This window comes from Sporichthyaceae bacterium, assembly GCA_036269075.1.
Taxonomy (GTDB): domain Bacteria; phylum Actinomycetota; class Actinomycetes; order Sporichthyales; family Sporichthyaceae; genus DASQPJ01.
Map to the genome: position 1 here is coordinate 1 of DATASX010000063.1, position 47,645 is coordinate 47,645.

47 protein-coding genes are annotated in these 47,645 nt (G+C 70.1%); 20 read left to right on the forward strand and 27 right to left on the reverse strand.

Annotated features, from left to right (window positions below):
- From VHU88_11105 to paaA, 7 genes are all read right to left on the reverse strand, one after another.
- Window positions 1-328, reverse strand: a 328-nt coding sequence (locus VHU88_11105; GenBank protein HEX3612224.1) for a hypothetical protein, incomplete at its 3' end; no start/stop codon positions are given.
- A 567-nt stretch (window positions 329-895) separates the two neighbouring features.
- Window positions 896-2,182 carry a phenylacetate--CoA ligase PaaK gene (gene paaK / locus VHU88_11110; GenBank protein ID HEX3612225.1) on the reverse strand — a complete coding sequence of 429 codons (1,287 nt, stop codon included), beginning with the start codon at window positions 2,180-2,182 and terminating at the stop codon, window positions 896-898.
- 12 nt (window positions 2,183-2,194) lie between these two features.
- The gene (paaE, locus tag VHU88_11115; protein ID HEX3612226.1) at window positions 2,195-3,277 is read right to left on the reverse strand and encodes a 1,2-phenylacetyl-CoA epoxidase subunit PaaE; all 1,083 of its coding nucleotides are present in this window, start codon (window positions 3,275-3,277) and stop codon (window positions 2,195-2,197) included.
- Window positions 3,232-3,723, reverse strand: a complete 492-nt coding sequence (gene paaD, locus VHU88_11120; protein HEX3612227.1) for a 1,2-phenylacetyl-CoA epoxidase subunit PaaD — start codon at window positions 3,721-3,723, stop codon at window positions 3,232-3,234. Before paaD ends, paaE begins: the two co-directional genes overlap by 46 nt.
- Before the next feature lie 53 nt (window positions 3,724-3,776).
- On the reverse strand, window positions 3,777-4,634 hold the full coding sequence (gene paaC, locus VHU88_11125; GenBank protein HEX3612228.1) for a 1,2-phenylacetyl-CoA epoxidase subunit PaaC: 858 nt from the start codon (window positions 4,632-4,634) through the stop codon (window positions 3,777-3,779).
- Window positions 4,634-4,924: a 1,2-phenylacetyl-CoA epoxidase subunit PaaB gene (gene paaB / locus VHU88_11130; GenBank protein ID HEX3612229.1), complete on the reverse strand. Its 291-nt coding sequence runs from the start codon at window positions 4,922-4,924 to the stop codon at window positions 4,634-4,636. The genes paaC and paaB overlap by 1 nt, the downstream gene beginning before the upstream one ends.
- Window positions 4,921-5,862, reverse strand: coding sequence for a 1,2-phenylacetyl-CoA epoxidase subunit PaaA (gene paaA, locus VHU88_11135; protein HEX3612230.1), 942 nt, complete (start codon window positions 5,860-5,862; stop codon window positions 4,921-4,923). Before paaA ends, paaB begins: the two co-directional genes overlap by 4 nt.
- 61 nt (window positions 5,863-5,923) lie before the next feature.
- Here paaA and VHU88_11140 point away from each other — a divergent pair, with 61 nt between their 5' ends.
- A complete protein-coding gene (locus VHU88_11140; protein ID HEX3612231.1) occupies window positions 5,924-6,559 on the forward strand; it encodes a TetR/AcrR family transcriptional regulator in 636 nt (211 codons plus the stop codon).
- Here VHU88_11140 and VHU88_11145 read toward each other — a convergent pair.
- The 5 genes from VHU88_11145 to VHU88_11165 all read right to left on the reverse strand — a co-directional run bounded on the left by VHU88_11145 (window position 6,543) and on the right by VHU88_11165 (window position 10,847).
- Entirely contained in the window at window positions 6,543-6,671 is a 129-nt protein-coding gene (locus VHU88_11145) for a hypothetical protein (GenBank protein ID HEX3612232.1), read from the reverse strand. The two genes, VHU88_11140 and VHU88_11145, sit on opposite strands and share 17 nt — an antisense overlap.
- Window positions 6,672-6,781: 110 nt before the next feature.
- A complete protein-coding gene (locus tag VHU88_11150; protein HEX3612233.1) occupies window positions 6,782-7,102 on the reverse strand; it encodes an MmoB/DmpM family protein in 321 nt (106 codons plus the stop codon).
- A complete protein-coding gene (locus tag VHU88_11155) occupies window positions 7,099-8,130 on the reverse strand; it encodes a hypothetical protein (GenBank protein ID HEX3612234.1) in 1,032 nt (343 codons plus the stop codon). The genes VHU88_11150 and VHU88_11155 overlap by 4 nt, the downstream gene beginning before the upstream one ends.
- Window positions 8,127-9,716: a hypothetical protein gene (locus VHU88_11160; GenBank protein ID HEX3612235.1), complete on the reverse strand. Its 1,590-nt coding sequence runs from the start codon at window positions 9,714-9,716 to the stop codon at window positions 8,127-8,129. The genes VHU88_11155 and VHU88_11160 overlap by 4 nt, the downstream gene beginning before the upstream one ends.
- A gap of 105 nt (window positions 9,717-9,821) precedes the next feature.
- Complete coding sequence (locus tag VHU88_11165) at window positions 9,822-10,847, reverse strand: 2Fe-2S iron-sulfur cluster binding domain-containing protein (protein ID HEX3612236.1); 1,026 nt, start codon at window positions 10,845-10,847, stop codon at window positions 9,822-9,824.
- 136 nt (window positions 10,848-10,983) lie between these two features.
- Here VHU88_11165 and VHU88_11170 point away from each other — a divergent pair, with 136 nt between their 5' ends.
- From VHU88_11170 to VHU88_11180, 3 genes are read left to right on the forward strand one after another with little or no spacing between them, the layout of a single operon-like run.
- The gene (locus tag VHU88_11170; protein ID HEX3612237.1) at window positions 10,984-11,550 is read left to right on the forward strand and encodes a thioredoxin family protein; all 567 of its coding nucleotides are present in this window, start codon (window positions 10,984-10,986) and stop codon (window positions 11,548-11,550) included.
- Window positions 11,551-11,603: 53 nt separating this feature from the next.
- Window positions 11,604-12,572, forward strand: a complete 969-nt coding sequence (locus tag VHU88_11175; protein ID HEX3612238.1) for a hypothetical protein — start codon at window positions 11,604-11,606, stop codon at window positions 12,570-12,572.
- Between the two features lie 43 nt (window positions 12,573-12,615).
- A complete protein-coding gene (locus tag VHU88_11180; GenBank protein HEX3612239.1) occupies window positions 12,616-14,313 on the forward strand; it encodes an NAD-dependent malic enzyme in 1,698 nt (565 codons plus the stop codon).
- A gap of 7 nt (window positions 14,314-14,320) precedes the next feature.
- Here VHU88_11180 and VHU88_11185 read toward each other — a convergent pair whose 3' ends face one another.
- Window positions 14,321-15,028, reverse strand: coding sequence for a maleylpyruvate isomerase family mycothiol-dependent enzyme (locus VHU88_11185; GenBank protein HEX3612240.1), 708 nt, complete (start codon window positions 15,026-15,028; stop codon window positions 14,321-14,323).
- A 56-nt stretch (window positions 15,029-15,084) separates the two neighbouring features.
- A complete protein-coding gene (locus VHU88_11190; protein ID HEX3612241.1) occupies window positions 15,085-15,801 on the reverse strand; it encodes an MgtC/SapB family protein in 717 nt (238 codons plus the stop codon).
- A gap of 192 nt (window positions 15,802-15,993) precedes the next feature.
- Between VHU88_11190 and VHU88_11195 the strand changes: the two genes are divergently transcribed.
- Window positions 15,994-16,887: a hypothetical protein gene (locus VHU88_11195; GenBank protein ID HEX3612242.1), complete on the forward strand. Its 894-nt coding sequence runs from the start codon at window positions 15,994-15,996 to the stop codon at window positions 16,885-16,887.
- A 129-nt stretch (window positions 16,888-17,016) separates the two neighbouring features.
- On the forward strand, window positions 17,017-17,949 hold the full coding sequence (locus VHU88_11200) for an ATP-binding cassette domain-containing protein (protein HEX3612243.1): 933 nt from the start codon (window positions 17,017-17,019) through the stop codon (window positions 17,947-17,949).
- 14 nt (window positions 17,950-17,963) lie between these two features.
- Here VHU88_11200 and VHU88_11205 read toward each other — a convergent pair whose 3' ends face one another.
- The 4 genes from VHU88_11205 to VHU88_11220 all read right to left on the reverse strand — a co-directional run bounded on the left by VHU88_11205 (window position 17,964) and on the right by VHU88_11220 (window position 23,810).
- Complete coding sequence (locus VHU88_11205) at window positions 17,964-19,178, reverse strand: cytochrome P450 (GenBank protein HEX3612244.1); 1,215 nt, start codon at window positions 19,176-19,178, stop codon at window positions 17,964-17,966.
- Window positions 19,175-22,219, reverse strand: coding sequence for an amino acid adenylation domain-containing protein (locus VHU88_11210; protein ID HEX3612245.1), 3,045 nt, complete (start codon window positions 22,217-22,219; stop codon window positions 19,175-19,177). Before VHU88_11210 ends, VHU88_11205 begins: the two co-directional genes overlap by 4 nt.
- A gap of 41 nt (window positions 22,220-22,260) precedes the next feature.
- Window positions 22,261-22,716 (reverse strand): pyridoxamine 5'-phosphate oxidase family protein, encoded by a 456-nt coding sequence (locus VHU88_11215; protein ID HEX3612246.1) that lies wholly within the window; start codon window positions 22,714-22,716, stop codon window positions 22,261-22,263.
- Window positions 22,717-23,393: 677 nt separating this feature from the next.
- Window positions 23,394-23,810 carry a hypothetical protein gene (locus VHU88_11220; GenBank protein ID HEX3612247.1) on the reverse strand — a complete coding sequence of 139 codons (417 nt, stop codon included), beginning with the start codon at window positions 23,808-23,810 and terminating at the stop codon, window positions 23,394-23,396.
- 395 nt (window positions 23,811-24,205) lie between these two features.
- Here VHU88_11220 and VHU88_11225 point away from each other — a divergent pair, with 395 nt between their 5' ends.
- From VHU88_11225 to VHU88_11245, 5 genes are all read left to right on the forward strand, one after another.
- The gene (locus VHU88_11225; protein ID HEX3612248.1) at window positions 24,206-25,531 is read left to right on the forward strand and encodes an ABC transporter permease; all 1,326 of its coding nucleotides are present in this window, start codon (window positions 24,206-24,208) and stop codon (window positions 25,529-25,531) included.
- A gap of 61 nt (window positions 25,532-25,592) precedes the next feature.
- Window positions 25,593-26,042, forward strand: coding sequence for a hypothetical protein (locus VHU88_11230; protein ID HEX3612249.1), 450 nt, complete (start codon window positions 25,593-25,595; stop codon window positions 26,040-26,042).
- 443 nt (window positions 26,043-26,485) lie between these two features.
- On the forward strand, window positions 26,486-28,237 hold the full coding sequence (locus VHU88_11235; protein HEX3612250.1) for an ABC transporter ATP-binding protein: 1,752 nt from the start codon (window positions 26,486-26,488) through the stop codon (window positions 28,235-28,237).
- Window positions 28,234-29,985, forward strand: coding sequence for an ABC transporter ATP-binding protein (locus tag VHU88_11240; GenBank protein ID HEX3612251.1), 1,752 nt, complete (start codon window positions 28,234-28,236; stop codon window positions 29,983-29,985). Before VHU88_11235 ends, VHU88_11240 begins: the two co-directional genes overlap by 4 nt.
- A 96-nt stretch (window positions 29,986-30,081) precedes the next feature.
- A complete protein-coding gene (locus VHU88_11245; protein ID HEX3612252.1) occupies window positions 30,082-31,314 on the forward strand; it encodes an MFS transporter in 1,233 nt (410 codons plus the stop codon).
- Between the two features lie 16 nt (window positions 31,315-31,330).
- Here VHU88_11245 and VHU88_11250 read toward each other — a convergent pair whose 3' ends face one another.
- Window positions 31,331-31,849, reverse strand: coding sequence for a hypothetical protein (locus VHU88_11250; protein ID HEX3612253.1), 519 nt, complete (start codon window positions 31,847-31,849; stop codon window positions 31,331-31,333).
- A gap of 186 nt (window positions 31,850-32,035) precedes the next feature.
- Complete coding sequence (locus tag VHU88_11255) at window positions 32,036-32,476, reverse strand: hypothetical protein (GenBank protein ID HEX3612254.1); 441 nt, start codon at window positions 32,474-32,476, stop codon at window positions 32,036-32,038.
- A gap of 514 nt (window positions 32,477-32,990) precedes the next feature.
- Between VHU88_11255 and VHU88_11260 the strand changes: the two genes are divergently transcribed.
- From VHU88_11260 to VHU88_11290, 7 genes are all read left to right on the forward strand, one after another.
- Window positions 32,991-34,469, forward strand: coding sequence for an ABC transporter permease (locus tag VHU88_11260; protein HEX3612255.1), 1,479 nt, complete (start codon window positions 32,991-32,993; stop codon window positions 34,467-34,469).
- A gap of 234 nt (window positions 34,470-34,703) precedes the next feature.
- Window positions 34,704-34,973, forward strand: coding sequence for a hypothetical protein (locus tag VHU88_11265; protein HEX3612256.1), 270 nt, complete (start codon window positions 34,704-34,706; stop codon window positions 34,971-34,973).
- Between the two features lie 125 nt (window positions 34,974-35,098).
- A complete protein-coding gene (locus VHU88_11270) occupies window positions 35,099-36,394 on the forward strand; it encodes an ABC transporter permease (protein HEX3612257.1) in 1,296 nt (431 codons plus the stop codon).
- Window positions 36,395-36,597: 203 nt separating this feature from the next.
- A complete protein-coding gene (locus VHU88_11275; GenBank protein ID HEX3612258.1) occupies window positions 36,598-37,473 on the forward strand; it encodes a hypothetical protein in 876 nt (291 codons plus the stop codon).
- Window positions 37,474-37,853: 380 nt separating this feature from the next.
- Window positions 37,854-38,801: a TIGR03564 family F420-dependent LLM class oxidoreductase gene (locus tag VHU88_11280; protein ID HEX3612259.1), complete on the forward strand. Its 948-nt coding sequence runs from the start codon at window positions 37,854-37,856 to the stop codon at window positions 38,799-38,801.
- Between the two features lie 45 nt (window positions 38,802-38,846).
- A complete protein-coding gene (locus tag VHU88_11285) occupies window positions 38,847-39,806 on the forward strand; it encodes an oxygenase MpaB family protein (protein HEX3612260.1) in 960 nt (319 codons plus the stop codon).
- A gap of 143 nt (window positions 39,807-39,949) precedes the next feature.
- Window positions 39,950-40,933, forward strand: a complete 984-nt coding sequence (locus VHU88_11290) for a hypothetical protein (protein HEX3612261.1) — start codon at window positions 39,950-39,952, stop codon at window positions 40,931-40,933.
- Between the two features lie 39 nt (window positions 40,934-40,972).
- On the opposite strand, the gene VHU88_11295 is transcribed toward VHU88_11290, so the two are convergent.
- Window positions 40,973-41,296 (reverse strand): hypothetical protein, encoded by a 324-nt coding sequence (locus VHU88_11295; GenBank protein HEX3612262.1) that lies wholly within the window; start codon window positions 41,294-41,296, stop codon window positions 40,973-40,975.
- A gap of 396 nt (window positions 41,297-41,692) precedes the next feature.
- Between VHU88_11295 and VHU88_11300 the strand changes: the two genes are divergently transcribed.
- Window positions 41,693-41,962: a hypothetical protein gene (locus VHU88_11300; protein ID HEX3612263.1), complete on the forward strand. Its 270-nt coding sequence runs from the start codon at window positions 41,693-41,695 to the stop codon at window positions 41,960-41,962.
- Window positions 41,963-41,983: 21 nt separating this feature from the next.
- On the opposite strand, the gene VHU88_11305 is transcribed toward VHU88_11300, so the two are convergent.
- The 5 genes from VHU88_11305 to VHU88_11325 form a co-directional block, all read right to left on the reverse strand.
- Entirely contained in the window at window positions 41,984-42,205 is a 222-nt protein-coding gene (locus VHU88_11305) for a hypothetical protein (protein HEX3612264.1), read from the reverse strand.
- Between the two features lie 123 nt (window positions 42,206-42,328).
- The gene (locus VHU88_11310; GenBank protein HEX3612265.1) at window positions 42,329-42,796 is read right to left on the reverse strand and encodes a hypothetical protein; all 468 of its coding nucleotides are present in this window, start codon (window positions 42,794-42,796) and stop codon (window positions 42,329-42,331) included.
- Window positions 42,797-43,177: 381 nt separating this feature from the next.
- Window positions 43,178-43,594 carry a hypothetical protein gene (locus VHU88_11315; GenBank protein HEX3612266.1) on the reverse strand — a complete coding sequence of 139 codons (417 nt, stop codon included), beginning with the start codon at window positions 43,592-43,594 and terminating at the stop codon, window positions 43,178-43,180.
- Window positions 43,595-43,655: 61 nt separating this feature from the next.
- Complete coding sequence (locus VHU88_11320) at window positions 43,656-44,435, reverse strand: hypothetical protein (protein HEX3612267.1); 780 nt, start codon at window positions 44,433-44,435, stop codon at window positions 43,656-43,658.
- Between the two features lie 178 nt (window positions 44,436-44,613).
- Window positions 44,614-44,796, reverse strand: a complete 183-nt coding sequence (locus VHU88_11325; protein ID HEX3612268.1) for a hypothetical protein — start codon at window positions 44,794-44,796, stop codon at window positions 44,614-44,616.
- A 327-nt stretch (window positions 44,797-45,123) separates the two neighbouring features.
- Here VHU88_11325 and VHU88_11330 point away from each other — a divergent pair, with 327 nt between their 5' ends.
- Window positions 45,124-46,023 carry a hypothetical protein gene (locus VHU88_11330; GenBank protein ID HEX3612269.1) on the forward strand — a complete coding sequence of 300 codons (900 nt, stop codon included), beginning with the start codon at window positions 45,124-45,126 and terminating at the stop codon, window positions 46,021-46,023.
- A gap of 7 nt (window positions 46,024-46,030) precedes the next feature.
- Here the strand turns inward: VHU88_11330 and VHU88_11335 are convergent, their stop codons facing one another.
- Window positions 46,031-47,266 carry a helix-turn-helix domain-containing protein gene (locus VHU88_11335; GenBank protein HEX3612270.1) on the reverse strand — a complete coding sequence of 412 codons (1,236 nt, stop codon included), beginning with the start codon at window positions 47,264-47,266 and terminating at the stop codon, window positions 46,031-46,033.
- Window positions 47,267-47,645: the final 379 nt, after the last annotated feature.

The window sequence follows — 47,645 nt, forward strand, 5'->3', positions numbered from 1 at the left end:
GATCAGCCAGGCCCAACTCCAGGGCGACCTCGGCGTAGGCCGAACGCTCGGCGAAGTCCAACTCCTGGGACTGCTCCCAGGTCTGCGGGTCCACCCAGGCGGGGCGCTCCGCCTCGTGCCGGTCCAGGGAGTCCGCGACCCGTTCGGCCATGGCCAGCACCTGCTCGCCGTGCAGCATCGCGATCTGCCGCTCGATCAGCCCGATGCGGGCCAGCACGTCGGTGCCGTCGGTGGCCGCGCCGGTCCAGGTGGTCTCGTCGGCGGTGGCCGCGAGCCAGTCCAGGGCCTCCTCGACCGACATGAGTCGGTTCGAACTGGTGTTCGACATGAGACTATTCTCGTCGAGTTTTCTCATCTCTGCAAGGGAAAACAGAGATTACCCGGATCTCTTTTCCGGTGGCCTGGGCCGGTGTCGAGCGGTGCGTCCGTCGTGGTTGCGCGCCGTTACGGAGCCCGGATCCAGCGCACTTCGGCCGGGCCGCACGAGGTGCGGTCTGCCCTTGACGGCCCACGCCGGCCCGCTGGATCCGGATCGAACTGCCCGTGGCCGCCCGCCGTAAGTGATTCTGCAGTCACCCGTACCGGCCTTGGAACCCGCTGACCGACGAGCGACGGATCTCCCGATCGGTTGCGGTCCGTTCCCGCTTCTTCGTAATGGCGCTTGAACCGCAACCACCAAATCCGCACCCAGCAGAGTCGATACAACGGCGCCCACCAACGACATCGATCCGGATGCAGCGCGCGACACAACCGGCCGGCAGGCCTGCACAACCCCGGCGGCATCCAGGAGCGCGCTACATCCGGGTGCCGTAACGGCGGCGCCCAACCCCAACGCGCCGCACCGCTGCAAACGGCGCCCAACCACGACAACGCCAGCCGCGTTCCGGCCGCGCGTTCAGCCCTCTCGCAGGTCGATGACCCGCCGCATCTTCCCGGCGGAGCGCTCCACCTCCCCCGGGTCCCGGACCAGCGCGGTGACGCTCACCCCGATCGTCTCCTTGATCGACGTCACCAGATCGGTGCCGGCGGCCTGGGCGAGCGCCGCGGAGACGTCCGTGCGTCGTTCGACATGCACGGTCAGCTGGTCCATGCGACCGGCCCGGGACAGGTGGAGCTGGAAGTGCGGCGCGAGCGCCGGTGAGCGCAGGATCAACTCTTCGATCTGCGTCGGGAACAGGTTCACCCCGCGCAGGATGATCATGTCGTCGGTCCGGCCGGTGATCCGTTCCATTCGGCGCATCGGGCGCGCAGTGCCGGGAAGCAGTCGGGTCAGGTCGCGGGTGCGGTAGCGGACGATCGGCATGGCTTGCTTCGTCAGCGAGGTGAACACCAGTTCCCCGACCGAACCTTCGGGCGCAACGGCGCCGGTGACCGGATCGACAATCTCCGGGTAGAAGTGGTCCTCCCAGATGTGCAGGCCGTCCTTGGACTCGACGACCTCCTGCGCGACGCCGGGGCCGATCACCTCGGACAGCCCGTAGATGTCGGTGGCCCAGACGCCGAGGCGGGTCTCGATCTCGGTGCGCATCGCCTCGGTCCACGGCTCGGCGCCAAGGATCGCGTAGCGCAGCGAGCACCCGGCCGGGTCCAGGCCCTGCCGTTCCATCTCGTCGAGGATCGCCAGCAGGTACGACGGCGTGACCATGATGAGGTCGGGGCAGAAGTCACGGATCAAAGAGACCTGACGCTCCGTCATACCCCCCGAGATCGGGACCACCGTGCAACCGAGACGCTCCGCGCCGTAGTGCGCGCCCAGTCCTCCGGTGAACAGGCCGTATCCGTAGGCGTTGTGGACGAGGTGGCCCGGGCGCCCGCCGGCGGCCCGGATCGAGCGGGCCATCACCGTGGCCCACACGTCGAGATCACCGGAGGTGTAGCCGACCACGGTGGCCCGCCCGGTAGTGCCGGACGAAGCGTGCACCCGGGCCACCTGCTCCCGCGGTACAGCGAACATCCCGAACGGATAATTCGCGCGCAAGTCGGCCTTTGCGGTGAACGGGAACGCCGCCAGGTCGGCCAGTTCCCGGCAGTCGTCGGGATGTACCCCGGCCGCGGTGAACGCGGCGCGGTAGTGCGGGACGTTGTCGAAGGCATGGCGCAGCGACCACTGCAATCGGCCCAGCTGGAGCTCGCGCAGTTCGTCGATCGATGCCGTTTCGATCGGATCCAGTTCTGCCGTCACTGCAGTCCTGCCTCAGACGTCGAAGTCGACGGCGATCGCGTCGGAGACCGGGTGCGTCTGGCAGGTCAGCACCTGACCGGCGGCAACCTCCTTCTCCTCCAGCGCGTAGTTGCGTCGCATGGTCGCCTCGCCGGCCACCAACCGGGCTCGGCACGTGCCGCACACCCCGCCCTTGCAGGCGAACGGCAGGTCCGGCCGCACCCGTTGGGCACCGTCGAGCACTGCCATCCCGGCCGGGAGTTGGAAGGTCGTGGCCCGCCCGTCCAGGATCACGGTGACCGCGGCGCCGTCAGTGACCGCGGCATCAACGTGTGTGACCTCGATCGGCGGATCCTCACCGACCCAGAACAGCTCACGGTGGATGGAGCGGTCCGGCACGCCGGAGGCGCGCAGCAGGTCGATCGCGTCGGTGACCATCCCGAATGGGCCGCACAACCACCAGTGGTCGACGGCCGGCACGTCCACGACGACCGGGAGCAGCGAAGCAAGTTTCGCCGCGTCCAGGCGCCCGTTGAACAGCTCCACCTCCTGCGGTTCACGGGAAAGCACGTGCACCAACTGCATTCGGGTCGGGTAGGCGTCCTTCAGGTCCGCGACCTCGTCGGCGAACATCACCGTGTCCGAGCGCCGGTTGCCGTAGATCAGCGTGATCCGGGAACTCGGGTCGGCCGACAGCACCGAGGCGGCGATGGAGAGCATCGGCGTGATCCCCGAGCCGGCTGCGATCAGCACGTGCTGCCCCGGGTCCTCGAGGTCAGGCGTGAACGAGCCCGCCGGGGGCGCGACGTCGAGAACGTAGCCCGGATGCAGGTCGTGGATCAGCCACCCGGACACGGCGCCGCCGGGCACCTCGCGGACCCCGATCCGGGGCGCGGCCCCGACCGGGGCACAGATCGAGTACGAGCGTCGCTCGGCGCCGCGGCACACGGTGAGGCTCTGCCCGGCCGCGAACGCGAACTCCGCAGCTGCCTCGGGCGGGACGTGGAAGGTGATCGCGGCCGAGTCGTCGGTCAGCCGGTCGATCGTCTCGACCGTAAGCCGATGGAATCTCAGAACGGCTTCACCGCCTCGAACGGCTCCCGGCAGGACCGGCAGCGGTACAGCGCCTTGCAGGCGGTGGCGCCGAACTCCGCGGTGCGCTCGGTGTCCGCAGCGCCACAGTTCGGGCACGGCACCGGGTCCGGGCCGCTCCCCAGCGTCAGCGCCACCGGCCCGGTGCGCGCCGGACCCGGCGGGGCGATCCCGGCGCTGCGCAGCTTCTCGTGGCCCTCCGGGGTGATCCAGTCGGTGGTCCAGGGCGGCGCCAGGGCCGTCCGCACGACCACGTCGGCCCACCCGGCACGGTTCAGCCGGGCACGCAGGTCCGCACCGATCTCATGCATCGCCGGGCACCCGCTCCAGGTCGGGGTGATCGTGACAACGAGCGCGTCGGCGGTCTGTTCGACCGAACGCAGGATCCCGAGGTCGGCGACGGTGAGATTGGGCAGCTCCGGATCCGGAGTGGCCGCGGCGACCTCCCACGCGGTTCGGGATGTCACCACCACTGCAGATGTTCGCTTGTGCTCCTCACTCGTTCCTCGCTCGTCGCAGTCGCTCACCACGTTGCGCCCGGGTACTCGCGCGCCACGGACTGCATCTCGGCGAGCGCGTAGCCCATCGCCTCGGTGTGCACGCCGTCGCGACCGAATCGACCGCCGACGCCGGCCAGTCCGGCAAGTTCCGGGCGTGCCAGCCCAGCCGTCGCAAGCACCGTGTCCAGAGTGGCGTCGAACGCCGCTCGCGACGCCACCGCGAGCGCATGCGCGTCGGGTCGGAACAATTCGTCCACCAGCGGCCACACCTCGTCCAACGCCCGCTGCATCCGGCGGTGCGACAACTCGGTCCCGTCGCCCAGGCGCACCACCCAGCCGGCCGCGTAATCGCGGTGGTAGGCCAGTTCCTTGACGCCCTTGGCCGTGATCGCCGCCAGCAGGTGGTCGGGTGCGGTGGTCAGCGCCTCGAAGAGCTCAAGACGCCAGACCGAGAACACGAACAGACGGGCCATCAGATCCGCGAAGTCGGCGTCGCTGCGTTCGGCCAGTCGGACGTTGCGGAACTCCGGCTCAGTGCGCAGGAACGCCAGTTCGTCCTCGGTCCGGCCGAGGATCCCGCCCGCCCGACTCAGCAGCATCCGCGCCTGGCCGAGCAGGTCCAGCGCGACGTTGGCCAGCGCGGTCTCCTCCTCCAGTTCCGGCATCCGGGTCATCCACTGGGTCAGTCGATGGCTGTAGATCAGGGCGTCGTCCCCGAGCGCCAGGCAGTACCGGGCCAAGGCGGCGGGGTCGAGGCCGGCCGGGACTCCTGCGTCGATGCCCTCGAGCGGGTCCGAGAACCCGGTTCCGAAGGCCCAGCGCTCCGACCCGTCGGCCTCGATGGCCAGCAGGTCGTACGGATTCTCGTCGTGACTGTCCATCACATATGCGGAACGTCGTCGGGGATGGCGTAGAACGTGGGGTGCCGGTAGACCTTGTCGCCGGACGGGGCGAAGAACGGGTCCTTCTCGTCCGGGCTCGACGCGAGGATGTCGGCGGCGGCCACGACCCAGATGCTGACCCCCTCGTTGCGTCGGGTGTAAAGGTCGCGGGCGTGGCGCAGGGCCATCTCCGGGTCGGCAGCGTGCAGGCTGCCGACGTGCACGTGGTTCAGCCCGCGCTTACCGCGCAGGAATACCTCGAACAGCGGCCAGTCCGAACGCGGGCTCATGCCGGGCCCCGTTTCGCGGCGTGCGCGGACGCGGCCTCGCGGACCCAGGCGCCGTCCTCGTGTGCGGCCCGTCGGGCCGCGATGCGCTGGGCGTTGCACGGTCCGTTTCCCTTCAGCACCGCGTCGAACTCCGTCCAGTCGACCTCTCCGAAGTCGTAGTGCCCGCGGTCGGAGTTCCACACCAGGCCCGGGTCGGGCAGCGTGATGCCGAGCTTCTCCGCCTGCGGGACGGTCATGTCGACGAACCGTTGCCGCAGTTCGTCGTTGGTGTGCCGCTTGACGCCCCAGGCCATGGACTGCGCGGTGTTCGGTGAACGGTCGTCCGGCGGGCCGAACATCATCAGCGAGGGCCACCAGAACCGGTCGGTGGCGTCCTGGACCATCTCCTGCTGCGCCGCGGTGCCCCGCATCATCGTCAGCAGCAGCTCGTAGCCCTGCCGCTGGTGGAACGACTCCTCCTTGCAGACCCGGATCATCGCCCGGGCGTAGGGGCCGTAGGAGGAGCGGCACAGCGGCACCTGGTTGCAGATCGCGGCACCGTCGACCAGCCAGCCGATCACGCCGACGTCCGCGTAGGTCAGCGTCGGGTAGTTGAAGATCGAGGAGTACTTCTGACGCCCGGTCAGCAACTTCTCGGTCATGTCGGTCCGATCGGCGCCCAGGGTCTCGGCGGCGCTGTACAGGTACATGCCGTGCCCGGCCTCGTCCTGGACCTTGGCGATCAGGATCGCCTTGCGGCGCAGCGACGGGGCACGGGTGATCCAGTTGGCTTCCGGCTGCATGCCGATGATCTCGGAGTGCGCGTGCTGCGCGATCTGCCGGATCATCGTGGCCCGGTAGGCCTCGGGCATCCAGTCGCGCGGTTCGATCCGCTTGTCGTGCGCGATCGTGTCCTCGAAGTGCCCGGACAGCTCCGCCTCGGCGGCAACGCTCGTCATGCGGCGGGCCCCTTCCCGTCGGCATTTACATACCGATCATTCGGTAAGTTATCCTAACCCGGTGCGGGTTGACCAGACATCCATGGCGGGCGGTGCTCCGCGTCGCCGGGGGCGGCCCGGGCACGACCTCGAGTCGGTGCTGGCGGCCGCGGTCGAGGTGTTCAACGAACGCGGCTACGACGGCACCAGCATGGAGGACCTGGCCGGGCGGCTCGGGGTCGCCAAGTCGGCGATCTACCACCACGTCTCCGGCAAGGAAGAACTGCTGCGAATGGCGCTGGACCGGGCCCTGGACGGTTGGGCCGAGGCGGCCGAGGCGGCCCGCGCCACCGACGCCCCGGCCATCGAGCGTCTCCAGGTGCTGGTCCGCGGGGCGGTCGCGGTCCTGCAGGACCGGCTGCCCTACGTGACGTTGCTCCTGCGGGTCCGCGGCAACACCGAGGTGGAGCGCCACGCCCTGGCTCGGCGCCGCGCGTTCGACCGCCTGGTGGCCGGGCTGGTGCGGCAGGCCGAGCAGGAGGGCGACATCCGCCCCGATGTCGACCCCACGGTGACCGCGCGACTGCTGTTCGGGCTGGTCAACTCGACCGTGGAGTGGTACCGACCCGGCCGGCGGCCGCCCGGGCCGGAACTGGCCGACGCGGTGTGCGCGGTGGCCTTCGACGGCCTGCGGCGCGGGCTCAGCCGGCCGGGATGATCGTGCAGCCCTGATTGATCACGCAGCTGATCAGATGGCCGCCGCCGAGCAGGCCGCCCGCGGCCGAGAAGATCGCGTTGAGGATGCTGCTGAGCAGGTTGAGCAGAAACATGAGCAACTCCTGGGAACCTCAGGACAGGTGATGTGCTGCCTCTCCCAAGGTGCGCCCACGCAATCGAGGCAGCCAGTGGGTTTTGTCACCCGTGGCCCCGATTCCTCGGATCAGCGCGCGGGCTGTACCCGATTCACCGCCGCGCCACGCTCGGCGTGAACGCTGAATTGGGTCTCGCTCTTGTCGGCGTAGCCGACGAAGCTGGTCATGGTGACCAGCCAGTTGGCCAGCGTGATGGGGGCGCCGAGTTCGGCCTCGACCGCGGCCATGTCGACCACGATGTCGCCGCGGCCCTGGATCTTCCAGTACGGGCCCTCATCGGTGATCACAACGTCCTGGCCGCTGCTCTCCAGGGCGTCGATGGTGGCGTCGGCGGCGCTGCCCTTCATCAGGACCAGCACCGTGCGGAAGCCCTGGTCCGTCGGGGTCATCGGGCACCTGCCACGCCGAGGCCGACGGCGGTCTCGTGCGCCGCCTCGACGGCCTGGGTCAGGGTGTCGCCGAAGACCCCGGCAAGCCGGGGTACGGCCGCGTAGACCTCGACCAGCGGCCGGGTCGCCTCGACGACCCGTGGGGTCCACCGGGCGACCCACTCGGTGACTGTCCGCCGGTTGTCCATTGCCGCCGGGACACCGTCGGCGGTGATCATCCGGACGAACTCGGCCGTCCAGTCGGCCTCCCGGGCCCGGTCACGGTCGAAGGAGGCCGTGATGAGCTTGGTGACCACGTCGCCGTGGAACGGCGCGTGCCGCAGCAGACGGCTCACTGCGACTTGGGAGACGATGGGGTCGAAGCAGAGGTTGATCGCGACGATCGTCTCGCCCCAATCCTTGACCCCGAAGCAGATCTCCTCGACGACCTGACGCAGCGGTTGGTAGCGCTCGGACTCCAGCCAGGCCTGCTTGGCCCCGGTGGAGTCGAAGCCGGGCACGGTCTCCTCGAGGGCCAGCAGCCAGTGCACGATGTCCTGGGAGTGCCGGGCCCGGTCGAAGGTCTCGAAAAGCATCGAGGCGACAACTGTGTCGGACAGGCCTTCGCGCGAGGCCGAGAACATGCCCCGGTAGAGGCCGTACTCGACGAAGGACCACACCGCGTAGTGGTCGCGCAGGACCGCGTCGCGCCAGACCGGGTCGATGTCGGTCGCGGCGCAGGGCGCCACGTCGACGGTGAGCCGGTCGATCGCCCGTTCCTGCTCGGCCTGCATCCGCATGTACGGGCGCTGCCACAACGCGGACGGGTCGCGGAAGTCGTGCCAGTCCGGGTGGCGCAGCAGCGTGGATTCCTCGATGAACCCCGGGCGGCCGTCGGGGGTGCGCAGGTAGGAGTTGCCCTTGTCCCACCAGTTGCCCAGCTTCGGTTGGACGTGGAGGTTGACCGCCTCGTACTCGCTCGGGCGCTTCTTGCGGGAGTTGATGTAGGTGAAGTCCCGCGCCTGTTTCGCCGGCGCCGGGACGGTCATGCCCCGGTCCCGACCAACTCGTCGGTCTTCAGGACGAGCGTGCCATCGGGTTGCTTGACCAGCTCGGGTGCGTCCTTCACGTCCTTGATCGGGTCGGTGATCTCGAAGTTCAGCCGGGCGACGTCATCGACGGTCCACATGTGCGAGTCGTCCCGGGTGTGCGGTTGCGCGATCAGGGTCTTGCCGTCCGCGCGCAGCAGATCGCGGGTGACGACGAACTCCTCCAGGCTGGTGCCGTCCCACAGTTCGTCCCACAGGATCGTGGCCTCGTAGCGCTCGGGCTGCTGGCAGAAGATCTCCTCGCAGGCGTTCGAGCAGAAGGCGTGGTTGCGCCCGTTGTACTGCCGAACCCGCTCGGTTGACTCGTCGATCTTCGGGAACACGCACGGCAGCGCGCAGGTGCGGCAGAAGAACGGCCGCTGCGACAGGCCCTGGAGCGGGATCATCTCCATGCTCGGGTCCTCGAGGCAGCTGAACGCCTCCCAGAACTGCCCGTAGATGTCGTACCAACCCGGGTACTGGTTCTCCATCCACTCCATGTGCTGCGGGGTCATGCTGGGCCACCGCCAGTAGTGCAACGGCCAGGACGCGGCGGCCACCATCGCCGCGGTGTGCCCGGACCACTTCAGGCGTTCGGCGGCCTCACCGAAGTACTTCGGGACCTGCAGGCCGAACGGCTCCAGGGTGCCGATGTAGTTGCCGACCCAGTCGTCGGCGACCCATTCCTCCCAGAGCTTGTAGTAGCACTTGTTCATCTTGCCGCGGCCGAAGTAGTCGAACAGCACGCTGATCAGCGGGTCGAGGAACACGTGCTGCTTCCAGAACGAGCGGTCGAAGTCCTGCTGCAGCATCGGCAGGTTGTCCGGCTCGGACAGCACGGTCGCCAGGGTGGCGTAGCCGTTGGCCATGTGCCGGGCCTCGTCGGACTGGATCGACAGGAACACGCCCGGCGTGGCGTGGTCGCCGTTCAGCGCGGCCACCTGCGTCAAGGCGACGAACAGCGGGTTGGTGTAGGCGGTCTCGCCGATCACCTGCAGGCTGATCGCGCACTCGATCGGGTCGTTGACGTAGAAGTTGTCGAAGCACACCCGCCCGGCGCGGGCGAAGATGTTGTCCCCCCGGACCTTCATGCCGCGGTCGAACCCGGCCGGGTCGGCGGCGTTCTTCGCGAAGTGCCGCAGCAGGTACATCTGCTGGTTCAGGTGGCGCCGCTCGTCCATCGCCTGCGCGAGGTAGCCGGCCCGCAGTTCGGCGTTGTCGACGGTGTCGACCAGCATCGACTGGCACTTCTCCGCGCCGTACTCGGCGTAGACCACGATCGGCAGGGCCAGCTTCAGGCCCTCCAGCCAACCCAGGTCCGCGTCGGACGACCGCGCCGTGCGGGAGAGCACGTCCTCGAAGCCGCCGTACTGCCGGTCGTCCTTCTCCTGCTCCATCGTCAGGTACTCGCGCACCAACGTCCGGAACGGGTCCTTGGTCTTGCGCGGCAGCTTGTACCTGGTGGGATACCTCGGCTGGTGCTCCACGTACGACGGCGTCCACTCGACGGCCTTGACGCGGTCATGGGCCTGCACCAGGGATGGCATTCGTCCTCCACGTTTCGTGGGCGTGCGCCGTTGGCCGAGTGGGACGACTCGGTAGGGCCGATCGTGTCACGTGAGGTGGGTCACGTCTTTGTCCGAACGGACAGTTCAGACGCCGGCCGTTTCCCCGGTGGATACGAACGCGTCGAAGTAGACGTTCTGGGGCCGGACTCCGCGGGCAACCAGCAGGTCACGAGCGGCGTCGATCATCCCGGGAGGCCCGCACAGGTAGGCGTCGGAGGAGGACCAGGACTCGCGGGCGGCCGCCAACGCGTCCGTCACCAGGCCGGTCGCCCCGGCCCAGTTCGCATCGGGCAACTGCACGACCGGGACGAACGTCAGCGGCAGGTCGGCGGCCAGGGCCGCGATCTCCTCGGTGACGTAGAGGTCGGCGGCGGTACGCGCGCCGAAGAACAGGCTGATCGGCCGCTCGCAGCCCTTGCGGGACAGGTCGATCAGCATCGACAACAGTGGCGCCAGGCCCGAGCCGCCCGCGACCATGACCAGGTCCCGGTGCGACAACCGGACCGCCAGCGCCCCGAACGGGCCGGACACCTCGACCGGGTCGCCGGGTGCGGCGGTGTCGGTGAGCCAGCCGGAGAACAGCCCGCCGGGCAGCACCTTGCAGATCAACTCGATGCGGTCGATGTCGGCCGAGCCGTTGGCCATCGAGTAGGAGCGTTGCGCGGTCGTGCCGGGCACGGTCACGTTCACGAACTGCCCGGCGACGAACGGCAGCGAGCCGTCGGGGGTGTGGCGCAGCACCAACCGGCGGATGTCGTGGGTCAGCGCGGTCACCGACTCCACCGTCATCGCCCGGCTGGTGGTGGCATCGCCGCGGCGGAACTCGTCCTCGTCGAGGTTCATCGCGCCGACGTCGAGGATGCAGTCCTCGACCGGGTAGCTCTGGCAGACCAGGATCGTGCCCGCGTCGCGCTCGGCCGGTGGCAGTGCGAAGTTCGACGCGGTGATCTCCACGTCGCCGTCGAGAACCTGAACCTTGCAGGTCCCGCAGCCACCGTGCTTGCAGCCGTAACGCAGGTAGCGGCGGTTACGCAACGCGGCGGCGAGGATCGTCTCGTCCTCGCCGCAGTCGAAGGTCTCGCCGAACGGCTCGATCCTGATGTCGTACACAGCACCACCGATCCCGGGCGGGCTTAATACCCAACCACCCGGAACGCGCCGCCGGAATCCTCTCCAACCGGCAGTTCATCGACTGCTCGCTCCTCCTTGCGGACTACTCCGCCGTGGCTGGGGCATGATCGAAGGCATGCCAGTCAGCTCGCAGATGATTGCTCTCGGAACACCCGCCCCCGACTTCTCGCTGCCCTCGCTGGACGGCAAGCCGGTCGGGCTCGACGACTTCGCGGCCGCCCCGGCGCTGCTGGTCGCGTTCATCTGCAATCACTGCCCGTACGTGAAGCACATCGAGATGCGGTTCGGTGTGCTGATCGCCGAGCTGGCCCGGTCCGGCCTGGCCACAGTGGGCCTCTGCAGCAACGACACCGGTGCCTACCCCGACGACGGCCCCGCGGGCCTGCGGATGCAGGCCGAACGTGCCGGGTTCGGCTTCCCCTACCTGCTCGACGAGTCACAGTCGGTTGCCGCGGCCTACCGGGCCGCCTGCACCCCGGACCTGTTCCTGTACGACGCCGGCCGCAGGCTGGCCTGGCGCGGGCAGTTCGACGAATCGCGGCCGAGCCTGGACCGCCCGGTCACCGGCGCGACCCTGCAGGCCGCCGTCGAGCACGTCCTGGCCGGGCGGGCGGTGCCCGAACCGCACCAGCCGTCGGCCGGCTGCGGGATCAAGTGGAAGCCGGGCAACCAGCCGAACTGAAACCGCATCCTCGACGGTGGACAACCGATGCCACCACCGGTCTACTTGGCCGGGTGATCCGAGCCGAGGATGCCCGACTGCACCCCCCGTCGTCGTCGTCGCGATCGTGGGCCGAGACCAACTACTGGGGATTCCACATCCCCGGTACCGATTACCTGGTGACGATCTACGCCTTGTTCCGCACCAACCTGGGTGTGGTCCAGACGATGATCGCGATCAACTCGCGCCGGGCACAGGCGGTCTGGGAGGGCGACTACTGGGACTTCCAGGCCCACGTGCCGATGGGTCCCGACTTCGACCTGTGCGACTACTCGCTGGAGAGCGGTCTGTCGGTGCGGGCCGTGGAACCCAACCGGGTCTACGACGTCCGCTTCGACGACGGCGAGGGCACGTCGATCGAGTTCACGTTCCGCGCGTTGATGGACCCGTTCGACATCCACGACCCGGCGATGGACCCGCTGGCCGGCGAGGCCTGGGGCGATGCCTACAACGGCCACTTCGATCAGACCGGCGTGCTCAGTGGGCAGGTCGTGCTGCGCGGGCAGGTGATGCCGTTCGAGTGCGTCTCCACCTGGGACCACAGTTGGGGCATCCGGCCGGAGCGGCACCGCAGTTCGCTGTCCTGGCTGCACGCGCACTTCTCGAGGACCTCGGCGATCCACGCCATGCTGGCCTACGACCCGGCCGACCGCGCCGCGACGATGACGCTGACCCACGGCTACGTGCTCGACGGCGGTCAGGTCTACGGGATGACCGGCGGGCACGGCACCACCACCCACGACGGCTGGTACCCGGCGACCAAGGACCTCACGCTGACCGACGTCCGCGGTAAGGAATGGCGATTGCACGGCGTCGGTCGGACGACGTTCCCGCTGCAGGCCTGGCCGGACATCGTGTTCTTCAACGCGCTCATGGAGTGGACCGACCAGGACGGGCGCACCGGCCCCGGCGAGGTCATGGACTTCTACGGCGTCGCCGATCTGACGGACCTTCAGGCGAAACGGGGTATGGGCCCCTGGTGACCGCGCGTCAGATCGCGGTGGCCGTCGAGGGAGGGTGAGGCCCGTGGCCGTCCGGCCGTACGACCTGGTGCACGTCGGTGGCACCTGGACCGCCCGGGTGCGCGCCCGCGGGCGCGATGTCCTGGCACCCGCGCTGCTGAACCGGGGCACAGCGTTCACCGAACAGGAGCGTGAGCGCCTGGAACTGACCGGCTTCCTGCCCGACGGCGTCTCCACGTTGGAGGGTCAGGTCCGCCGGGTCTACGGGCAGTACACCCGCCAACCGACAGCCCTGGACAAGCACGTGTACCTCAGCAATCTGCGCGACCGCAACGAGGTGCTGTTCCACCGGTTGCTCGCCGACCATCTGGAGGAGATGCTGCCGATCGTCTACACCCCGACGATCGGCACCGCCATCGAACGGTTCAGCCAGGAGTACCAGCGGCCGCGCGGTGTCTACCTGTCGATCGATCGGCCCGAGGAGGTCCACGAGCGGTTGGCGCACACCGACCTGACTGCCGACGACGTCGACCTGATCGTCGCCACCGACGGCGAGGGCATCCTCGGTATCGGCGACTGGGGCGTGGGCGGTCAGCAGATCGCGGTGGGGAAGTTGTCGGTCTACACCGCCGCGGCCGGCGTCCACCCGCTGCGGGCGCTGCCGGTGATGCTCGACACCGGCACCGACAACCCGGCGCTGCTGAACGACGACTTCTACCTGGGAATCCGGCACGCCCGCGTCCGGGACGAACGCTACGACGCCTTCATCGAGGCCTTCGTGACCACGGCGACCAAGTTGTTCCCCTACGCGATGTTGCACTGGGAGGACCTTGCCGCGGCCAACGCCCGCCGCGTGCTGGCGAACTGGGCCGACCGGTGCTGCACCTTCAACGACGACATGCAGGGCACCGCGGCGGTGGTCCTCGCCGCGGCCTGGGCGGCGACCGAGACCGCCGGGACCCGGCTGCGCGAGGCGAGGATCGTCGTGCACGGTGCCGGGACGGCCGGCATCGGCATCGCGGACATGCTGCGCGATGCAATGATCGCCGAAGGTCTGAGCCCGGCCGAGGCGACGGCGCGGTTCTGGGCGGTGGACCGCCGCGGCTTGCTGACCAGCGACCAGACCGCGGGCATGCGTGACTTCCAGGCGCCGTACGCCCGACCGCCGGATGAGGTCGCCGGGTGGGGATCGACCGGGTCGCTCGGTCTGGCCGAAGTCGTCCGGCACGTGCATCCGACGATCCTCATCGGCACCTCGGCACAGGCAGGCGCATTCACCGAGGCGATCGTGCGGGAGATGGCCGCCCACTGCGAGCGGCCGATCATCATGCCGCTGTCGAACCCGACCTCGCGCGCCGAGGCGGTGCCGGCGGACCTGGTGCGATGGACCGCCGGCCGGGTGCTCACGGCGACCGGCAGTCCGTTCGCGCCGGTCGAGCACGGCGGCCGCACCCACGAGATCTCCCAGGCCAACAACGCGCTGATCTTCCCCGGCCTGGGGCTGGGCGTGGTGGTGGCCCGCGCCGGCCGGGTCAGCAACGGGATGCTGATGGCCGCTGCCCGGGCACTGGCGAGCATCGCGCGCGGCACGGCTCTGCTGCCACCGGTCACCCAACTGCGCGCGGTCTCGGCGACGGTCGCCGCCGCGGTGGCCCGGACAGCGCAGGAGGAAGGCCTGGCCCGGCTGCCGTTGACCGAACTGGTGCAGCAGATCCACGACGCGATGTGGCGGCCGGCCTACCCGGCTCTCGACATCATCTGACTGGTCGTCACAACCAGGCCGGCAGGGCGGGCAGGTCTGTCCCGGCAAGCCGGTGCGGGCGGCCGATCGTCCAGGCGAGAAGCTCGGCGGCCGGACCGGTCACCGTCGTGGCAGTCTCCCCCGTGCCGAGCGTCCAGGTCCGGTCGCGGTCGGACGGCCTCAGAAGTACCGGCGGGCAGTCCAGCTTCCCGCCGACGACCGCAGTGGAGTCGTCCAGGAGCACCTCGACCAGATCCGCCGGGATCACGTCGAAGCCCGCCCCGGCAGCCAGGTCGATCGCGTGGAGCCAGACCTCGCGGATCCGCATCCAGGGCAGTTCCGCGGCGGGCAGTTCCCGGCCCAGCGCACTGCGGACCATGGCCTGCCAGGCCTGCTCGTCCAACGAGCCGAACCCTGCGTCGAGTGCGCGTGCGGTGTCAGCGAAGTCGGCGCGCAGGGCATCGGCGGACTGGTGCGCGCTCGCCTCGATGTCGGCCGCGCGGCCGGCCAGGTCCGGATACATCGGCGTGACCTCGCCGGTGGAGGCCCAGTGGACCAGTCGGCCGATCGCTTCGGCGTTGCGCGCCAGGTGTGCCAGCACGTGGCCCCGGCTCCAGCCCGGCAGGGCGCTGCGCCCGGCGGTCTGCGCGTCGGACAGATCCGCGACCACCGCGGCGACCAGGTCCGTGCCCTGCCACATCCACGGCAGGGTGACTGCGACGTTCTGACGGTCCATCACCGAAGCCCTCCGCTCGCCGGAGTTGTCGAATCGCGTCGGACTCTACGGGCGTCTCACGCCTCGTCGTTCAGGGCGTCGACGCCGACGACACCGTCCACCTCGCTGAGCCGCGCCACCAGTTGGGTCGGTTCACCCGTGCCGGTCAGGACCATCTGAGCCTGGACCGCGGTGTCCACGGCGCCGCCGCCCTCGTACCGCAGGTCATGAACCAGCCAGCCGGCCGTCGTGGCCGCGCCGATCACCTGCCGCAGTGCTCCGCGGCCGTCGCGGTAGCGGACGACGAACCGCACGTGGCGGACGTCGCCGTGGCGCATGCGGCGCAGCAGCTCCGTGTAGCCGAACACGACCACGAAGTGCAGGCAGGTGACGACGATCGCGATCAGGGCCAGTCCCCCACCGGCGGCCATCCCGACGGCGGCCGTCTCCCACACCGCGGCCGCAGTCGTCAGCCCGCGGACCGTGCCCCGCCGGGTAAGAATCAGTCCGGCGCCGAGGAAGCCGACCCCGGAAACGATCTGCGCCGCCACCCGGGACGGGTCGAGCACCACCTGTCCATTGCGCAGCACGTCGTCGAACCCGTACTTGCTGACCAGAATCAGCAGCGCGGCCGCGGTGGCCACCAGGGTCTGGGTGCGCAGCCCTGCGCTCTTGCCCCGCAGCTCGCGCTCGAGCCCGATCGCTGAGCCGAGGATGAAGGCCAGCATCAGTTCCGTGACCTGCCGCGGCCCCTGCCCCGGGCCGCCCCACAGCGATGCGGTCGCGTGATGCATGGTCGGAGCCTTCCCGAGCCGCGAGCCCACACCCCCGCCGTCACGATGTTGCTCAGGCGTCGACGGACGGCCGGCGGATGTTCCCGGCGCGCCGAGCGTGTTGCTTCCGGAGTCGGTGGACCTCGCACGACATGATTGCTCCCAGCAATCAGCCGGTTACAGCCGGTTGTGCTTGTGACTTGGGGGGTCAGGATGAGTTCGCGTTTCCGCTGTGGGGCCAAGATCACCACGGCTACGTTGGCCGCAGCTGTCGTGCTGGTCGGGGGGCATGTCCAGCGGGCCGATGCCGCAACGAGTGAGCCCGGCCATGCCAGCGGCTGCCTGCGGCAGGGTGGCGGGATCTTCGACTACGAGTGCCCGGTGATGCCGGCGCCCTCGAGCGACCGTCCGGTGCACACCGAGGTCGCGCCGCGTCCGGTGCACCCCTCGACCTATCACCCGCGCCACCGCGTGGACGCCGCCGAGCATCGCGACGAAACCCCGGCCGAGCCGCGCCACACGGTGGTCCACCAGGAGTCGCGCCCCGAGTCGCGCCCCGTCGAGGAGGGCCGCCCCGTCGAGGAGGGCCGCCCCGTCGCCACCCGGCACGAGGCCCCGCCGGACACCACCGTCGCTCCGGCCCGCGCCACGGTCGCGAACACTCCGGCGAAGCAGGACGACAAGCAGGCAGCGCCGGCCCCGGCGAACCCGCCGGCCAAACAGTCGAATCAGCCGACCACCGAGTCGGTGACCCCGGCGCAGAAGCATGCCGCCTCGGCCGCCAACACCCCGGCCCAGGCGCCGGCCAACCCCCCGGCTGCACCGGCTGCTGCCCCGGCCGCACCGGCTGCTGCCCCGGCCCCGGCCACGCCGGCCGACGGCCCGGCGGCCCAGTCCGTCGCCCCGGCCCATCAGTCGGCGGCCCCGGCCGTAGACACCAGGGACCAGGCGCCGGCTGACCAGCCCGCAGTTCGTACCCAGGCCACCGCTCGCCACCAGGCGACCGCGCGTCACCAGCTCGCTCCGCGACGCCGTGTCGATGGTGCCTATGCCCACCAGGGCGCACCGCGCGCCCACGTCAAGCGCCTGCCCCGCACCGGCGGCTGAGCAACACAACCGGCAGACACAACCGGCAGTGCGCGCCGGCCCCGGTCCCGCTCCACGGCGGGCCCGGGGCCGGCGGCATGATGGGGCAGATGTGCTGCGGGGTTGGGCGCGAGGGGGATGTGCGGACCGATGATCGAGGCGCAAGGCCTGACGAAGCGGTACGGGGACACGACCGCGCTGGCCGGGTTGGACCTGTTCGTCGAGCCCGGATCCGTCCTCGGCGTGCTCGGCCCCAACGGAGCCGGCAAGACCACGCTCACCAGGGTGCTGACCACGTTGACCGTGCCCGACTCGGGGACGGCACGGGTCGCGGGTCTCGACGTAGTCCGGCAGGCGGGCGCGGTCCGGGCCTGCATCGGGGTCACAGCGCAGGACACCACGCTCGACGAGGTGCTCACCGGGCGCCAGAACCTCGTGCTGATCGGGGAACTGAGCTGCCTGGGCCGAGCCGCGGCCCGGCAGCGCGCCGGTGAGTTGCTGGAGCGATTCGGGCTGCGCGACGCCGCCGACCGCCCGTTGGGCACCTACTCCGGCGGCATGCGTCGGCGCCTCGACCTGGCGGCCACCTTGGTCACCCACGCCAGGGTGCTGTTCCTCGACGAGCCGACGACCGGGCTGGATCCCGGTGCTCGCGCCGAGGTCTGGAGCCTGATCAAGGGCCTGGTGAACGAGGGGACCACCCTGCTGCTCACCACCCAGTACCTCGCCGAGGCCGACGAACTGGCCGACCGCATTGTCGTCATCGACCATGGCAAGGTCATCGCGTCAGGCAGTCCCATCGAGCTCAAGGACGCCGCCGGCGCCGCGCGCCTGGAGGTCACGCTGAGCCACCCGAGCAACTACGCGGTCGCGATCATCACGCCCTACGTGGATGGCGGGGTCCGGATCAGTCCGGACGGCCTGCGCCTGCAGGCGGCGGTACGGGAACGTGCCGGGATGGCTACGACCGTCGTCCGCGCTCTCGACGCCGCGGGCATCACCGTCGACGACGTCTCGGTGCGGCCGCCGTCGCTGGACGACGTGTTCCTCGCACTCACCGGGCATCCGGCGTCGGAGCTCTGAACACCCCCGGACGCTCACCACTGCACGTGCAGGGTGATCGGCGACTTGGCCGGCGCCGTGTCGTCCCAGGTGGCCGGCTGATCGTCGGCCAGGCGCAGGTCCGGGAATCGGTCGAGGATCGCCTCGAGCGCGACCAGCATCTCGGTCCGGGCCAGCAGCGCGGCCAGGCAATTGTGGCTGCCCCGGCCGAAGGTGACGTGCGGGTTGTCGACCCGGGTCAGGTCCAGCTGATCAGCCTTGGCGAACACGGTCTCGTCGCGGTTGGCTGCCGCGATCACCGGCAGCACGGCCTCGCCGGGGCGGATCGTCCGGCCCTGCAACTCGAGGTCGTCGGTGGCCAGCAGCACTACGATCCCGTTCATCACCGGGATGAAGCGCAGCAGCTCCTCGACCGCGGTCGTCAGCACCGCCCGGTTGTCCCGCAGCATCGCGTAGCGACTCGGCTCGGAGAGCAGCAGCACCAGCGAGTTGCCCAGGAACATCGTCGTGGTGCGGTAGCCGGCCACGAGCATCGACAGCCCGAAGGCGGTCACCGCCTCCTCGCCGAACGCGCCCCGGTCGCACTCCTGGACGACCCGGCTGAGGATGTCGTCACCCGGCTCGCGCCGCTTGCGGGCGACGATCGACTCGATGTACCGGTACAGCTCGTCGCTGAAGCTGCGCCCCTCCTCCCAGGTCTGCATCGCGCCGAGCGCGGCGTCGGCCATCGGGAGGAAGTAGTCACGGTCCTCGAAGGGGATCCCGACCAGTTCACACATGACTCGCAGTGGGAACGGCTCGGTGAAATCGCGGACGATGTCGCCCGGTCGCGGCCCGGCCTCGAGGTCGTCGAGCAACTGCTCGGCCATCGCCCGGATGCGCGGCCGGAAGGCCGCGATGTTCCGGTTACTGAACGCCTCCGCGACGACTCGGCGCAGTGCGACGTGGTCCGGGCCGTTGAACTCCATCATCGTGACCAGCGGCCGGCCTTGGTGCAGGCCCTTTTGGCCCTCGATCTCCGGCCACTCGTTGATCGTGGGCCGGATGCACTTGGGCTCGTTGAGCAGCGCGGCGACGTCGGCGTGCCGGGTGACGTACCACATCGTGGTCTTGAACTCGGCCGGCACGTCGAGCTTGGCCACCGGGCACTGCTGCCGCAGCCAGCTGTACTCCTCCGGCGGTCCCATCGAGCCCTGTGGTGCCAACGGCATTTCGAGGCTGTCACCGTTCAACGGCGGCGGCTCGCTCACGCGACCCTCCTCGGCACCGTGATGTACCCGGCAGCGTGGAAATGGTTCAGGTACAGGTTCAGCAGTGCCGTGTCGGCCGGCGGACAGGTGAGCTTCGCATCGGCCAGGTCACGTTCCACGTTGTCGCGTCCCAGTGTGGGGAAGGTTCCCTCGAAGTACATCTCCTTGACCGACATGTCGCCGATCTTGGCGCGGTCGACGCACAGCGGCACGAACGGCGCCGTGGGTGCGTCGGGGTGCCGGGAGACGTACTCGACGAGGTCGATGACCCAGTCCTGGTAGGGCACCTGCTGGATGAGGTGCCCGGCAGCGCGCATGCAGTCGAGCATGTCGGTGAGCGAGGCCGGGTTCGGGTTGGTCAGGTGGTAGGTCCGGTCGGTCGACTCGCACGTCGTGGCGATGTGGACGATCGCGTCGGACAGGTAGTCGACGGGGACCAGGTCGAGCGGCAGCGCGATGTCCGGGGCCGAACCGGTGTCGGCGATGTACTTGAACAGCGAGCAGATCGCGGTCTCGGTGTTGGAGGCGCCGGTCAGCTGGTCGCCCATGATCTCGTAGGGCCGGTAGATCGCCACCGGCATGCCCTGGCGGGCTGCATCGCGCAGCACCTCCTCGGCGACCCACTTGCTCTCGCCGTAACCCATGGTGAGCAGCTCGGGGTGGGCCAGCGGCATTTCCTCGGTGACGTGGTGGACCCCGGCCAGCCCGAACCCGGCGACCGTCGCGATCGTGGAGAGGAAGTGCACCGGCGCGCGCCGCGGCGCGGCCAGCTGGATCAGCTTGCGGGTCGCCTCGACGTTGGCCTGCCGCAGCGCCTCGTACGGGTACAGGAAGTTCACCTGGGCCGCGGAGTGGATCACCAGGTCGAGCTTGTCCTCCAGCCGGGCCAACGGTTCGGCGAGCTCGGCGGCGGCCAGGTCGCCGGGGAAGCAGCGGATCCGCTCCGGGTCCCACGCGCGCTCGAGGCCGTAGCGGGCCAGGTTGGACCGGATCCGCTGTCCGGCGTGCGCCTCGCTGCTCGCCCGGACCGGGCAGTGCACGACCGCGTCGGTCCGGTTCATCAGGCTGTACAGCAACCAGGCGCCGACGAAGCCGCTCGCCCCGGTCAGCAGGACGTGCCGCGGGTCGAACGGATGTGCCAAGACCGCCGCCGGCTCCGGAAGCCGCGAACCGTAGCGGGCCTCGGTAGCAAAATCGACGTCGGGCGTCTGGGCCAGGGTGGCGCCGTCGTTGACGGCGGACACCGCGGCGGCGAAGCCTTTCAGCGTCGGGGTGTTCAGCAGGCACCGGACCAGGCTGGTGCCGTGCTTGGCGTCGATGCCCAACGTGCTGCAGGTGCTGGTCACGACCTGCGCCGCCAGCAGCGAGTCGCCGCCGACCGCGAAGAAGTCGTCGTCCTCGCCCGGCCACACGCGCAGGAAGTTCTGCCAGATCTGGGCCAGGGTCCCGAGCAGACCGCCCACGACCGGCGCGGCCGCGAGAGCCGGGCCCGGGGCCGACGTGGTCTCGGGACCGATCAGCTGACTGAGCAGTTTGCGGTCGACCTTGCCCGCCGCGCTGACCGGCAGCCGGGGCACCTCGATCAACTTCTGCAGCGCCGCGGGCGCGGGCAACCATTTGGCCAGGTCGGCCCGGACCGCGTCGGTGGGGATCGGCGTGCCCGGCGTCGCCGGGGTGACGTAGCCGGTCAACGAGTGGCCGTCGAAGTCGACGATCGCCTCACCGATTCGGTCGTCGGCTCGCAGTCTGGCCTCGATCTCCTCGAGCTCGATGCGGTGACCTCGCAGCTTGATCTGGCGGTCGATGCGGCCCCGGTACTCCAGATCGCCCTCGGCGTTGCGCACCACCCGGTCGCCGGTCCGGTAGACCACCAGGTCGCTCTCGGTGGGGTGCGGGACGAACTTTCGTGCGGTCAGGTCGGGATCGCCGATGTAGCCCAGCGCCAGACCGGTCCCGCCGACCAGCAGTTCGCCCTCCTCGCCGTCGGCAACCGCGGTGCCGTCCGGGCGCACGATGTGGCAGGTGGCGTACTCGAGCGGGCGGCCGATCGGCATCGGGCTGCGGGGCTCGCGGTCCGGCATGACGATGTAGGCCGTCGACACGACGCTGTTCTCGGTGGGCCCGTAGAAATTGACCACGGTGGTCCCGGGGCACGCGTCGGTGATCGCGCGAGCCAGCGCCGGGTCCATCGACTCACCGCCGGCGGAGGCGAAACGCAGCCTACGCAGGGCTTCCGGCTTCACCCGGGCCACGTGATGGAACACCGAGGTCGTCAGGTACGCGACGGTGACCTCGTCCTCGACGAACCGCTGCTCCAACGCCGTCGGCGAGAGCAGTTCCTCGCGGTTGGCGATCACGATGCACGCCCCGGCCAGCAGCGCCGGCCAGATCTCGATCGTGGACGCGTCCGAGGACAGGTTGTATCCGTGCAGCACCCGGTCGGTCGGGCGCGGCCGCTGGTGGACAGCGTCCGAGGCGGCCAACGCGACCACGCCGCGGTGCGGGACGGCAACCGCCTTCGGGCGCCCGGTCGACCCGGAGGTGAACATGACGTACGCGCAGTCCTGGTCGGTGACCGCGGTGCGCAGCGGCGGGTCGCCCACACCGCCCCCGCCGTCAGTCGGAAGCTCGACGGACGTGCGGATGCGGCGGACCCGCGCCACGCTGCCGGGCAGCGTCACCACCGTCTGCACCCCGGCCTCCTCGGCCATCGCCTGCAAGCGGCGCGGTGGCGAGGTGTCGTCCAACGGCAGATAGGCGGCCCCGGCCTTGAGAATTCCGAGGAATGCAACAAGGGCGTCCAGCGAGCGGCCCCCGCAAACGCCGACCCGGTCGCCGGGCGAGACGCCGGCTTCGTAAAGCCGACGGGCCAGCCGATCGGACAACACCTTCAGTTGCGCAAAGGTGATGGTTCGGCCGTGGTCGACCCCGGCCACAGCGTTGCCCAGGAGGGCGGCAACGGCATCGAACGCCTCGTGCAGGCAACCGCCGCCCGGCGGCGACAGAATGCCGCCCGAGTCGGGGTCACCGAATTCCTGCATTGAGTCGCGCAACACGGTGCTGATTCCTCTCGAATTCCCGATCAGGAGGAGAATTCCGCCGCAAACGCGGAGAAATCAGCGGTCCGCCATCGCTGCGGCCGCATACGAACAAGAATGTCCTCTACCAACTGGTGCTTATTTGCAGTCAAATATGCTTCGGCAGTCTCCGCGTCCAGATACCGGAGTGCCAGATTCCGGCGCTCGTCGGCGGGGATCGGGTCGGCGATGTCGGTGACCGGTCCCTCGACGCTGACGTAGCGGTACGGGGCGTTCTCGTCCTGCACACACAGGCTGAACCGCCCAGCTGCGCGGATCAACTCGGCCTTGACCGTGCTTCGCCCGGTCTCGATCACGACGTCCCCACCAGGGGTGTAGGCGTACCAAACCGGGACGAGCATGGGCGCGCTGGTGCCTCTAAGATCATTTATGCCGAGGACACCGACGTGGAGGGCGGAGAGAAACGCCTCACGCGCCTCGGTCGACATGCGCAGATCCATCTAAACCACCCCGTATCCAGATCGGAAGCAGTGTAGCCGGCAATTGTCTGTGCGCCGGCTTGCTGCGACCCTAGATGCCGCTTTTAACCATCTTCTGGCTTTTGTCTTGCGCTGGCAAACTGCCCAGGCCACAAGCGTGGCCAGGCGCCGTACCTGAAATGATCACTTCGCCGGGTGCGATCGTAAACAGCCGGAGCGTGGAAGATTCGGCATCCGGATATTACGTACGACTCACACGGGGGCACCGTGAGGAATCCACTCGTGGGCCATACCGGTCCATTCGACGGATGCAACCTCGACGCACGGGGAGGTTACCGGTGCCCCACGGGTTTGACCTCCGCGACGAAGATCGTTTTGTTCGGATTTTCCCGGATTCATACCCTGGCGCCGGCGCGATATGGGGTACAAGTCGATCACGGCCGTCGCAGGCGGACAGGACGCCGCCCGCCGAGCCGTATGCGGCCACGGCAGGTTGCGAAACGAACCCGGTTGAGAGTGCACCGGCGAGCCCCTGGAATTGGGGATGATTTGTGAGCCGTACTCGCAATATCTATAGGTACGCGGGTTTCGTCACGGTTTCGAACCGTCCTGACCTGGGACTTCGCCGGTCCCCCGGAAAAACAGCACGCCACGCTCGGTCGCCGAAGTGCTTCGGAGGAGGGCGGTGTGCGGGTCGGTCAGCGGCCGGCCGGTGCCGGCTCGTCGGCAGTGCGCGGCAACTGGGCGGGAACGCCGAGCACCGACTGGGCGCCGGGCCCGAACTGCCAGATGTGGCCAGGGCGAAGCAGGTTGAGGATCTCCTCCAGCGGCTCCCGGAGCAGGCACACCGGCTCGGTGAATCGCTCACGGGCGCTGCGTTCGATGGCCTGGCCGAATTCCGGCGTCGCCGCAGCGGAATCCAGTACCGGCAGAATCGCGGCGAAGACGGCGCCGGCTACGGCCGGGCTGACCGGTTCACCGCCGCCCCGGCGGTCGACGTAGTCTGCGACGAGGCGCTCGAAGGTCGCGGCGACCTGAGCCTCGAACGGACCGGACTCGGCACCGCCACGGGTGACCGAGGCGTGGTCGGCGGCAACCTTCGACAGGTCGGACATGATCGGTTCCTCCGGTTCGGACGCTTGTGGCAGATCGTGCCGAGCCACGACGAGGTCCGGACCGTCAATTCGGTCAGTTGTGGATAAGCCGTTCGGCCCACAGCGCCCGATCCCGGGGCCCCGGTCTTCACTGTCGGCGCGCGCCTATGTTTGCGCAAGCGATTTAATGACACGATGTGCCGGGACCAGCCGACAGCGCCGGGCCGAGGACCTTGCGCACCTCGGTCCACGGCCTCCGTCGGCATTTAATCGCCATTCAATTATGAGTGTCAGTCAGTTCCTATCTGGGTAAGAGAATCGGCGCTCATCCGGCCCGCTCTGAAACCGCGACGAAACCCCTCCGCTGGTACCTCTAGGCGCAAGATCACGACCGCCTGGCAGAGGAGATCGGCGCCATGTCGATGAGGCAGACGTTCCGGTTCGCGTGGGGCGGCATCGTCGCCAACAAGATGCGTGCCGCGCTGACCATGCTGGGCATCGTGATCGGGGTGGCCTCGGTGATCACGCTGATCGCGGTCGGCACCGGGTCGCAGGCCGCCGTGCAGGCCAACATCGACCGGCTCGGGTCGAACGTGCTCAACGTCGCACCGATGCCGACCGGGTTGGGCGGGCACGGCAGTGCCATGCAGCAGCAGCTGCGTCGCCTGCTGAAGATCTCGTCGAAGCCCGACAACTCCACCCACGAGCAGACCTCGGACATCACGTTCGCCGACGCGTCGGCCCTGAAGTCCGACGGCTGCTGCCCGGACGTGCTCGACGTCGCGCCCAAGGTCGGCCTACCCAACTCGACGCTGCCGTCCGGCTCCTCGGGCAATGTGAACGCGGTCTACGGCGGTTCCAGCCACACGGTGAACTTCTTCCTCGGAACCACCGCCAACTACTTCCCGATCGACGCCGACACGGTCAGCGCCGGCCGGTTCTTCACCGAACAGGAGGTCGCCCACCACGCCCGGGTCGCGGTGGTCGGGGTGTCCGTGGCAGCCGATCTGGTCAGTGGGGAGAACTCCGAACTGGTGGGCCAGGCCGTGCGGTTCAACGGCCAGGACTTCACCGTGATCGGGATCCTCGGGTCCAAGGGCTACTCGGGCAACACCGACCTCGATGACAAGGTCGTCGCACCGATCACCTCGACCGAGGACGCGCTGTTCGGCTACACGACCGCCGGGTCCAGCCAGTTGACGAGCATCTCCGCGCAGTCGACCTCCGCGGCCACGCTGGACGCGGCGCAGACCGAGGTGCAGAAGGAACTGGACGACCGCCACCATGTCTCCGCCGTGAACGCCGATGTGGTCGTCTACAACGCCGCCTCGATCCTCGCCGCCTCCGCCTCGTCCAACAAGACGTTGACGATCCTGTTGGCCGCCGTCGCCGGGATCTCCTTGCTGGTCGGCGGGATCGGGGTCATGAACATCATGCTGGTGTCCGTCACCGAACGGACCCGGGAGATCGGCATCCGCAAGGCCATCGGTGCCAAGGGTCCGGCGATCATCGGTCAGTTCCTCACCGAGGCGGTGATCGTCTCGATGATCGGCGGACTGCTGGGGGTGGCCATCGGCCTGATCGCCTCGCGGTTCACGATCGTCGGGGTACACCCGAAGGTCGCGCCGTACTCGATCTGGCTGGCGCTGGCGGTCTCCCTGTTCACCGGCCTGGTCTTCGGCGCCTACCCTGCCCAACGAGCGGCGTCCCTGCGTCCGATCGAAGCCCTCTGTTATGAGTGAGACGTTTCGTATCATTTGCTCCAGCGTCACGGATCCGACGGCTACAAGGCAGGTGCACGAAGTGGGTACCGACGATCTGCCGGTCGACCTGCAGGCCCGGGTCGCCCTCCTGGGCGGCTCGTTGGTCATGGCCTTCTCGGTCGTGCTGTCCTGGGTCCACGTCCGACCGCTGGGCGATCTGAGCCTGGTGGAGATGATTCCCGCGGCCCGGGTGCTCGGCGTGAACAACGGTCAGCTGCTGCCTTGGATCACCCTGGCGCTGGCGGGCATGGCGGCACTGATCGCCTGCGCGGCGGTGCGGCACCTCGTCGAGGCCCAGCTGGCGATCGGTGCCGCCTCGGTGACGTGGGTGGCATTCCTGTTCCGCGACCTGCACCACCTCTCGGCGGGCACTCTGGGGATACCGTCCGTCGGCCTGGGGCCGTGGGTCGCGCTGGTCGGAGCGGCGGCAATGCTCGGCTCCGGACTGGCCGCGACCCGGCGACGGAGCAGCCGGTCCGCAGCCCTGTAGGGCCCGTGCATCGCGCGCTTCCCGCCTGTTCGGCAAAGTGTTGCCGATCACATGTTTACGGTGACTTTGATCGCGGAAATCATCACCTTGACTCCCGGGGTTCGGGGCTCCTCAGGGACCTTCTGCGGGGTTCTGCGGGGGTAGGCCGCCGCGGGCGGCCGGCAGTTCTCACGTGATCCGCTGACCCTCCAGGAGACGACCATGCGTAACGACATTCCGTTCCTGAACCTCACCAACCTCCTCAACGGCCTGCTCGGCGGCGGCGGCGCCCTGGGCGGCAACACCGGCGGCGACGGCGACGTGCTGGACATCGTGCTTTAACTCCGGGGCCCTTTCAGCGGGTCCCGACGTGCGGGTCCGCCGACCGAGGACGGTCGGCGGACCCGCCGTCACTGCACTGCGCATCGCCCCGATCGTGCTTCCCGGCCGGCAGAGGAGACCCAGTGGCAGGGGCGGTGGCCGACCCGCTGCGCGAACGCACGCGGGGCTCCGGATGGCTCCTGCTCATGCTTGGCGCGAGCCTGCTCCGCGCCCTCGGAATCCTGTGTCTACCCGGCGTCTGCGGCCGGGCGCTCGACCTCCTGCTGATCCCCGGCACCGCTGCGACCGGGCAAACCGCCTGGGTCGGCGCCTCGATCGGCCTGCTGATCGCAGTCCCCCTGTGCGAGGCGGTGACCACGACCGCCGCCGGCGCACTGGTCGCCGCCAACACCGCCCGCGGCCGCCGCCGCCTGGTCGACCACCTCCTCGCGGTCGGTCCGCGCCTGCTCGGCGCCGCCGGCGTCGGCGACCTCGTGGCCCGGGCGGTGGGCAACACCGCACAGGCGGCCACTGTCTCCTCCCGGATCGCCGTGGTCGGGATCTCCGCACTGCCGGTGCTCGGCGCGATCGCGTTGATGTTCGCCATCGACGTGGCGTGCGCGACCGTGTTCAGCGCCGGCCTGGCGATCCTGGTCCTGCTCTCGCGCAGCCTGCTGCGCAGCACCCGCGAGGTGAACACCCACTACCTGCAGACCCAGGGCCGAATTGCCACCGCCGTGACCGAGACCCTGGCCGGCGCACGCACCGTGGCCGCCTCGGGGACCGCTGAGGCAGAACGTGCCCGGATTCTCGCGGACCTGCCGGAGCTGCACCGCCAGGGCGCGGCGCTCTGGCGGCTTCAGGCCGGAACGGCGACCCGCGGGGCGGTGCTGCTGCCCGTGCTGCAGATTCTGGTACTCGGAATCGCCGGCTGTCGTGTGTCCGAAGGACAACTGACGGTCGGTCAGCTGTTTGCGATCACCGGCTACGTCGCACTCGGGGCTCGGCTGATCACAACGGTCGGTCAGCTCAGCGCGCTCGGGGCAGCCCGCGGCGCGGCCGCGCGGTGCTCGGCGCTGCTCGAGGTTTCCGCGACGAGCTACGGACCCATGCCGGACAACGGTGGGCCTGGCACGATCCGGCTGGCCGAGGTCACCGTCGACCGTCCCGAAACCGCGCCGTTGCACCGGATCGACGTCGAGATTCCGGCGGGCCAATCGGTTGCACTGGTCGGTCGCGACGGCTCCGCCGCGACGTTGGCCGCGCTGTGCGGCAGATTGGTCGACCCGGACGCCGGCGCCGTGCTGCTCGACGGGCAGGACGTACGCAGCTTGACCGCCGCGGCCTTGCACCAAAGCGTCACCTACGCCTTCGACCGTCCCGCCCTGCTCGGCGCCACGATCGCGGAGACGCTCGCCCTGCGGGTCGATCCGGTGAGCACCGCGGTGCTGGTCGAAGCCGCCCAGGCCGCCTGCGCCGACGAATTCATCCGCCGACTCCCGGCCGGTTACTCGACCGCGTTGAACGATGCCCCGATGTCCGGGGGCGAACTGCAACGACTCGGCTTGGCCCGAGCCTTCGCCCACCCCGGACGGGTGCTGGTGCTCGACGACGCGACCTCGAGCCTGGACACGGTCACCGAGCACCGGATCTCCGTCGCGCTCGCCGCAGCGAGCAGGCGAACCCGCGTGGTGGTCGCCCGGCGGGCATCGACCGCCGCGCGCGTCGACCGGGTCCTGTGGCTGGACGGCGGCCGGGTGCGCGGCGACGGCACCCACCGCGACCTGTGGAGGAACCCCGATTACCGGGCGGTGTTCCGGCACGACGAACCCGTTTGCCTAGGCGGCACAAGGGTTCCCGGGGTCCAGGACCGGGCCGCGGTGTTCGCGCTGTGACCGGCCCTGAGCACCGGGTCGGCGTGCTCGCCGTCGTGGCCGGCGCGCTGCGCACCCGACCCCGCGCCAGCGCCGCGGCGGCAGGCTGGACAGCTCTGGCCGCGGGACCGACCTTGCTGACCGGCTGGGCCGTGGCCCACAGCCTCGACGACGGGTTCCTGCGTCACCATGCCGCGGTCGGGCTGGCCTGGTTGGCTCTCCCCGCGCTGTCGATCGCGCCGGCCGCCGCCGCGACCGGGCGCTCGGTCCGCGCGGTCGGCGAGATCGTGGAATCCTTCCGCGACCGGCTGGTCGTCGACCTGATCGACGGCGCAATCGCTCGTGCCGTCGCGCCCGCAGGCGGCGGAGACTCGGGCCGGGTACTTGCCGCGCTCAGTCAGCAGGTCGAGGCGGCCCGGGCCGGCCTGGCGGGCACGATCTGCTGTCTGCTCAGCGTCGCTCTCAGCATCCTCGGAGTGCTGATCGGGCAGGCGGCACTCTCACCGGCCGCCGCCGCGCTGACGGCGGCGCCGTTGCTCGCGACCGCGCTGCTGTTCGCGACCGGCATGCCGCGGGTCTTACGGGCCCAACGGAATCTGGTGCTCGGCGCCGAGGACCTGTCGGCGATCGTGCACTCGACCACGGCCGGCCTGCGCGACATCCGGGTCGCCGGCGCCGATCAGTGGGCACGCCAGGAATGCGCCCAGCGCATCGATGCCCAGGCGCGGACCGCCCGCCTCGTGGCCGGGCTGTCCGGCCTGCGCCTGCTGGTCGTCGGCCTCGGCGGACGAGCGCCGGCTGCCTTGCTGCTGCTCGCGGCGCCCTGGTTGATCCGACACGGCACTGCCCCCGGCGCACTGGCCGGGGCGTTGACCTACGACCTCGCGACTGTCGCGCCGCTCGCGCAGTCGGTCAGCGACTCGGTGAGCACCGCGGTCCTGCCACTGGCGGTCAACGCGGCACGCCTGGCCGAGACCGGACCGGCCCGGGTGCCGGCCGTCGCACCCGGGCCGGCCGCGCGAGTGCCCGACGCCGTCGACATCCGGATTCAGGGGCTCGGCTTCGCCTACGGACCCCACGCCGAACCGGTGCTGGCAGGCTTGGATCTGACGGTGCCGCACGGCGCCTGGTTAGCGGTGGTGGGCGCCAGCGGGATCGGCAAGTCCACCCTGGCCGCGCTGATCTGCGGGATGCTCCACCCGACCGCCGGGTCGATCCGGGTGGGCGGGCTCGACCCGGCCGGTCTGCCGCCCGCGACGTTGGCGAACCTGCGGGTCTACCTGCCCCAGCAGGCCTACGTCTTCTCCGGCACGTTGCGCGAGAACCTTCGCTACCTGAACTCGGACGCCACCGACCGCCACCTGGACCGTGCCGTGGCCGCCGTCGGTCTGACCGCGGTGCGCGACCGGATCGGCTATGACGGGCTGCTCGACCCGGCGTGCCTCGACCCCGCGCAGCTCCAGCTGGTCGCCTTGGCTCGGGCCTGGGCCTCCCCCGCGCCGCTGGTCGTACTCGACGAGGCGACCTGCCATCTCGACCCGGGTGCCGAGTCCCGGGTCGAGGACGCGTTCGCCGCCCGCGGCGGGACGTTGGTCGTGATCGCCCACAGGATCAGCTCCGCGATGCGGGCCGACACCGTCCTCATTCTGGACGGAGCCAACACCGGCGTCGGGACCCACCGGCAACTGTTGACCGGCTCGCCGATGTACCAGGACCTGGTGGGGCACTGGTCCGGCCTGGCGGACCGCTGCCCCAGTTTCGTGCTCTGAGCTACCCGCCGGACGCGATTGCGTGGTCGCGGGTCGGGCAGGTCCCCGGTAGGGCGCGTCGGCGTCGGTACGGCAGAGCTCGGAAGAGGTGCGACGGTGAGCTGCGACGTGGCCGAGCACCCGACGCCGCGCCGTCGGGTGCCGGCGCGGCTGAGCCGGCGCGCCGGCTTCGCCGTGGTCGCCTTCGCGTTCGTGGTGAACATGCTCGGGACGACGCTGCCGACGCCCCTGTACGGCAGGTACCGGCAGAGCTTCGGGCTGTCCGAACTGACGATCACCGTCGTCTACTCCACCTACGCGATCGGCGTGATCGCCGCACTGCTGCTGTTCGGGAACTTCTCCGACCGGATCGGGCGGCGCCGGATGCTGTTACCGGCGTTGGTCGCCTCGGCGCTGTCGGCCGTCGTCTTCCTGCTCGCGCACGGGTTGGGGCTGCTGCTGGTGGGCCGGGTGCTGTCCGGGCTCTCGGCCGGGGTCTTCACCGGTACCGCCACCGCGACCCTGGTGGACCTGGCACCCGAACAGCACCGCGGCAGGGCGACGCTGACCGCCACAGTGGCGAACATGGGCGGCCTCGGGCTGGGCCCGCTGCTCTCCGGGGTCGTGTCCCAGACCGCGCCGCACCCGATACGGACGCCGTACCTCGTCAATCTGATCCTGGTGGTCGCCGCGATCGCGTTGGTGGCGATGATGCGTGAGCCGGTCGAGGTCACCCGTGGGGCTCGGCCCTCCGTTCAGGGCCTGCGGGTTCCCGACGGTGTCCGCGCCACCTTCACCCGGGCGGCGATCGCGGCCTGCGCGGGCTTCGCGGTGCTCGGGTTGTTCACCGCGGTGGCGCCCGCCTTCGTGGTTTCCCTGGGCCACACCAGCCGGGCCGGCATCGGGGCCGTGGTGTTCGCGGTGTTCGTCGCCTCCGCGGCCGGACAACTGGCCCTCGAGCGGATCCCGGCCGGCCACGCGTTGCCCGGTGGCTGCTTCGGGTTGATCGCGGGCATGGCTGTCCTGGCCGCCGGACTGGCCGCTGCGTCGTTGCCGCTGATCGTGGCCGGTGGTGTTCTCGCCGGGTTCGGCCAGGGCCTGAGTTTCCGCGCCGGGCTGGCGGCGATCAACGCCGAGACGCCCCCGCAGCAACGCGGCGCGGTCGCGTCGAGTTTCTTCGTGGTCGCCTACGTGGCGATCTCGATCCCGATCGTCGGCGAGGGAGTGCTCGCTCAGACCGCAGGGCTGCGGACCGCGGGGCTCGTGTTCGCGGGACTGGTCGCGGCGTTGTCCGCGACCGTGCTGGTCCTCCTGCTGCGCCGGATGCCCGGGCCCGCCACAGCCGGCTGAGCCCCGGCGTGGAGCGTCAGTTCCCGCCCAGGTGCTCCGACCGCGTGGACCACTCGGCCCAGGAGCGGTCCCAGGACCGCAGCCGGACCGCCTCGACCCGCCGCCGCCCGACCGACCGCCCCTGCCAGAGCAGCAACACCGCGATCCCCTCGACCGCGCCCGCGGCCAGCAGGGCCCGTACCCACGCATCAGCAGCCGGCGGCGGCTCGTGACGCAACGTTCCCGATGAGGTGAGCCCGGCGGCGACCGGGACGCCGGCGGCCAACCGCATGGAAACCGCGATTTCGCCGCGGTGCACGCCGCCGGATCGGTCGGTCCAGGAGACCGGCGCCAGCCAACGCGGCGCGACGCCGTAGCCCTCGACGGGCCGCATGGTCGACTGGGCAGTCGTGGTGGCGGTCACCGAACGGTCCGGATCGCGCACCATGTCGTAGATCCCCCAGCCGGTGGCCACAGCGCCCACCGTGGCCCCGAAGCCGCCGAAACCGAGCAGCGCCCAAGTCGCGGCCCGCAGGCGCCGGGCGCGCCGCCTCATCGGGTCGTTGCGAATGACCCGTGCCAGGTCCGAACCGCGCGATAGGCGTCGCCAACGCATCCCGGTCCTCCCGCTCCTGCCGTGGCCCCCATAACCAACTGCGCAGTATCGGAATTTTGCCTCAGACCGGACGTGCCCGCCACCGAACCGACCAACTAGTTGGATGCCCGCCGACGGAGCACGGCTTCAGAAGATGTCGTCGATGACGTCCTCGGCGAGCCCGAACCCGAGGCCCATCCCGGCGCCCTGCGCCACCGCGCTGCCGAACCGGCCGCCGAGGAAGCGCGCCAGCAGCCCTTGGCGGGGCGCGGGCTGCTCGTACTGCGGTTGGTACTGCGGCTGCTGCACCGGCGGCGGGGCCTGGAAGGCCGCCTGCGACACCGGTTGGTTCGCGTTCGCCAGGACGAAGTCGTGCAGGGCCTGCAGTAGTGCACCAACCTGCTGCTGCTCGGCCTGCAGTGCCAGCGCGACCTCGCGCAGGTCCTGCTTCCACTCCGCCGCGGCCGGATTACCCGCCGCGTCGGCCGCCTGAAGTTTGCCGGCCAACGACCGGATCACCGTCACCGTCTGGTCGGCCTGCGCCGCCAACTCGTCGTGCGCCGAATCGATGCGTTCCAGCTCGGTCATCGTCGCCTCCTTTGCCGATCACGGTAGCGAGCCGGCGCCGATCCGGCACCGGCGCGGTGGGCAGCACCACAGGTGGCGGGGTCGGCGCCCGAACATGACGCCTCATCAGATCCCGACAGGTCGACGTCAGTAGGTCTCGACGACACCCGTTCGACACCGGGCATTTGCGCTCGCGAGAATTGCTCACCGGTCGACAAATCGGCTTTCATGAAAACGCCGAAGAGGCCGAGAAATTCGGCCATTGCGTCGCGTCGAAGTTCGTGTGAAGATGCGGCGCCGAGACTTTCCGGGGGAATTCGCAACTGACCGTCCTGTTGTCGGCGCTGGACCAACTTCACATCCCTGCATGGGATCTGCCATCGGCCGCGTGCGGCCGAGGAACCCAACAACAGCCGTCACCCAGCCACCCGGCACAGCCGCGTCGGTCGGTCCACCAGGACCGAGACCGCGCGGCGGCGCCCGGGAAATCGAACGACTCCGCTTCGCGCTCGGCCGCGGAAAGGCAACCAGAAGAATGCGCACCATCGCGGCTCCGATCGACCCGCAGCAGGCTTACCAGGACGGGCCGGGTCCGACCGCCGGCGCGGGCCTCGACCCGAGCCCGCGGCCGGCGGCCGTTCGGGCCGGTGTCGCCCAACGTGCTCGGCCCGCCGCACCGCGGCTGACCCCACGCCACCGGGTCCGGTTTCTCGGCCCGTCCCGCGTGGTGGAGGCACTGCGTTTCGCCGTCCAAGCAGTGCTTTCCGCCCGGCTGCGCTCGACCCTGACCGTGCTGAGCATCCTGATCGGCGTCGCCGCGGTGGTGGAACTGGTCGCGGTCGGGGCCGGCTCGCGGGCCGCGGTCGCGGCCTCGATCCAACGGCTGGGCACCAGCACCGTGTACGTGTCGCCGCACCAGGTGGGCACCGGCGGCAACGGCAGCGAACAGCAGAACGAACTGCGCCGAGCATTGGGTCTGGCCCCGCCGCCGCCGAATGCCACCGACCCGCGCAAGCCGGAGTTGACCTGGGCTGATGCGCAAGCGCTGCAGAATTCCGTCCTGGCGCCGGACGTCGCTGCGGTGGCCCCGGGTATCTGGATCGGCGGGGTGCAGGCGCAGTACGGCACGGCGTCCCACAGCATCGGCACGCTGATCGGCACCACGACCTCGTTCTTGGGCATCAACGACGAGACCGTGACTGCCGGGCGAGCGTTCACCGACGCGGACACCCTGGTCCACGCGCACGACTGCCTGCTGGGTCGGACCGTCGCCGCCGACCTGACCAGCGCCGACCCGAACAGCTTGGTCGGACGAAGGATCCGGTTGAACGGCCGACCCTTCACGGTGGTGGGTGTCCTCGGGGTGAAGGGCTACTCCGGGCAGTCCGACATGGACAACGTGGCCATCTGCACCGCGACCTCGGTCGCGGACTCCCTCTACGGATACGCCCCGCCGGGCCAAGGCCCGATCAACGGGATCGCCGTGCAGGCGAACGCGCCGGCGGCCGTTCCGGCCGCGCAGGCCGAGGTGACTGCGATCCTCGACTCCCGGCACCACACCGCCCCGGTCGACAGCGACTTCGTGACCTACAACGCCGCCTCGCTGCTGACAGCCTCGTCCTCGGCCGCGCAGACGTTGACCGTGCTGCTGGCCGTCGTGGCCGGGATCTGTCTGCTCGTCGGGGGAATCGGGGTCATGAACACGATGCTGATCGCCGTCACCGAACGCACCAAGGAGATCGGCATCCGCAAGGCCGTCGGCGCCGGACGTCGCGACATCCTCGGCCAGTTCCTCGGCGAGGCCGTCACCCTGTCGATGATCGGCGGCGGCCTCGGCGCGCTGGTCGGCATCGGGTTGTGCCGACTCCACGTCGCCGGGGTCAGCCCGGTGCTGGCGCCGTGGTCGGTCGGGACGGCGTTGGCCGTGACCCTCTGCACCGGGCTGTTCTTCGGCCTGTACCCGGCGTACCGCGCGGCGGCGCTCTCCCCCATCGAAGCCCTGCGTTACGAGTGATCGGGTGCCACGCCTTTTCCCCCGCTGATTCAGCGATGTCGCCGCATCAACTGATCTTCCGACAAAAAGATGGAACTTTCGGGGAACCATCTCCTCCGTTCGGAGGGTCGAAGGGACTGAGCGACCAGTAGTGCCGGACCCGTCGAGCAAGCGGCGCAGCATCGGCCGTCGCTCGTGCTCGCGGACGTCATCGCCCGACGTCCGGCGGTCCCCCTTCGACTGCTGGGAGTTCTCATGCGCATGCCCTCCTGCACCCGCGCGCGCCGAACGGTCGCCCTGGCCGCAGCGGCACTCGCGGCCACCGGTGCCGTCGCGGTGGCCGGCGGAACGGCCTGGGCGAGCGCCGGCACGGATCATCCGCAGGTGCGGGCCGATGACTGCACGCCGCAGCACGTGTCCGGCTGCACCGGCACCGACAGCCCGGCCGACCCCAGCCTGCTTCGGTACTGCGGACCGGACGGTACCTGCGCACCTGTGGGGCACCGCGGCGGGCGCCACCACTGAACGGTCCTCATCCGTTCGGCTGCCGGAAACGCGATCCGCACGATTCGCACAAGCGCGTCATAGGCGACGCACAAGGTTGCCGGCCAGGGTTTGGGTGTCCCGATTCGGCGAGCAAGGAGGCAGCCATGCGGTTCCGGGAGAGTGCGCGGTTCGCCTGGCAAGGGGTCGTGGCGAACAAGCTGCGATCCGTACTGACCATGCTCGGCATCGTCATCGGTGTGGCGTCGGTGATCACCCTGGTTGCCGTCGGCACCGGGTCCAACGCGGCGGTAGCCGCCTCGATCGACAAACTCGGGTCCGACACCCTCAACGTCGTCCCGATGCCCAGCGGCACCGGCGGGCACGGCAGTGCCCTCCAGGGCCAGTTGCGTCGTTCCCTCGGGATCACCGCCAAGCCGGCCAACGGCACCCAGCAGTCCCCCGCTGTGCTCAACATGTCCGACGTCACCGCGCTGCAGAACAACCCCGGAGCACCCGACGTGTCCGCGGTCGCGCCGCTGGTCACCGTGCGCAGCGTTGTCGCGACCGAGGGGAGTTCCTCGCACACCGTCTCGTCGTTCGTCGGCTCGACGGCCAACTACCTCGGCATCGACGAGGACACGGTTGCCGTTGGCACCCCGTTCACCGACGCGCAGAACGCCTCGCACGACCACGTCGCGCTGCTCGGCACCAGCGTCGCCGCCGACCTCACCAGCGGCGACCCGGCGCAACTGGTCGGTACCCAGGTGCGCTTCAACGGCCAACCATTCAACGTGATCGGGATCCTGTCCTCCAAGGGCTACGCCGGCCAGCAGGACCTGGACGACAAGGTGATCGCGCCGATCAGCGCCGTCCAGGACGCGTTGTCCGGCTACGGCACCATCGGCGGCGGGCAGCTGAGCTCGATCGAGGTGCAGGCGACCGCCCCGACCACCACGGGCGCGGCGCAGAACGAGGTGCAGTCGATCCTCGACCAGAAGCATGGGCTCACCGCGCTGAACACGAACCTCGTCGTCTACAACGCCTCGTCGGTGCTGGCCGCCTCGTCGCAGTCCACTCACACCCTGACGATCCTGCTCGCCGCGGTCGCCGGGATCTCGCTGCTGGTCGGTGGCATCGGGGTCATGAACATCATGCTCGTGTCGGTCACCGAGCGGACCCGCGAAATCGGCATCCGCAAGGCGATCGGCGGAAACCGCTCCGACATCGTCCGTCAGTTCCTGTCCGAGGCAGTGATCCTGTCGATGCTCGGTGGCCTGCTCGGTGTCGGGGCCGGGGTGTTCGCCGCCCGGTTCACCATCGCCGGCGTGCAGCCCGTCGTCGCGTCCTGGTCGGTGTGGCTGGCCCTCGGCGTGTCGCTGGCCACCGGCCTGGTCTTCGGCTTCTACCCGGCCGCGCGGGCCGCGGCGCTGCGCCCGATCCAGGCCTTGCGCTGGGAGTAACCCCGGCCTCCCCCGAACCACCCACCCACACCACACACGGGCAGAGTTGCAACCAGTGGGACGATCGCCTCCGCGAAGTCACCACAGGGTTTGCAACTCTGCCCATTGGTGGTGTGCGGGTGCGGGTGCGGGTGCGGGTGCGGGTGCGGGTGCGGGTGCGGGTGCGGGACCGAGGGCCGGTGGCGCGGAACGGAGGGCGATCGGTGGATACGAGCGCGGCGCGGCGGATGTGGTCGTTGTTCGAGCCGATCCACGACGTCGCCTACTTCACCCCGGAGGTCCAGCAAGCCGGCGACGCCGCCGGGATGCGGGGGTTCTGGATGGGCTACTTCGCCATGCGGTTGGCGCCGCTGGGGCCGGTCGGCGCCGAGGTGGCCACGGCCGTCTGCCACGGGTTCCATCCGGCCCGGGTGCGCCGCGCCCTGCCCGACGCGTGGGACAGGGCCAGTCCCGCCGAGGTCCTCGCTGCGCGACTGCGTGGCGTCGACGCCGCGCTGCGACGGGTCTGGGGCACCGGACTGGTGGAGTCGGAGACGGTCCACGAAGCCGCTGACCTGGCCTGGGCGGCTGCCGTCGGGGCCGACTGCGCCGGCAGGCCGCTGGGGGCGGCGAATCAGGGCCTGCCTCGACCCGAGAAGCCGCACCTGGCGTTGTGGCAGGCGACCACCACGCTGCGGGAGCACCGGGGCGACGGGCACATCGCGGTGCTGGTCACGCACCAGGTCGGTCCGGTGGCAGCCCACCTGCTCAAGGCCGCAGCCGACGAGTCCGACCTGGAGACGGTGCGGATCGGCCGACAGTGGCCTGAGCAGGACTGGACCGCGGCCGCGGATTCCCTGGTATCGCGTGGAATTCTCGATCCGGACCGACGCCCGGCCGCGGCCGGGCGGGACCTGCACCGGCGGATCGAGGCACAGACCGACGCCGCCGCCGAACAACCGTGGCAGGCCCTCGGCGAGGGCGGGACCCGGCGCCTGGCCGACCTGCTGGCCGGCTTGGCCCGCACTCTGGTGGACGCCGGAGTCCCACCGATGCCGAACGCCGTCGGGCTCGTCGTCGAGCCGGCACAGACTGACTGAGGCAGCGTCAGACGTTGCCGGTATTCCGTTGACCGGGGGCGCTCCCGGGTGTTCAGTGAACAAACCGGGCGTCGCCGGGAAAGGTCGGGGCCGCGCTGCGGCGTCGAACGCATCGAACCGGCGGCCGCCCTGCCCGGGGCGTAGGAGGCCGAAGAGGCATCCGGGTATGTCCCCGTCCGGACCCGCGAACCCCCGGGCGGCCGAACCGTCCCGGTCGGCCGCCCGGGCGGCGTTCCATGGCCCGTGCCAGCATCGACGGATGCGCAGCCCCTTCGCGGTGCCCCCGAGCTTGGCAGCCACGCTTCACGCCGGGCTCGGCCACATCGGTTCCTACGCGGGCTGACGCCCCTCACATCCGCAGCGGGAAAGGGAATTCGGGCATGCGAATCAGTCTGGGCATCGGCGGCGACGTCCTGTCCGCCCCCGTGCCACCACGCGCGGTGGCCGCGGCGGCGGCCGCCGCCGAGGACGCCGGCTTCCCGGGCGCCTGGGCAACGCACTTCATCCGCGGTACCGACTCGATCCCCACGATCACCGCGGCCGGACTGATCACCACCGAGATCGAACTCGGGATCGGTGTCGTTCCCACCTACCCGCGCCACCCGTACACCTTGGCGCACGAGGCGGCGACCGTGCAGGCGCTGATCGGCGGGCGACTGACCCTCGGCGTCGGTGTCTCCCACCGGCCGATCATGGAGGGGATGCTGGGCCTGCCCTTCGAGAGTCCGGCCGAGCACATGCGCGAGTACCTGCAGGTTCTCGGCACGCTGCTGACCACCGGGCAGGTTTCCCACCACGGCAGATTCTTCGACGTCGAGTGCGGCTTCGACATTCCCGGGACCTCGCCGGTCTCGATCCTCGTCGGTGCGCTCGGCCCACGGATGGTGCGGGTGGCCGGGGAACTGTCCGACGGGATCATCACCTGGCTGGCAGGCCCTCGGGGCCTGGACAAGCACATCGTGCCGGGGTTGACCGAGGCGGCCGGCGCGGCCGGTCGAGGCGCCCCCAGGATCGTCGTCGGACTGCCTGTCGCGCTGGCCGACCGTGGCAAGGCCGAGCAAGCCGTCAACGAGACCTTCGCCCGCTACGGCGGTCTGGACAACTATCGCAACCAGTTCGAGCGCGAGGGCGTCACCTCCCCCGCGGAACTGGCGGTCATCGGCGACGAGGAGGCGATCCGGTCCCACCTCGCGGCCCTGCGCGACGCCGGCGCGACCGAGATCTCTGCGGTCGTCCTCCCGGTGGGCTGGGACGCGGCGAAGTCCTCGAACCGCACCATCGCGTTGCTGGCCGAGCTGGCCACGGAGTTCGCCCCGCCTGCCGGGTGACAGGGTGGTCCGGTCCATCCTGGATGCCACGCCGGAGGAGGAACGATGCCCGCCCCTGCCACGACCGCCCGCCGAGTTGCCGGACGGGTCGCCGCTGTTCCGTCCCGGGTGCGGTCCCGCCGCGAAGTGCTGGACCGACTGGCGAAGCTCGACCCGGACACCGACCACCACGAGTACACGAACCTGCTTCTCGGACGGGTCTTCTCGGACGCCTGGTTCCACCAGGCCCTGTTCACCGTCGCGTACTACCGGCAGGTCGCGGTGCGATCCATCGGTCCGATCATCGGGCGCCGCGGCTACGGGCCAACCCTCACCGACACCACGAAACGCACCGATGACAGCCTGCTGTTCTTCGGCCTGCTCTACCGCGACGGCCATGCGTCCGCGGAGGGCCGGACGACCATCGACCGGTTGTCGGCGATCCACCAGACCTTCGACATCAAGATGGACGACTACCGCTACACGATCGCGAGCCTCTGCTACGAGCCGGTGCGCATCCCGGAGATGCTCGGCGTGGACGCGCTGACCGCACCGGAGCAACGCGCGCTGTTCCTGTTCTGGACCGGGGTCGGCCGGGAGTGGGGCGTCGAGATCCCGGAGGATCAGGCGGGCTTCCGCAGGTGGTTCCATGAGTACGAGCGCACCGAGTACGAGCGCACTGACGACGCCGTGAACGTCTCGCTGGCCATGGAGAAGTGCTTCCTCGACAGGTGGGCACCCGGCCCACTGCGGCCACTGGGCTCGCAGTTCCTCCGCGCCCTGTGCGACGACCACCTGCTGGCGACCGTAGACATGCAGCCCGCCCCGGTAGCGATGCGCAAGGCGGTCCGGGTAGCCGTCGACGTCTACTTCCGCGGCCGCCGACGCATTCCCGGCCCGGCCCGCGCGGACAACATCATCCGCCCCTGGACCACCGAGTACGGGCGCATTCCGGACTCATCGGAGGTCGGCCCGGACTGGGCACGAGCGATCCAGGCCGACCCGCGCGGCAAGTGCCCGTTCTGACGGTTGCTCATAAACCCATCGCAATAACGCATCGGGCGGAGATTTCCGGATCCGCCACGGTCCTCCGTGACGGTTGACGCTCTCAGGAACCGCCAATCCCGCTCCAAGGGATCTGCGGGTTGAGCTTCGGTACGGTCCCCGGCATGGCTGCGAGAACAAGCATGCGTGCCCACCGGCGCCGGTTGCGACGATCCGCCGCGGCCGTCGCCCTGTGTCTGGTGGCGGCGATCGCGTCAGTCGGTCCGGCATCGGCGGCGACGCTGCCTGCGGCAGCGCCGCCCGACGGCGTCGACGATTCGTACTACGTCACCAGCAGCAACCCGCAGCTCATCTTCGACATGGGTTGCCAGGACGGGAAAGTCGACGCGACCCACGGCGCCGCCCAGCGGCTGACGATCCTCGACTTCGGCGGCCAGTACGCCGACGGTTCAGGCACGAAGCCGGTAGTCGGCCCGCTCGAACTGACCAACGCCCAGATCGAGAACCTCACGGAGAACTACGCGCTCGGTTGGTACGTGTGCGTGGGCAGCGACTTCTCGGCCGTGCTGACCCTCGGCATCGGCACCAACAACTCGTTGCGGGACGTCACCAACAGCGGCGGGGCGACCTGGGCGAACGTCGTGGCCGCTGTCGCCAACGCGGAGGCGCCGATCACCAAACGGATCGTGGTCGACGGCGCGAACGACATGGAGACCGAGTGGAGCTCACCGGCCGCCGCGTTGAGTTGGGCCGCCGGCTACGGCGCGGCAGGCACCGGGAGCTACTACTTCGACTACGGCGACGCCGGTGGCTGCCCGCAGACCACCGCCACCAACGGTCCGTGCAACAACGGATGGAACCAGCGCGACGTCTGGGAGGTCAGCTGGGGCGAGCCCACGGCCTTGCCACTGCCGGAGATCTACTACGCGGCCAACGCCGCGCAGTGGACCCAGATCAGCAAGTACGGGAAAGCGGCCGTGCACGGCGCGGCCATCAACTTCACCGGTGACCTCTCGGAGTTCTCCGCGGACCCGACCACGCTCGACCCGACGGACGCGTGGACGAGCTTGGCGACCTCGCTGAAGTCCGCCGCCCAGACGACCCGGGGCACACAGTGGCTGACCTCGATCCAGTGGGAAGCCCCGTGACGCCTCGCCGGCTGGTGCGAGTTCTGGAGTGACGGCTCGTCAGTCGGCGGCCGGAGGGGCGCCGCCGGCCGCGCTGCCCAGCCAGCGGGCGATGCAGGCCATCAGTCGCAGGTCCGGTCGGTGTCCGGCCCGCAGGTCGCACTGCACCGATTCCAGACCGGCGCGGACCGCGTCGGCACCCGGCATCGGGATCGTGGTGACGAGCAGGGCCACCTGGGTCAGCGTGAGGTCGACGTCGTCCGCGCACTTCTCGGCCAATTCCAGGGCGCCCGGCGCCCCGGTCAGGATCCGCACGTGATCCTCGAGCTCGACCCAGCGGGCAGCCGCGAGCCGCGCGCCGGCAGCCCACGTCGGCTCCGGCAATTGATTGCGCCCGGCGTCGAATTCCGCGAGGGAACCTCGCGCACGCCTGCGCTGTGATCGGTCCTGCCGGTCTCGGACCCGAATCCCCACGTCGCCCCCCAGCGGCCCGCCGGTGCACCGTCGACCGGTCGGGTGTCCTGTTCGACGCGTCGTGCGACCAGGTCGGGGTCCTCCGTTCGGCCAGTTCCGAGCGTCTTTCGGGCGATTCGTCCAGCACGGGCGGGTCGGCCGAGCAGGTGATCGGACCGGACCGCAAGCGGGTTGTCGGAATTTTCCGAAGAAATCCGCCGAATGAGGGAACCGGGCATCGGCCGTTCGGCGTCGAAGAGCCATCACGGCCCACGGGCCGTCCTCAGCACACCACGCAGCACAGAACACCACGCAGGGGGACGTCGCATGCCACTGACCACCCGGGCCGGTAGGGCCCTGACCGCCGTCAGCCTCACCTCGGCCGTGCTCGTCTCAGCCCTGCTCACCGTGGGCGCGGCACATGCCTCCGCCGGGCAGATCCACCCGCACAGCATCGCCGCCGAGGCCGGGCCGGTCGGGCTCCCGATCTGCGACTCGAGCGGCCCATGCCCGCTCGACCTGCTGCGCGGCAATCAGGCGCCCGCGCCGAGCGACAGCGACCAGTCGCACGCCTACGGCGACCCGGCGGAGCCCTGAGAGACATCAGGGGCGCAGAACTCAGTGGTCGTGCTTGTGCCACCGGTGCATCATCCAGCGGCACTGCGGGTCGCGTGAGGAGTTGTAGGCCGGGTCGTTGCCGCAATGGTGGTGCCGCCCGGCCACGTCCGGTGCACCGACGGCCGCCTGCGCGACGGGCGCACCGAGCACGAGAGCCGCGCAAAGGCTTACCCCGAGGGTCGTCAGGCGCAGGCAGGTGAGCGGAAAACGGTTGTGGGACATGCGATCTCCTCGGCCGAGTCCGGGATCCGGTCCGCTCGGGACGATAGGAGCATTCAACTGGTTGCGCAAGTAAGGACACCTTCGGCGTGGCGTCCTTCTCGACCGATCTGACGATGCGTCAGTTCAGGGCTTGGCCCCGGTACCTGCAGGCTCGCCGGTCGCGGCCCGCCGGTCCGCGCTGGCCGGGTTGGCCGGGTTGGGATTGGCCTCGCTACTGCGCTGATCGGCAGCACCGGGCTGGTCGGCGCCGCTGCGTTGTCCGGCATCGACCTTTGGGGTCTTAGGGGTCTTTGGGGCGTAGTAGCCCTGTGGTCCAGGCTTGCGGGTCGAACCGGCATCGCCGGAGCAGTAGGCGCCGTTCATGGAGCTGTGCCGCCCCTGGGCGGAGTCCCGGTCGTCCGGCTTGCGCGGCGGCGGAATCGTGTTGTCGTCGTGCAGCGGGCCGCACCAGTCCGGGCCGTCAGCCGGCACGGTGTGGTCAGCAGCCGGCACCGTGTGTTCAGTTCCTGTCGCCGCGTGAGCGCTCGTCGTGAACGCCCCACCGGCGAGCACGACGGCCACCAGTGCGGCGGCCGAGCAGAGCTTGCCCATGTCCTGTCTCCTTACCGTCGGCGGCTGTGCTCCAGCGGTTCTACCGGGCTCGACCCGAATTCATCGGACGGACACCCCGGCGCCGACGTCGAATCACCCGATCGTGTTCAGGACGAGCGCCGCCACCCCGGCCGGAACCGACGGAAGGTCGGGTGATGGGCGGGAACCAGGAGGGGGCGCAAAGCCGACCCTCCGGTCCGGCGGACCGGTACTCGCGCCGCGGCCGCCTGAACCGGTCAGCGCCCAGCGAGGGGTTCGGAGCCTCGAGGGCGCCGACCTGGATGAATCGTGCCGGCACGGCGACACATATTCAATTGCTTGCGCAACTGTTACCCAGCCGAGCGAGTTGCGTGACGGACGCTTCGGATCCGGCCCGGCCGACTACGTCGAGATGGACTCCGTCCGGACCTGGCCGTCCAGGGCGACACGCCACTGGTACGCGCCGGGCGGCAACGGCGGCGCGCCCTGCGCATAAGCGCCCGCCCACACCTGGGCCCCGGAGCCCGCCTGCGCCTGCGGGACCTCGATGGTGAAGTCGCGGCAGACCGGCACCGATCCTGAAGGTCCCGGACCGTGCACCTGTTCCCCGTTCTCGTCGAGCAGATCCATGGCCAGGTCGAAGGTCTCGCCGAACCTGGCCGGCGGAACCTTCACGAACACCACGGCGACGTGTGGGCTACCGCTCGGCGCGTGTCGCAGGCCGGCGGCACGCATGTCCACAGTGCTGCGGTCGGCCGGATTCGGCATGGCCGCTGCGCAGAGCACAAGCTCGAAAGCGACGGCGTTGGGTTCGGTCACTCGTCGTCTCCTGGCTACGGCGGGTCCTCGACGAGCACCAGCATCCACCCGCCGGGCCTCGTTACCGGGGAGCCGCGGCGGGCGCGGCCGCAGGAGGTTGCGCCGAGACCTGCTCCGCCGGCACACGCTGGGCCGGTTCGTGCGGCAGGCGGGCCCGGCTCACCACCGTCGGCAGCCAGGGCTGCGACGGTTGCACGCGCAAGCCCTGGCGCCCGTACTGGTCCCAGGTCGAGCCGGTCCAGAGCCAAGCGACGTCGACGACGCGGTCGTGACCCCAGCGCACCCAGTCCTGCCGGTCCAGCACCGGCTGGTCCCAGTACGGGCGGAACCACCACGGGTGGCCGTTCCAGTTGCCGTCCCAGCACCAGTCGGGGTCGCCGCCGACCGTGGAGTCGTCCGCACGCACGTCCGCCGGCTGTGCGGTGACCGGTTCCGGTGCCAGCCGGTCGAAGGTGCCGAGCACGTCGGCCTGCAGGTTCTGGTCCAGGCCCGGGCACTGGTTGAGGCTGGACAGGAACAGCAGCACCTCGTGGCGCTGGTCGATGTTCAGCGCGGTCGGGTCGGACGCGTACACGTCCCGAAGCGCCGGCGCGACCTGCTGCCCCGCGGCCAGACCGTCGAAGAGCTGCTGCGCGCGTCCCAGCACCGGGTCGGCGGCCGGGACCCGCGGGGTCAGCTGGGCGATCCCGCACTCGGTCAGCGGCTGCGGCGCTTCCGACCCGGGCGCCGGGGCCGCCGCTGCCGACTGGAGTTCGTAGGCCGACACCGCCGTGGCAAAGCCACCTGCCAGCAGCACCGCCGTCAGAGCGCGTCCGGCGCGCGAAGCCGTCGTCCTGGTCATCCGTCCTCCCGTCCCGTGCCGCACACCCGCGGTCGCGGGAGCACCTACCGGCCACGATGCCCTACCGAGCGGCCGGTAACCCAGTCCATGATCACGGAGGGAAGCCACAGGCGAGACGAAGGCAAGGGGTACGCAAACCCGCCCATCAGCGCAGAAAAGTGCGGGCCCTAAGAGCTGGTCAGGCCTTGCGCAGCGGGTTGTCGATCCGACAGTTCGCTTGGAACTCCTCGAGGCTGGCCGCTCCGCTGAGCACCATGATCGCCAGCGTGCGGCACTCCGCGTTGGCCACCCGGTCGGCAGGATCGGACAGACTAACCGCGTACCGCGTGTCGTCGGCGGTGAATGGCACCGGCTCGGTCATCGACGGTCTCCCCTCCGGATGATCCACGGCGCGCGGATGTGCGTCCTTGGCAGTGCATACCCGGCCGACACAGAAATCGGGGCCCCACGCCCGACCGTCCGCCACCGCCGGCCGGATGTTCGTCCGCCGGACGACCACCCGATACGTTGCCTGTGGGTGCACCCGAGTGGTCCCGATCCTACCGGTCCGTGACCTTGATGCCGGCGTGAACCACTACCGCCCGCTGGGCTTCGGGACACGGAGCGCCCGCCTGATCCCGAAGGCGCCGATGTTGCACGATGTGGCCGAACCGGGCCACAGTGTGCGCCTGAGCTCAGGAGGCGGCCGGTGGCCCGCAGGTACAAATGGATCGCCGGGGAGATCGAGCGCCTCGACCCGGACGTCGACTACGAACGGATCTGGGCGTTGTCGTCGACGTACTGGGTCGACGAGTTCATGATGAGTTTCCTCTACAGCGTCAGCTTCCCGAACTTCATGTTGCCCGCCAACGGCGGCCGGACGGTGGGCCGAGGCGGCACCGGCCCGGTGATCACCGACCCCGACCGCCGGCAACTCGAGACCGTCCACCACTTCTGGACCTGGTTCGCCCACGGCCCGTCCTCGGAGCACACCCACGCCTCGGTCGAGCAGGTCAACGAGATGCACCGCGGCATCAGCCGTCGTTACCCGGGCGACTTCGGCGACCCTGAGGACTTCGTCTACACGTTGTGCTACCTGGGCGCGGGCTACCACCGGATCCGACAGTTGGCCGGACTGCCCGGTTACACGAACCGTCAGCGGATCGCGGCACATCGGCACTGGTGCGCGATGGCCGAATTGTTCTGGACCGAGACCGGCCCGGTGGCCGGCTTCCCGGCGGACTTCGCCGCGATGCTGACGTTCCTCGACGAGTGGGAGTCGCGCCACCAGGACTGGACGCCGGACGGCGCGGCGTGCACCCGAGCCGTCATCGAGCAGTTCGCCGCCCGGTGGTTCCCGCGCCCGCTGCACTTCCTCGGCCGGGCGATGCTCTGTTCCTTCTACGGCGAAGCGGTTTTGCGGGTCCATCGCCTGCGTCCACCGGACCGGCGGGTGGTCGCGTTGATGCGCACCGGCATGCGCGGCTACGTGCTGGCCAAGGAGAAACTCCTGCCGGATCCGCGGACCTCGACGCCTGATCGGCATCGCAGCAAGAAACGGGGCAGCGCGGCGCAGGTGGCGGACGGGGACCGCGCGATCGCCGTCTGACGCTGCGTCAGGTGTGGTTGACGCCGGGCTGCTGGGTGAGCAACTGGATCGCGGTCACCAGGTAGGTGATGTCCGGGTAGCGCCGCGCGTCGTAGCCGGTCCGGTCGGCGATCCGGTCCAACCGGTTGTAGACGGTGTTCGCGTGCAGGTTCAACCGCTCGGCGGTCGCCCGGACGTTGAGCCCGTCCGCGGCCACGGCCAGGACGGTCCGGATGTACTCGCCGCCCTCGGCCAGGTCCTCCTCGAGGTAGCGGCGGACCGCCGGGTTGATCAGTCGGCGGGCGGTGGAGTCGTTACGCAGCACGAGGTAGTCGGCCGGGGACAGCGACGTCAGCGCCAGTACTGCACCGCCGGCGCAGGCTTGGCGGGCGGTGCGAGCCTCGGAGTAGCCGGCCGGCACCTCCGACCAGGCCCGGTAGGTGGTGCTCACGCCGAACGACGCGGCGATCCCGGTCGCCCGCAGCCGACTGACGGACTCCCGCAGCCCGGACTCGATGCCACCGGAGCCGACTCCGGCGACCGGCAGGATCGCGATCAGTTCGGACTGACGCACCGCCTGGATGCCCGGCGAACCGCCCGCGGTCACGCCGTGGACCGCGTCCGCGAGCGTCCGCAGCAGACCGGCGTCGTCCTCCCCGCTGTCCAGCGCACCGGACGCGACGACGAACTCGGCCCCGTCGGACAGGCCGACCGTTCGCAGCAGACCGATGCGCGGCACGGTCAGCGGCACCCGCCCGGCGATCAGGTCCTCGACCAGGTCGCGACGCAGTCGGTCCCGGTCGGCCAGTCGGAACTGCTCGGCCTCCAGGTGGGTGGTGGCCGCCGCGACGCTGCCCGCCTCGACGACCTGCATGAGCGGGCCGACCACGTCCAGGATCACCGGTCGGAGCGCGGGGTCCTCCTCGGCGGCGGCCCGCAACTGCGCCCACATCGCGCCCTGGCCCAGTTGGAAGGCGCGGATGAAGTCGGCCAGCACGATGCCCTGCTCGACCCGGCGCATCGCGGCCCGCACCGTCATCGGGAAGTCCTCGAGCCGAGCCGGCCGCTGCTCCCGCAGGGTGGTGGCCAGGGACACGAACACCGCCCGGCAGTGCGCCCTGACCTCGGCATGTAGGCCCGGGTCGGGGTTCGCCGCATAGGCGGGAACACCGGCCCAGATGGCGTCCACGGCAGCCTCGGTCGCACCGTCGACCACCCGGTCGACGACGTCGCCGAGCAGCAAGTGCCGATCGGAGGGGTCCATCCGCTCCTCGTCCGTCCACGAGGCGGCCTGCCCGCGCTGTGTCGACCGGCCCGCGCGAGGGACCGTACTCCTGATCGGGGCCGACCGACACGGGTCGGGCCTGCACCGATGACCGTCTGTTATCAGTGTGCTGGGTCACAGTCACCACTGTGAGCCCGTATCTGTCGCGGATCGGCGCAGACGGGGACAGTCGTCTTTTCGCCGGCCACCCGGGACCCGGCGGACCAGACCGAGCCACGCCACTCGTGCTCGTTCCTCGCGCGGGCGGCTCAGTCATCCGAACTAGAGGAGAAACTATGAAGTTGATCGGCAGAAAGGCGGCTGCCGTTCCGTTCGTCGTCAGCGCGGCGCTGGTGCTTGCGGCGTGCGGCAGTTCCGG

What these genes read in the sequence shown, in the direction of transcription:
- paaA (HEX3612230.1), bottom strand. Translation starts at nt 5,862, where the DNA reads ATGACGAGCGTTGCCGCCGAGGCGGAGCTGTCCGGGCACTTCGAGGAC.
- VHU88_11250 (HEX3612253.1), bottom strand. Translation starts at nt 31,849, where the DNA reads ATGAGGCGGCGCGCCCGGCGCCTGCGGGCCGCGACTTGGGCGCTGCTC.
- paaC (HEX3612228.1), bottom strand. Translation starts at nt 4,634, where the DNA reads ATGGACAGTCACGACGAGAATCCGTACGACCTGCTGGCCATCGAGGCC.
- VHU88_11280 (HEX3612259.1), top strand. Translation starts at nt 37,854, where the DNA reads ATGCGAATCAGTCTGGGCATCGGCGGCGACGTCCTGTCCGCCCCCGTG.
- VHU88_11215 (HEX3612246.1), bottom strand. Translation starts at nt 22,716, where the DNA reads ATGGATCTGCGCATGTCGACCGAGGCGCGTGAGGCGTTTCTCTCCGCC.
- VHU88_11335 (HEX3612270.1), bottom strand. Translation starts at nt 47,266, where the DNA reads ATGGACCCCTCCGATCGGCACTTGCTGCTCGGCGACGTCGTCGACCGG.
- VHU88_11170 (HEX3612237.1), top strand. Translation starts at nt 10,984, where the DNA reads ATGCCAGTCAGCTCGCAGATGATTGCTCTCGGAACACCCGCCCCCGAC.
- VHU88_11255 (HEX3612254.1), bottom strand. Translation starts at nt 32,476, where the DNA reads ATGACCGAGCTGGAACGCATCGATTCGGCGCACGACGAGTTGGCGGCG.
- VHU88_11210 (HEX3612245.1), bottom strand. Translation starts at nt 22,219, where the DNA reads ATGCAGGAATTCGGTGACCCCGACTCGGGCGGCATTCTGTCGCCGCCG.
- VHU88_11225 (HEX3612248.1), top strand. Translation starts at nt 24,206, where the DNA reads ATGTCGATGAGGCAGACGTTCCGGTTCGCGTGGGGCGGCATCGTCGCC.
- VHU88_11195 (HEX3612242.1), top strand. Translation starts at nt 15,994, where the DNA reads ATGAGTTCGCGTTTCCGCTGTGGGGCCAAGATCACCACGGCTACGTTG.
- VHU88_11260 (HEX3612255.1), top strand. Translation starts at nt 32,991, where the DNA reads ATGCGCACCATCGCGGCTCCGATCGACCCGCAGCAGGCTTACCAGGAC.
- VHU88_11320 (HEX3612267.1), bottom strand. Translation starts at nt 44,435, where the DNA reads ATGACCAGGACGACGGCTTCGCGCGCCGGACGCGCTCTGACGGCGGTG.
- VHU88_11150 (HEX3612233.1), bottom strand. Translation starts at nt 7,102, where the DNA reads ATGACCCCGACGGACCAGGGCTTCCGCACGGTGCTGGTCCTGATGAAG.
- VHU88_11325 (HEX3612268.1), bottom strand. Translation starts at nt 44,796, where the DNA reads ATGACCGAGCCGGTGCCATTCACCGCCGACGACACGCGGTACGCGGTT.
- VHU88_11155 (HEX3612234.1), bottom strand. Translation starts at nt 8,130, where the DNA reads ATGACCGTCCCGGCGCCGGCGAAACAGGCGCGGGACTTCACCTACATC.
- VHU88_11185 (HEX3612240.1), bottom strand. Translation starts at nt 15,028, where the DNA reads ATGGACCGTCAGAACGTCGCAGTCACCCTGCCGTGGATGTGGCAGGGC.
- VHU88_11285 (HEX3612260.1), top strand. Translation starts at nt 38,847, where the DNA reads ATGCCCGCCCCTGCCACGACCGCCCGCCGAGTTGCCGGACGGGTCGCC.
- VHU88_11145 (HEX3612232.1), bottom strand. Translation starts at nt 6,671, where the DNA reads ATGTTTCTGCTCAACCTGCTCAGCAGCATCCTCAACGCGATCTTCTCG.
- VHU88_11220 (HEX3612247.1), bottom strand. Translation starts at nt 23,810, where the DNA reads ATGTCCGACCTGTCGAAGGTTGCCGCCGACCACGCCTCGGTCACCCGT.
- VHU88_11200 (HEX3612243.1), top strand. Translation starts at nt 17,017, where the DNA reads ATGATCGAGGCGCAAGGCCTGACGAAGCGGTACGGGGACACGACCGCG.
- VHU88_11190 (HEX3612241.1), bottom strand. Translation starts at nt 15,801, where the DNA reads ATGCATCACGCGACCGCATCGCTGTGGGGCGGCCCGGGGCAGGGGCCG.
- paaB (HEX3612229.1), bottom strand. Translation starts at nt 4,924, where the DNA reads ATGAGCCCGCGTTCGGACTGGCCGCTGTTCGAGGTATTCCTGCGCGGT.
- VHU88_11265 (HEX3612256.1), top strand. Translation starts at nt 34,704, where the DNA reads ATGCGCATGCCCTCCTGCACCCGCGCGCGCCGAACGGTCGCCCTGGCC.
- VHU88_11305 (HEX3612264.1), bottom strand. Translation starts at nt 42,205, where the DNA reads ATGTCCCACAACCGTTTTCCGCTCACCTGCCTGCGCCTGACGACCCTC.
- VHU88_11310 (HEX3612265.1), bottom strand. Translation starts at nt 42,796, where the DNA reads ATGGGCAAGCTCTGCTCGGCCGCCGCACTGGTGGCCGTCGTGCTCGCC.
- VHU88_11160 (HEX3612235.1), bottom strand. Translation starts at nt 9,716, where the DNA reads ATGCCATCCCTGGTGCAGGCCCATGACCGCGTCAAGGCCGTCGAGTGG.
- VHU88_11270 (HEX3612257.1), top strand. Translation starts at nt 35,099, where the DNA reads ATGCGGTTCCGGGAGAGTGCGCGGTTCGCCTGGCAAGGGGTCGTGGCG.
- VHU88_11290 (HEX3612261.1), top strand. Translation starts at nt 39,950, where the DNA reads ATGGCTGCGAGAACAAGCATGCGTGCCCACCGGCGCCGGTTGCGACGA.
- VHU88_11300 (HEX3612263.1), top strand. Translation starts at nt 41,693, where the DNA reads ATGCCACTGACCACCCGGGCCGGTAGGGCCCTGACCGCCGTCAGCCTC.